We start from the raw sequence: 57,671 nt of genomic DNA on the forward strand, positions 1-57,671 counted from the left end.
GGTGGTTTCAATGGGGGGGTGGAGTTAGCAACAAATTGCATGAAATAACTGGAGAGACTCGCTTAGTGTGGGAGGGAGCAAGCCCCCTCCCACATTTTTTATCGCGTGGTGTCAGCTGATTTTGTGCAGGTAGGCGGGCAAGGGCTGCTCCGGCAACACTGACAACACCTTCAAACGCTGCAACATACGTTGCCGTGCCCGCTGTAAATGCTCACGCAGGTTCAGCGCCGCTGCATCAAACGCGCCGTGCAGCAGCAACTCCAGAATCAAACGATGTTCGGCCAGCATGGCGGGATCGGCGCCGATCCCCAGCAAACGGTAGAAAATCCGGCTGATGATCATCGGGCTCTGGCCCTGGCGGATCAGGGCGGCGATCTTGCGGTTTTGCAGGCCGGCCAGGCAGCGTTGGTGCAAGTCCTCTTCAATCTGCTCAATGGCTTCCAGGCTGCATTGGGGGCTGTCTTGCGCTTCCAGCACGCGCTGCAACATCGCTTCAAGCAGCTCGCGGTCGAGGTGAGGGGCGCTCTGGCGCAGGGCTTCAGGCTCCAGGCAGGCACGCAGTTCGTAGTCTTCGGTGACTTCCCGCGCCGTCAAAGGCCCCGCCAGCCATTGGGAGTAGGGCTCCTTTTCGACCAGGCCACGATCGCGCAGGCGCATCAGCGCTTCGCGCACTACCGCGCGGCTGACGCCGTAGTGGTCGGCAGCGGCTTGCTCGTCGAGTCGGTAGTGGCCGAAGGCAATGCAGGTGGACAGCGCCGCGCCGATTTCCTCAACGATGCGCTCGCCCAGCGGCCGCGTGTCCACCAGCTCATCTTCTCCGTTAAGCCCCAGATGCGCATGGCTCAAGGGCAAGCGCAGCGGCTCCATGGCCAAGCCTTCGGGGTTGATCAGGTAACCCCGGCCGTTGAAGCGGCAGATCAGGCCTTCGTCATGCAGCAGGTCCAGCGCCTTGCGCACCGGTACGCGACTGGTGCCGAACAATTCGGCCAGCGGCGCTTCCAGCAACACCAGGCCGTGACGGGCGGTACCGTTGACGATCGCGTCACGCAACACCTGGTGAATCATCGCGTAACGGGAGGCCGAGGCGGACACTGCTTTCATCGCTTTCTCTAGAGACTGTAGGACGGTGGCCGGGGATTCTCTCATACCTTGCGCCTGTCACTCTGCGCCACGTCGGTGGCACTTTTTTGGGGCCCAAAAGGTGGGGCTGTTACTTTTCTGCACCAAAATGTACTTATTAATAAAAGATACATTATTTCATTGAAGGCGCTTTCCCGCGCCCTGGCAAGATTTTATTCCACCGTTTAAAACCATCTATCCCGTAGCTCTGGGCAAAATTCACGCATCGCGCCCCTACGGCCTGACGAAGACTGGCACGAAAGCTGCCTTTGTAAAATGTACATTTTATTAATATGTACGTTTTGTGAGGGTCATCCTGATGTCAGACGCCACTTCAATGGCCGAGGATTTTGCCAGCGGTCGCAGCGACCCGGTGCAAGCCCTCGAACAGGCACTCGAAAAGGCCAGCCAAGCGCCGGCCGTTTTTATCAGCCTGACTGCCGAACGTGCCCGCCGTGAAGCCGAGGCCTCCGCCGCCCGTTGGCGCGCCGGCCAGCCATTGAGCATGTTCGATGGCGTGCCGCTGGCCTGGAAGGACTTGTTCGATGTGGCCGGCAGTATCACCACGGCGGGCGCCGCCTACCGTCGAAACGCGTCCGCCGCGTTGCTTGATGCCCCCATCGTCGGCCTGCTGTGCCGCGCCGGGATGGTCAGTGTCGGCAAGACCAACCTCAGCGAACTGGCCTATTCCGGCCTGGGTCTGAACCCGCATTTCGGCACGCCGCACAACCCTCATGGCACCGACCAGCCGCGCATTCCCGGTGGCTCGTCGTCCGGCTCGGCAGTGGCCGTCGCCGCCGCAATTGTGCCGATCGCCATGGGCACCGACACGGCCGGTTCCATCCGTATCCCGTCGGCGTTCAACGGCCTGGTGGGTTACCGCAGCAGCAGCCGACGCTATAGCCGCGACGGTGTCTTCCCCCTGGCCCATACCCTTGACAGCCTCGGCCCGCTGACCCGCAGCGTGCGCGATGCGCTGGCCATCGACGATCTGCTGCACGGTCGTAGCCAAACCCACAGCGCCCGCAGCCTCAAGGGCCAGCGCTTTGTGCTGGCGCAACAGGACGTCGAACCCGCTGTGCGCAACAACCTGTTGCGCGCCGTGGAGCAACTCAAGGCCCAGGGTGCGTTGATCGAAGAACGCGAATGCCCGACCTTCCAGGCAACCCTGGACCTGATCAAACACCACGGTTGGCTCGGTGCTTTTGAAGCCTTCGCCCTGCACGAAGCGTTGCTCGACAGCCCCGACGCCGAACAACTCGACCCCCGCGTGCGTCGCCGCCTCGAAGCCGCGCGTTCACTGCCGGCCAGCCAGCTTATCCACCTGACCGAAGCACGCCGCCGCCTGCAACACCACCTGGTTGAAGACCTCGACGGCGCCATCCTCATCACCCCCACCGTTGCCCACGTTGCACCGGCGTTGGCGCCTCTTGAGGCCGACGACGACCTGTTTGTCAGCACCAACCTCGCCACCCTGCGCTTGACCATGCCCGGCAGTTTGCTCGACATGCCTGGCGTAAACCTGCCCAGCGGCCGCGATGCCCAGGGCCTGCCCACCGGGCTGCTGCTCAGCGCCCCGACGGGAGAAGACGCACGCCTGCTGCGCGCGGCGTTGTCCGTCGAAACCGTACTTAACGTTTAAGGAGACACACCATGGCTAAAGACATCCTCTGTGCATTTGGCGTCGACGTTGACGCCGTCGCCGGCTGGCTCGGTTCCTACGGCGGCGAAGATTCGCCCGACGACATTTCCCGTGGCCTGTTCGCCGGTGAGATCGGTGCGCCGCGCCTGCTCAAATTGTTCGAACGCTACGGCCTGCGTACCACGTGGTTTATCCCCGGCCACTCGATGGAAACCTTCCCCGAGCAGATGAAGGCCGTGGCCGATGCCGGTCATGAAATCGGCGTGCATGGCTACAGCCATGAGAACCCCATCGCGATGACCGCCGAGCAGGAAGAAATCGTCCTCGATAAATCCATCGAACTGATTACCCAAGTCACCGGCAAACGCCCCACCGGCTACGTCGCGCCGTGGTGGGAATTCAGCAAGGTCACCAACGAGCTGCTGCTGAAAAAAGGCATCAAGTACGACCACAGCCTGATGCACAACGACTTCCACCCCTACTACGTGCGCAAGGGCGACAGCTGGACCAAGATCGACTACAGCCAGCACCCCGACACGTGGATGAAACCCTTGGTGCGCGGCGAAGAAACCGACCTGGTGGAGATCCCGGCCAACTGGTACCTCGACGACCTGCCGCCAATGATGTTCATCAAGAAAGCCCCCAACAGCCACGGCTTCGTCAACCCGCGTCACCTCGAAGAAATGTGGCGCGACCAGTTCGACTGGGTCTACCGCGAACACGAACACGCGGTGTTCACCATGACCATCCACCCCGATGTGTCCGGCCGCCCGCAAGTGCTGCTGATGCTGGAGCGCCTGATCGAACACATCCAGAGCCATGCCGGCGTGCGCTTTGTCACGTTCGACGAAATCGCCGACGACTTTATCCGCCGTCAACCGCGTACCTGAACCTTTGCCCCCCACCCCTGAGGCGCGACCCATGTCCATCTACAACAAGCTTGACCTGACTGGCTGGAAACCCCGGCAACTGACTTCCAAGGAGGTGCGTTTCGCCACCTGGATCGCGTTTTTCGCCTGGGTGTTTGCGGTGTATGACTTCATCCTCTTCGGCACCTTGCTGCCGGAAATCGGCCGGCACTTTGGCTGGGGTGAAGTGGAGCAAGCTGAAATCGCGACCTGGGTGGCGGTGGGCACGGCGGTGGTCGCCTTTGCCATTGGCCCCGTCGTCGATAAGTTGGGACGGCGCAAAGGCATTATCTTCACCGTGGCCGGTTCTGCGCTGTGTTCGGCGCTGACCGCGATCGGTGGCGCGTGGGGCAAGTCGCCGCTGATTCTGATCCGGTCGTTGGGTGGCCTGGGCTATGCCGAGGAAACCGTTAACGCCACCTACCTGAGCGAGCTGTATGGCGCCTCGGAAGACCCGCGCTTGACCAAGCGCCGTGGCTTTATCTACAGCCTGGTGCAGGGCGGCTGGCCGGTCGGTGCGTTGATCGCCGCCGGGTTGACCGCGCTGTTGCTGCCGATCATCGGCTGGCAGGGGTGCTTCATCTTCGCCTCGATCCCGGCCGTGGTCATCGCGATCATGGCGCGCAAGCTCAAAGAGAGCCCGCAGTTCCAGATCCACCAGCGCATCAGCCAGCTGCGTAAAAGCGGTGCGGTGAAGGAAGCGCAGAACGTCGCGGTGACCTACGGCGTGGACTACGACGAACACAGCAAGGCCGGCCTCAAGGCGGCCTTCCGTGGCCCGGCGCGCCGCGCCACGTTGGTGATCGGCGCGGCACTGTTGCTCAACTGGGCGGCGATCCAGGTGTTCAGCGTGCTGGGGACTTCGGTGATCGTCAGCGTGCATCACATCTCGTTCGAAAATTCGCTGATCATCCTCGTGCTGTCGAACCTGGTGGGCTACTGCGGTTACCTCAGCCACGGCTGGATGGGCGACAAGATCGGCCGCCGCAACGTGATCGGCCTGGGCTGGATGCTCGGCGGCCTGGCGTTCGCCGGGATGCTGTTTGGCCCGAGCAATATGCCGATGGTGGTCGGGCTGTACAGCCTGGGCCTGTTCTTCCTGATCGGGCCGTACTCGGCGGCGTTGTTCTTTATCAGCGAAAGTTTTCCCACCAGCATCCGCGCCACGGGCGGCGCCATCATCCATGCCATGGGCCCGATTGGGGCGGTGGTCGCAGGCTTTGGTGCCACCCAAGTGTTGTCCGCCGGCAGCGACTGGCAGACCGCCGCGCTGTGGTTCGGCGCACTGCCGTGCTTTTTGTCCGGCGCGCTGATGTTTGCCGCACGCCATGTGCGTCCGGAAACCGTTCAGTAAGGAGTGATCGATGAGTCGTAAAGTTGCCTTGATTACCGGCGCCGCCAGCGGCATCGGCCAAGCCCTCGCCGTGGCCTATGCCCGCAACCGCGTGGCGGTGGTGGGCGGGTATTACCCGGCTGATCCCCATGACCCGCAGACCACCGTCAGCCTGGTGGAAGCCGCCGGCGGCGAATGCCTGATGCTGCCGTTGGACGTGGGCAATACCGCCTCGGTGGATGCGCTGGCCGAGCAAGCCATACAGCATTTTGGGCGACTGGATTACGCCGTGGCCAACGCGGGTTTGCTGCGTCGCGCACCGTTGCTGGAGATGACCGACGCGCTGTGGGACGAGATGCTCAATGTCGACCTCACGGGGGTGATGCGCACCTTCCGCGCGGCGACCCGGCATATGCATGCGGGCGGCGCGTTGGTGGCGATTTCATCGATTGCCGGTGGCGTGTACGGTTGGCAGGAACACAGCCACTACGCGGCGGCCAAGGCCGGTGTGCCGGGTTTGTGCCGGTCGCTGGCGGTGGAATTGGCACCGCTGGGTATCCGTTGCAATGCGGTGATCCCCGGGTTGATCGAGACGCCGCAGTCGCTGGATGCGAAGAATTCGCTGGGGCCGGAAGGCTTGGCGAAGGCGGCGCGGGCGATTCCGTTGGGCCGGGTAGGGCGGGCGGATGAAGTGGCATCGCTGGTGCAGTTCTTGACCAGTGAGGCGTCGAGCTATTTGACCGGGCAGAGCATCGTTATCGACGGTGGGCTGACCGTGCGCTGGCCTGACTGATGTACCCGATCCAAATGTGGGAGGGGGCTTGCCCCCGATGACAGTGTGTCAGCCAGTTTATCTGTAGCTGACACTCTGCAATCGAGGGCAAGCCCCCTCCCACATTGGAACTGTGTTTTTTGTAGGAGATGTGTGTATGCCTCAACTGACTAACCGCCGCGCCGTCATCACCGGCGCCGGCAGCGGCATCGGTGCCGCCATCGCCCGTGCCTACGCCGCTGAAGGCGCGCGCCTGGTGCTGGCCGACCGCAACGCCGCCAGCCTCGCCGAAACCGCGATCACCTGCCGCAACCTCGGCGCCGAGGTGTTCGAATGCCTGGCCGACGTGGGCAGCGTCGAAGGCGCCCAGGCCAGTGTCGACCGTTGCGTCGAACAGTTCGGCGGTATCGATATCCTGGTCAACAACGCGGGCATGCTCACCCAGGCGCGCTGCGTCGACCTGTCCATCGACATGTGGAACGACATGCTGCGCGTCGACCTCACCAGCGTCTTCGTCGCCAGCCAGCGCGCCTTGCCGCACATGCTCGCGCAGCGCTGGGGGCGGATCATCAACGTGGCCTCGCAACTGGGGATCAAGGGCGGCGCCGAACTGACGCACTACGCCGCCGCCAAGGCCGGTGTGATCGGCTTTACCAAGTCCCTGGCCCTGGAAGTGGCCAAGGACAACGTGCTGGTCAACGCCATCGCCCCCGGCCCGATCGAGACGCCGTTGGTGGGAGGCATCAGCGAAGACTGGAAGCGCGCCAAGGCCAAGGAGCTGCCCCTGGGCCGCTTTGGCTTGGCGGACGAAGTGGCACCGGTTGCAGTGCTGCTGGCCAGCGAGCCGGGGGGCAACCTGTTTGTCGGCCAGACCCTGGGCCCGAACTCCGGCGACGTCATGCCATGACGGAGGTGTAGCGATGTGCGGACTCTGCGGATTGCTCGGCGAAGACCTGCACTGGAGCGACCCCCTGGGCGACGAACTGCCCCGACGCCGCGAACGCCTGCGCCGGATTGCGGCGATCAACCAAGTGCTGGCGGTGTTCCGGCTCAAGGTCGAAGACTTCCAGGGCGCGTCCTACCTGCTGTTGGGCGCCACCGGTAAACAGGCACTTGCCCATGGCCTGGATCAACTCTGGCAGGCCGCCGAGACCCTGCTCGGCCGCCCGTTGGATCCTCTCGATCCGATACTGCTCGACCATCTTGAACGCTGAACCCGCCCTCTGTGGCGAGGGAGCTTGCTCCCGTTGGAGCGCGAAGCGCTCCGGTTTTCTGGGGGCTGCTGCGCAGCCCAACGGGAGCAAGCTCCCTCGCCACAATGGACGGTTTGGAAACGACTATGAGCATTGCCCTTAATGTCATCACCGGCTTCCTCGGCAGCGGCAAGACCACCTTGCTCAAGCGCCTGCTGCAGGGCGAAAGCCTGGGCGACACCGCGCTGCTGATCAATGAATTCGGCGATGTCGGCATCGACCACCTGCTGGTGGAAGAAGTGGCGCCGGACACTGTACTGCTGCCCAGCGGCTGCGTGTGCTGCTCGATCCGTGGCGAGTTGAAAGACGCGCTGCTCGGCCTGTTGCAGCGCCGCGAGCGCGGTGAAATCCCGGCCTTTAAACGGGTGATCCTGGAGACCACTGGCCTGGCCGACCCGGCGCCGATCCTCGCCACCTTGAACAACGATGTGCAACTGCGCGGGCGTTTCCATATCGGCCTGGTGATCACCCTGGTCGACGCCAGCCACGCCACCCTGCAAGAACGCCTGCACCCGGAATGGCTGGCCCAGGTGGCCGCGGCGGACCGCTTACTGCTGAGCAAGACCGATCTTGCGGGCGACTGCGCGGCACTGCGCGCGCACTTGCAGGCGCTGAATGCGGGTACGCCGATCCTGAATACCCACGACATCCACAGCGGCGATCAACTGTTGCTGGGTGAGGGCCTGCGCAGCGCCGAACCGGCGGTGGAAGTCAGTCGCTGGCAGCTGCATCGGACCACCACAGCTATCCACGGTAGCGCACAAGTGTGCAGCCTGACCTTCGACCAGCCGCTGGATTGGGTGGGGTTCGGGGTCTGGTTGTCGATGCTGTTAAGATGCCACGGCGAACGAATCCTCCGTGTCAAAGGGCTGCTCAACGTGAACGCCAGTAACGCCCCCATCGTCATTCATGGCGTGCAGCATTGCCTGCATGCGCCGGTCCATTTGCCTGCGTGGCCGGGCAGTGACCGCCAATCGCGGCTGGTGTTTATCCTGCGCGGCCTCGACCCCGCGCTGCTGCGGCGCTCGTTCGAGGCGTTCTCGCGGCGGTTCGCGGCATGATCACCCTTCGCGTCCTCGGCACCTCCGTCACCTTGCTCGAATGCCTGCGTGTACGCGCCGAACAGGAACTGGGCATTCGCCTGGTGTACCAGGTGCATGACGTCGAACAGGCCCAGCGTATCGCGGTGATGCAGCCCGAGAGCTATGACCTGTACGACCAGTGGTTCCACAACGTCGACTTCGTGTGGCCGGCCCGGGCGATCCAGCCCATCGACACCCGGCGCATTGCGCTGTGGCACGAGATCAATGACCTGCCCAAGCGCGGGCGCCTATCCCCCAATGACCGCCTGGGCAGCGGCAGTGTGCCGAGCGAGCGCCTGTTCGTGCAGCACGACGGCAGCCTCGGCAGCACTGTCACCGAGCGCATCAGCATGCTGCCGCTGACCCACAACGCCGACAGCTTCGCCTACCGCCCCGAGCGGCTGCCCGAAGGTTTTTGCCACGGCAACGAAAGCTGGGGCTGGCTCCTCGACCCCGCGTGGCGTGCGCGTACGGCCTTGCAAAGCGACGCCGCCATCGGCGCCCTGGATGCCGCGCTGGCGGTGCAGGGCGCAGGGCTGGCGACGTTCAAGGACATCGGCAATATGAGCATCGAAGAGATCGACGTGCTTGCCGACATCCTCGTGCGCAAACAGAAAGAAGGACACTTCGCGGCGTTCTGGTCCGATGATGAAGAGGCCGCGCAACTGATGCTCAGCCCGAGTATCGATATCCAGAGCCTGTGGTCACCGACCTTGATGCGCCTGCATCGCGCTGGGGTGAAATACCGCTTGGCGGTGCCGAGCGAAGGGTATCGGGCGTGGTTTGGTGGCGTGTCGTTGTCGCGGCATGCCAAGGGGCCGGTGCTGGATGCGGCGTATGCGTATCTGAATTGGTGGCTGTCCGGGTGGCCCGGGGCGGTGATGGCGCGGCAGGGGTATTACATCGGCAACCCGGCGCGCAGTCGTGATCACCTGAGCAGTGCGGAGTGGGATTACTGGTATGCGGGTAAGCCGGCGCGGGAGGAATTGCTGGGGAGTGATGGGTTGCCGTTGATTGATATCGGTGAAATGCGTGATGGGGGGTCTTATGAGCAGCGGATGGGGCATATTGCGGTGTGGAATTCGGTGATGGATGAGCATAATTATTTGGTGCGGCGGTGGGGGGATTTTATGCGGGCTCGGGGTGGCTGACCGGGGACATAGCCGTTGCTGCGGTAACGGCTAACCCGGCGTCCTGCCGGGTTAGCCACGCTCCAAAGCCTGCGTTCGGCCAGCGTGCTTGACGGGGCGCCTCAGATCAAGATCTAGATCAAAAGCAAGAGCACGGCGGCCTGGTAGCCGGCCGGTTTCTTACTGTCGATCTAGGTTAAATGTGGGAGGGGGCTTGCTCCCGATTGCGGTGTGTCAGCTAATACATCTGCAACTGCCCCACTGCTATCGGGGGCAAGCCCCCTCCCACAGTTTGATCTCCATGTATCAGGTGCTTACTTTTGGGATCTTCCAGAAGTGAGTCTCAACCCCCCCCAAAAATCAGCCAACCCTCTGTCGCCAATAAACCGGCACTAATATCCCCGGTTTTATTGGGTGCACTTACCCCAACTCCCAGCTAATCTCCTCACACCCAACACTCAAACAAAATAGATGTTTTTTTGACGCCAGGTCAGCGGTCGCAAGGGACGCACATGACAAAGGGACGCCGTGGCAGAGAGAGGCGAACGCTGCCAGAGGGCACTGCAATGAGGTGGCGCCACACGTTCCAAACCCGTATCGCGGGGGTGCTCGCGCTATTGCTGCTGGTCGTCGTTGCCGCTACCTACTTTGCCGTAAAGACCGCGACCTCCCGCGCCGTGGAAAACCAGGCGCGAGTCCAATTGAAAACCGGCAGCCAAGTGTTCGAGCGCCTGCTCGACCTGCGTGGGCATCGCCTGCAAAACGGCCTGGACTGGCTGACCGCCGATCTCCCCTTCAAACGGGCTGTGGCCGAAGGCAAGACCGTGCCGATTCTCGCCGCCCTGCGTCGCCACGGCACCGGTATCCGCTCCAGCGAAGTGTTTGTATTGGGCCTGGACGGCAAGGTCATGGTCAGCACCTTGCCGATCCTCACGCGTGGGCAGTTTTTCCCCTATGACGACGCCCTGCGCCACGCGCGGCGCACGGGGCTGCAGATGCTGATTGTGGCGATGGATAGCCGGCCTTATTTGCTGGTGCAGGATGAAGTGCTCGACCCACTGCCCGTCGCCCGCATCGTCATGGGCTTTCCCATGGACACACTGTTCGCTAACGAACTGCGCTCCATGAGCAACCTGGAGGTGTCGTTCCTCAGCGTGCAAAACGGCAAGCCCGGAGCGCTGTTCAGTACGCAGCCGGACGCTTACCACGCCACCACCCTTAGCCTGCTGCGCGAGGGGCACATCAGCCCTGAACCGAAGATCCACCTGTTTTATGGCCGGCGCGTGCTCAGCCAAGTGTTGCCGCTGGCCAACACCGGCGATGGCAACGAAGTGCGCGTGTTGCTGCAAAGCCCGCTCGACCATGCCTTGGAGTCCTTCGCGCCGCTGGACCGGCAGTTCCTTGGAATCGCCCTCGCGGTGCTGCTGGTGTCGTTGGCCGGGGCGTTGTTTTTGGCGCGACGGGTGTCGCGCCCGCTCAATGCCCTGGTGCAGGCGGCCGGGCGGATTGGCGCCGGTGACTATCGCACGCCGGTGCGGGTGCGCAGCCACGATGAGTTCGGGCTGTTGGCCCGTGCCTTCAATGCCATGCAAAGCGGCATCGCCACGCGCGAGCGGCAATTGGCGCACAACGCGCTGCACGACCCGCTCACCGGCCTGCCCAATCGCGCGCTGGCCATGGAGCGACTGGGCAGCGCGATCAGTGCGCGTCGGCCGGTGGTGTTGCTGTACCTAGGGATCGAAAACTACCGGGTGATCAACGAAGGTTTCGGCCCCCAGGGCGTGGAAGAAATGCTGCGCGAAGCCAGCCGCTGCCTGTCCATGAGCCTGTTGGCCAGTGACACGGCGGCACGTATTGCCGGCAGCGAGTTCCTGCTGTTGCTGGAAAACACCGAGGTCGACCGCGCCGTGGCCCGTGCCGACCGCCTCTACGCACTGCTCACCGAACCCCAGCGTATCGGCAACGACGAGCTGCGCCACGAAGTGAGCATCGGCATCGCCGCCTACCCAGCCGATGGCCAGCACGTGGAAGAGTTGATCAGCCGCGCCGCCATCGCCCGGCATGACGCCTCGAGCCTGCCGGGGCATTTGCAAATCTACCAGCAGGACCGCGACTTGGCCCATCAGCGCCAGATCACGCTTATCCGTGACCTGCGGCGTGCGGTCATCGAGGGTGAGTTGTTCCTGTGCTACCAGCCCAAGCTCGACCTCAAGCACGGGCATGTGCGCCAGGCCGAAGCCTTGTTGCGCTGGCAGCATCCGGCCCTGGGCCAGGTGTCCCCGGACGAATTCATCCCCCTGGCCGAACGCACCGGCAGCATGAGCAGCCTGACCCTGTGGGTGATTGAAGAAGCCATCCGCCAGATCGCCGAGTGGGCGCAGCGCGGCATGCTGATCCAGCTCTCGGTGAATATTTCGGTGGATGATCTGGCCGATGATGAGCTGGCTATCCGCGTCACTGCCTTGTTGATGCAGTACCAGGTGGGGGCCGAGCAACTGATCTTCGAGATCACCGAAAGTGCGATCATGCACAACCCGCAACAGGCGCTCAGCGTGTTGGAGCAACTGCGCGGCTGTGGCATCAGCCTGTCGGTGGATGACTTCGGCACCGGCTATTCGTCGCTCGCGCAATTGCAGCGTTTGCCGGTGCAAGAGTTGAAAATCGACCAGTCCTTCGTGCGCAACCTCAACAGCACCAGTGGCGACGGAGTGATCGTGCGCTCGACCATCGAAATGAGCCACAACCTGGGGCTCAAGGTGGTGGCCGAAGGTGTGGAGTTCGAGCCCAGCCTCAAGCTGCTCAAGCTATGGAATTGCGACACCGCACAGGGCTACCTCATCAGTCGGCCATTGAACGCGATGGCGTTCGAGCGTTGGATGCGCCGCGAGCGGGCGCCCATCTAAATAGTCATTCCCGTCGACTACAGATTTTTAGAGCAGGGTCGATAACCTCTACAGAGCTTGACCGATTGCATAGGTTTTCGCCGACCTGCGGTCATGTGTTCCTGTAAGCTGAGTGATGGCAATTAGCCTTATTTGCGTCATCATGCCTGCAGTGCAACGCTTCTGTGCCAAGGCTGGCCGCTCTTTTAGCCCATTTTCTGCGGATCGACCATGGCTCGGATTTTCCACCTGTTATCCCGTGCGGCGCTGTTGCTGGCCGCGGCCGGCCCCGCGTCGGCGGCGACGCTCGAGGTGGCGGCTTACCAGGCCGACGGCCGCCCGGTCGCCGATGCCGTGGTGACCCTCCGAGGCCCGGCCGATGCACCGCAGGGTGTGCTCAAGGCCGATATGGACCAGCGCGGTCAACGCTTCGCGCCCCATGTGCTTGCGGTGCATACCGGCACGCAGGTGCGCTTCCCCAATAGTGACAATATTCGTCATCAGGTCTATTCGTTCTCCGCTGCCAAGCGCTTTGAGCTGCGTCTTTACGAAGGCACGCCTACCGACCCACTGCTGTTCGATAAACCCGGTGTGGTGGTGCTGGGCTGCAACATTCATGACTGGATGCTGGGCTATATCTACGTGACCGACGACCCTCGCTTCGGCGTCAGCAATGCCCAGGGCCGGGTGCACCTGGAACAACTGCCGGCCGGCGACTACCACCTCACCCTATGGCATCCGCAACTGGCGGGTATGCAGCCGCTGGATGGCGGCACCTTGCACATCCCCGCGGCCGGCCTCAGCCACCGCGTTGTGTTGAGCCTGGAACCTGCGCCTGCGGACTTGCCGCCGGCACCCAGCGCCTTTGGCGATGCCTTCAATCGAGCCGCCCATGAAACTGCGCAATAGTTTCCAGGCGCGGGTCGCCAGTGTGCTGATCCTGCTGTCGCTGGTGGTGATCGGCGCGTTGTATTTCAGCGTCAAGGCCGCGACCCGCTCGGCGGTACACGGTCAGGCCCTGGCGCAGTTGGACGTGGGGACGCGGGTGTTCGAACGCTTGCTCGACGCGCGCGGCCGACGCCTGGCCGATGGCGTGCAGTTGTTGGCGGCCGACTTCGGCTTTCGCGACGCTGTCGCCAGTGGCGATTCAGCGACGATGCGTTCGGTGCTGCTCAACCACGGTAAGCGTATCAACGCCAATGACATGATCCTGCTGGGCATGGACGGCAACGTCCTGGCCAGCACCGTGGAGGAAGTCCCCGAAGGCTCGACCTTTCGCTACGACCAGGCCCTGCGGGAAGCTCGGCGCAATCGCCAGGCGACGCTGATCGTGCCGTTGCAAGGCGAACCGCACCTGTTGGTGGAGGCTTCGGTGTTGGCACCGTTGCCGATTGCACGGGTGGTGATGGGGTTCAGCATGGACGGTGCGTTCGCCGATGAGTTGCGTTCGTTGAGCAACCTGGAAGTCTCATTTCTGGCGATTGATCGTGGCCGTCCTGGCGAGCTGGTCAGCACCCAGCCGCAGGTACTGCGCGCGAGTATCAGCGCGCTGATGCAGGGCGATTCGACGCGCCGTGGCGTGTCCACCACCGATCACCTTGAGCACCGTTTCCTCAACCAGTCGCTGGTCCTGGCCAGTGATGAAAACGGTAAAGTCCTGGCCCTGCTGCAAAGCCCGCTGGACGCGGCGATGCAGGCGTTTGGACCGCTGGATGAAAAGATCCTCGGCATTGCCCTGGTCGCGCTGATCGCTTCGCTGATCGGTGCGTTGCTGCTGGCCCGCACGGTATCGCGCCCGGTGCAGGCGCTGGCGCTGGCGGCCGAGCGTATCGGCAGTGGCGACTACCAGACCCCGGTCGTGCTGGCGCGCAGTGATGAACTGGGGCGCCTGGCCCTTGCGGTCAACGCCATGCAGAGTGGCATTGCCGAGCGCGAACAACAGCTGGCGCATAACGCCCTGCATGATCGCCTCACCGGCCTGCCGAACCGTGCGCTGGCCATGGAGCGCCTGGGCAGTGCAATTGCGCTGCAGCGGCCGATGGCGTTGATCTACCTGGGTATCGACAACCTGCGCGTCGCCAGCGAAGCCATCGGGCCGCAAGCCGTGGACCAATTACTCTTGACGGTGAGCCAGCGCCTGCAAGCGGCGTTGCGCCCCGGCGATACCCTGGCGCACCTGATCGCCGATGAATTCCTGCTGCTGCTCGAAGGCGCGGGCAGCGACGAAGCCGTGGGCATGGCCGACAAACTGCAACAACTGTTGCTGCGTCCCCAGCGCATCAATGGCCATGATCTGGCGTTGGACTGCCGCCTGGGCATCGCGGCGTACCCGGCCGACGGCGCAAACCCCATTACTTTGCTGGAGCGGGCGGCGATTGCCATGAAGGACGCCGCACAAATGCCCGGCCGCTTGCAGGTCTACGAGCAGGGGCGCGACCTGGTGCACCGCCGCCAGATCACCCTGATCCGCGACCTGCGCCACGCCCCCAACCTGGGCCAACTGCTGTTGCACTACCAACCCAAGCTGGACATCCGCCAAGGCCATGTGCGCCAGGCTGAAGCGCTGTTGCGCTGGCAGCACCCGCAATTCGGCATGGTCTCGCCGGCGGAATTCATCCCCTTGGCCGAGCGCTCGGGCAGCATCACGTTGCTGACTCAGTGGGTGATCGAGGAGGGCATCCGCCAGTTGTGCGAGTGGAACGGGCGCGGCCTGTCTCTGCAGTTGTCGCTGAACATCTCGGCGGACGACCTGCTTGGCGATGAACTGGCCCATCGGGTCTCGGCATTGCTGCGTCGCTATGGTTTGCCGGCGGAACAACTGCTGTTCGAAATCACCGAAAGCGCGGTGATGCGCGAGCCGGAAAAAGCCCTCAAGGTGCTCAACCTGCTGCGCGACTGCGGCATTGGCCTGTCGGTGGATGACTTCGGCACCGGCTATTCGTCATTGGCGCACCTCAAGCGCCTGCCGGTGCAAGAGTTGAAGATTGACCAGTCTTTTGTGCGCAACCTCGATGAAACCAGCGAAGACGCGGTGATCGTGCGCTCCACCATCGAGATGAGTCACAACCTGGGCCTCAAAGTCGTCGCCGAAGGCGTTGAATACGCCCACAGCCTGCGCCTGCTGGAGCGCTGGCAGTGCGACACGGCACAGGGTTACCTGATCAGCCGGCCCTTGAGTGCCGACGCCTTCGAAGCCTGGGTGGCCTTGCCCCTCAGTGCGCAAACTTCCCGGGTTCATTGAGTGGCATGACGGTGCGTGTTTCTTTTCTGATGGGTTGCCTTTGCGCGCTGACCCTACAAACGGCGCTGGCCGATAATGGCCGGCTGATCGCGACCGGCGGCGCCAGCAGCATTGAAGGCGCGGCGGGGGGTGGTATCACACCGTGGGCCGTGCTGGCCGGGTATGGCGAACAGCACGAGTGGGGCGCCACGGCATTCGCCACCACGGTCAACCTTCCGGATTATCGCTTGGACGTGGCCGGTCTGGCGCTGGCCTATGACAACCGTGTCGAGCTGTCTTTCGCCCGCCAGCGCTTCGACCTCGGCACACTGGTGCACAGGCTCAACCTGCCCGAAGACAACCTCGGGCAGGACGTGCTGGGGCTCAAGGTACGGCTGTTCGGCGACGTGATCTACGACGCGCTGCCCCAGGTTTCGCTGGGGCTGGAATACAAGCACCAGACCCACTTCGATATCCCCAGCCTGGTGGGCGCCAAGCGCGACAGTGACGTCGAGGGCTATCTGGCCGCCAGCCGCTTGTTCATGGGCGCCGCGTTTGGTTACAACGTGCTGGTCAACGGCAGCCTGCGCTACAGCCGGGCCAATGAGACCGGCTTGCTTGGCTTTGGCGGTGACCGCCGCGACAGCCGCAGCCTGCTCAAGGAGGGCTCGCTGGCGCTGCTGCTCAACCCGCGGTGGGCCGTGGGCGTGGAGTACCGCGAGAAGCCCGACAACCTGTCGTTTGCCGGCGAAAGTGACTGGGCGGACGTGTTCGTCGGCTATTTCCCCAACAAGCATGTGTCGTTTGTATTGGCCTACGCACGCCTTGGCGAAATCGCCACGCTGGATAACCAGAATGGCACCTACCTGTCGGTGCAAGGGAGTTTCTGATGCGCGTGTTACCGCTATTCCTCGCGCTGTTGCTCAGTGCCTGCGCCCAGCAGCCGCCGAAGGATGACAGCCTCTATCGCGACCTCGGCGCCCTGCCGGGTATCACGCGTATCGTCGAAGGCATGTTGCTCAACATCGCGCGCGATGAACGCATCGTCGAGCGCTTCCGGCGCATTGATATCCAGCGCCTGCGCAACAAGCTGATCGAACAATTTTGTATGGAGGCGGGTGGGCCGTGCACCTACACCGGCGACAGCATGGCCGAGAGCCACAAGGGCCAGAACGTGAGCCGCAGTGATTTCAATGCGTTGGTGGAAGACTTGATCAGGGCGATGGACAGCGAGGGGATTGCAGTGCCGGTACAGAATCGCCTGATTGCGCGGCTGGCGGTGATGCGCGGGGAAGTGATCGAACACTGATCGCAACTGTGGGAGGGGGCTTGTCCCCTCCCACAGTCTTGTTGTCGGTGTCGCTTAATCCGGCAGTTTGAACGCCATCACATAGTCACCCTGCTTGGTACCCAGGGAGCCATGACCGCCGGCCATGACCAGCACGTACTGCTTGCCGTCCTTGCCGGTGTAGGTCATCGGTGTGGTTTGCGCGCCTGCAGGCAGGCGGCCTTCCCACAGTTGCTTGCCGTTTTTGACGTCGTAGGCACGCAGGTACTGGTCGAGGGTACCGCTGAGGAACGACACGCCACCGGCGGTGGTGAAGGTGCCGCCCAGGCTAGGTACGCCCATGGTCAGCGGGATTGGAACCGGCGAGCTGTCACGCACGGTGCCGTTCTTGTGCATCCAGAGGGTTTTGTGGGTGGTCAGGTCGACCGCCGCCACATAGCCCCACGCCGGTGCCTGGCACGGCAGGCCCATTGGCGACAGCATGGCTTCGAGGATCACGCCGTACGGCGCGCCTTTGTTCGGCTGCACGCCTTCGGTTTCGCTGACGCGTGGACCTTGCTTGGCGATCTCGGCGGCCGGGATCAGTTTCGATTTGAACGCCATGTAGCTTGGGTTCACGAAGGCAATCTGGCGAACCGGGTCGACGGAAATGCCACCCCAGTCGAACACGCCGAAGTTACCTGGGTAAACGATCGAGCCTTGCAGCGATGGCGGGGTGAAAGCACCGTCGTAGCGCATGGATTTGAAATCAATCCGGCACAGCATCTGGTCGAACGGCGTCACGCCCCACATGTCGCGCTCTTTGAGCGGCGGCGGCATGAAGTTCAGGTCGGACTTGGGTTGGGTCGGCGACGTGTGGTCGCCCGCGACCGCACCTTGCGGTACCGCCACTTCGTGGATCGGCACAACCGGTTGGCCGGTGGCGCGGTCCAGCACGTAGATGCTGCCTTGCTTGGTCGACGCCATCACCGCTTGCTTCACGCCTTCAGCGGTCTTGATGTCGATGAGCGAAGGCTGGCCGCCCACGTCCATGTCCCACAGGTCGTGGTGGGTGAACTGGAAGGTCCACTTCACGTGGCCGCTGTCGATGTCCAGGGCGGTCAGGCCGGCGCTGTATTTTTCCGAGTCTTCGGTACGGTCGCCGCCGTATTGGTCGGGCATCTGGTTGCCCATCGGCAGGTACAGCATGCCGAGTTTTTCATCCACGGCGAACATGGACCACATGTTCGGCGAGTTGCGGGTGTAGGTCTTGCCCTCGGCCAACGGCGTGGTGTCGTCCGGGTTGCCGCTATCCCAGTTCCACACCAGCTTGCCGGTGTGCACGTCGAACGCGCGGATCACGCCGCTTGGCTCGTCGGTGGAAACGTTATCGGTGACGTGGCCGCCGATCACCACCAGGTTCTTGGTCACGGCCGGTGGCGACGTGGAGTAGTAACCGCCTGGGGCGAAGCTGCCGATGTTGGCACGCAGGTCGACCTGGCCTTTGTCGCCGAAGTCTTCGCACATCTTGCCGGTGTCGGCGTTGAGGGCGATCAGACGGGTGTCGGCAGTCGGTACGAAAATACGTTTCGGGCAGGCATTCGGTGCAGCGGCGGGGCTGGCGCTGCCGGTCGGGCTCTGCTCGGAAGCGTAGGCGGCGTCATCGTGATACGACACGCCACGGCAGGTCATGTGCGCCCAACCCTTGAAGTTCTCGGCACCCTGGCTGCTGATCTTCGGATCGAAGCGCCAGATTTCCTTGCCGGTGTCCGGGTCGAGTGCAATCACCTGGCTGTGCGGCGTGCACACGTAGAGCATGCCGTTGACTTTCAGCGGGGTGTTTTCTGCGGTGGTCTCGCCTGGATCATTCGGGCCAGGGATGTCACCGGTGCGGAAGGTCCACGCAGGCACCAGTTTGTGGGCGTTTTCCGGAGTGATCTGTGCCAGCGGCGAGTAGCGATCACCGTAGGCCGAACGGCCGTAGGAGTTCCAGTCGCCATCGGCCTGGGACGGCGCAGCGCTGGCCATGCCCGGCACCGCATCGCGGTCCAGTTGACCCTTGATCTCACCGGGGTTGGTGAATTGGCTGGCAACGGCAGCCGCACCGGCCAGCACCACGGCCACGCTCAACGCGCCAGTGCCCAGCGGGGCAGGCTGGCCACGCAGCAACGGACGGCGAAACCACGGGAGCAGCATGACGATACCCAGGGCGAACAGCAGCGCCAGGCGCGGCACCAACTGCCACCAGTCCAGGCCGACTTCCCACAAGGCCCACACGGTGCTGGCGAACAGCACCAGTGCGTACAGACCCAACGCGGCGCGGCGGGTGGCCAGCAGCAGGACGCCGGTCAAGGTGATGCCGATACCGGCCAGCAGGTAGTACAGCGACCCACCGAGCATGCTCAGCTTGATACCCCCGGCCAACAAGGCCAGGCCCATGATCAGCAGCAAGACGCCTAGCAGCCTGGGCAGCAGGCGACTTGGGCTTGAGGCACCGTCAGTGCTCATAGTTGTGTTTCTCCGTTACGTTGGAATTATGTATCCCCGTGTGTCTTCACTGTAGATGACGATTCGGCACGGGCTTGGTTCAGCGTTAATTCGGTTTTTCCGGGGATAAACGGGGTTATCCACAGGCGGGCGATTTATCCCCAGGCGCAGAGGGGGGTAAGACAGCGCTGTCTTTGCAGGCGGGAAATGTCAGCAAGATGGGGTCGACCGGGGAGTGAAACGTTTCAGGTTATTGCCGGGAAGGATAAAGGCAGTGGGCGCCGAGAGAAAGCGCAAATCGCAAGATGCATCATTTCCGATTTGGTAACAGTGACTAAATGTCGCTGCAAAAAGAGGGGCAGGGCAGGGTTTTTGTAGTGAGCGAGCTTGCCTCGCGCGGGGCAACCCCGCTCACTGCAAGTAGTCAGGCGTACACCTTAGAACGTTGTACGGAGACCGAACTGCACGCTTCTGCCCGGTGCCGGCGCGATATCGCGCAGGATCGAGCTGGCATAGCGCACCGTCTGGTTGGTCAGGTTTTCACCGTTCACAAACGCCAGCCACTGGCTGCCCCCCATGTTGAAGCGATAACCCGCGCTCGCGCCCAGGGTGGTATAGCCATCGGTGCCGCTCTCGTTATCCGGGACACGGCCTTGGCCGGCGGCATGTTCCACGTCGATGCGCGCCTGCCAGCGGTCGAGTTCCCACAGCAAGCCGCTGTTCAAGCGTAACGGTGCAATGCGCGGCAGGGCTTCGCCGGTATCGAGGTTGGTGGCGCGGGTGTAGTCGCCCGACAGTTCCAAGGCGAATTTGCCGTAGGCGCCTTCGCCAAGCTTCCAGTGATCCTGGGCTTCGAAGCCGGCGAAACGTGCACGCACGCCGGAGTATTCGTACTCAGGGATACCGGCTGCGTCCTCTTCACCTTCATCGTTCAATGTGCGACCGGTGCCCAGCAAGCCGATGTAATTGGAGAAGCGGCTGTAGAACACGCCGAAGCTGCCCTTGTGGGTGCCGGTGTCAAAGCGCAGTGCCAGGTCGCTGGACACGGCTTTTTCTTTTTTCAGGTTGGCATCGCCCAATTCGTAAGTGCCGGTGGCGACGTGGGCGCCGTTGGCATACAGCTCGTAGAAGGTCGGCGCGCGCTCGGTGTAGCCCAGGGTCGCGGCCAGGGACCAAATTGGCGTGAGGGTGTACACGGCGCCCGATGACAGGCTGCCGGCGGTGAAGGTGTTGGACCGGTCGGCATTGGCGAAACGCGCATTGCCCTTGGCATCCGGGTCGACGCTGGTGTGTTCCAGGCGCCCGCCGAGGCTGAGTTTCAGGCGCTCGGTGGCCTGCATTTCTTCAAGGATAAACAGTGCGCCGGCGTTGGTATCGGTCTGCGGCACAAAGGCTTCTTCGCCGAGGGCCGAGAACTCGTTGCGGGTCACTTGCGCGCCGACCACGCCGTCGAACGGGCCGATCGGCTGGTGGCGCGCTTCAACCCGCGCTTCATAACCTTTGTTTTTGAAGATCGTGCCGGTTTCGCCGCCTTCGATTTCGCGGTGCTCGTAGTCGGTATAGCCCGCGTCGAGTTTCAGCGAGGTAAACGGGCCTTGCAGGTTGCGGATCTCCGACGCGAAAGCGTAGTGATCCTGCTGCATGCGGATGCGTACATCCTGCTCGGCGGGAGAGCCGTAGTTGGCGTCGTAGTTGCTGTAGGACAGCCCGGCATAACCGTCGTCCCAGGTGTAGGAACCGCCCACGGCGCCGCCGTCCTGGCGCCCATCACTGTTGCCCAGGCGGCCATTCTTCCCGGGCGCGTCGTCGGTTGCCGGGGCGTGTCGGCTGCGGGCTTGGCCAGGGATCTTAAGGTCGTTGAATTCCCGCGCATTGGCATCCAGGTGCAAGGCGAACGTGCCGTTACCGGCTTCCAGTCTGCCGGCGCTGCTGCGGGTGGTGTCGGCGCCGCCGTAGCGCAACTCACCGGCACCGTGGATGCCTTCGATGGCCTCGGTCGGGATGCGGTTGTCGAAGGTATTGACCACCCCACCGATGGCGCTGCCGCCGTACAACAGGGCCGCGGGGCCGCGCACGATTTCGATGCGGTCGACGTTGACCGGGTCCAGCGGCACCGCATGGTCGTAGGACAGCGACGACGCATCCAGCGCACCGACGCCATTGCGCAGGATGCGAATGCGGTCGCCATCCTGGCCGCGAATGATCGGTCGGCTGGCACCTGGGCCGAAGTACGACGACGACACGCCTGGCTGCTTGTTGAGGGTTTCGCCGAGGCTGCCTTTTTGTTGCAGGGTCAGGTCATCGCCTTCGAGCACGGTGGTGGGCGAGGCGAGTTGTTCGCTGCCCAGCGGGTTGCCGGTGATGACTTGGGGTTGCAGTTCAAGGGCCTGGGCTTCGGAGCAGATCAGCAGGGCGGCAGCGAGCGGGGACAAGCGCCACAGAGAAGAGAGGGACATCGGACATTCCTTGGCAAAACGGGGAAAAGATTTGATATTTATCGTTACAATATAACATCTCTTTTTCGCTGGGAACGGGAACTTTTTATAACCGGGCAGGCGGGTGATAAGGTGTGCACCTTCGTGACCCTTTTTCATAGGCCTGGCATGACCGCGACAAGCAACGACCCCCTCCACGGCGTGACCCTGCAACACGTCCTCACCACGCTGGTGGAACACTACGAATGGGAAGGCCTGGCCGAGCGCATTGATATCCGCTGCTTCAAGAGCGACCCGAGCATCAAGTCGAGCCTTACGTTCCTGCGCAAAACCCCATGGGCTCGGGAGAAAGTCGAAGGGTTGTACGTGAAGCTGATGCGCACCAAACGCCCGTTGGATTGATCCCATGAAGCGGTTCGTGGCGGCAGCGGCATTGGCCGGCTGGGCAGGGTTGGCGATTCAGCAATACCTGATTTTCTATTCGCGCTGGACGTCTGGCGCCAGCCTGCTCGGCGGGCTGATCAACTTTTTCAGTTTCTTCACCGTGCTCACCAACACCCTGGCGGTGGTGGTGTTGAGCTATGCCTGGGTGAATCGCGACTCAGCGGCGAAGCAGTTTTTTCTCGCGCCAAGGGTCAGCAGTGGCATTGCTGTGAGCATCGTTGTGGTCAGCCTGGCCTACAACCTGCTGCTACGGCATTTGTGGAGCCCTTCAGGCTTTCAATTCATTGCTGATGAATTGCTGCATGACGTGATGCCGGTGCTGTTTTTGATCTACTGGTGGCGGTGTGTGCCCAAGGGCCATTTGCGCTTCAGGCACATCGGCGCCTGGGTGATCTACCCGTTGGTGTACTTCGCCTACGCGCTGCTGCGTGGGGACTTGCTCGGGCAGTATCAGTACCCGTTCATTGATGTGAGCACCCTGGGTTATCCACAGGTGTTTGTGAATGCCGGGGGGATTCTGTTGGGGTTTGTGTTGATCGCGCTGGCGGTGGTGGGGCTGGATAGGCTCATCAAGCCCCGCACCTGACTCACTCTTCTTCGCTGCCCTCGGCCCGCCAGTAACCGACGGCCTTGAGGCATTCCTCGTTGACCTTGTGCGTGTCCAGCAACAATCGTCGTACCTGACGCGACAGCTTGGTTTCGGTCGCGACAAAGCTGTACAGCGAACCGCTCGGCAGGCTCAGGTTGCGCACTGTTTCGAGCAGGTCATCCTGGCCACGCACCACCCATTTCACCTGCACATCGGCGGCACTCTGCAGGGCTTGGCGCTCTGCTTCATTGGCGATCTCAATCACCGCCAGCACCGTGCGCCCGGCCGGGAGTTCTTCCAGGCGGCGCGCGATGGCGGGCAGGGCGGTTTCATCGCCGATCAGCAGGTAGCTGTCGAAGATATCCGGCACGATCATCGAGCCCCGTGGCCCGCCGATATACAGGTGTTGGCCGACTTGCACCTGCTCGGCCCAGGTGGACGCAGGGCCATCGCCGTGCAGCACAAAGTCGATATCCAGCTCACCCGCGTCCAGGTCAAAGCGCCGGGGCGTGTAGTCGCGCATGGCCGGTTGCGGGCCTTCGCCTTTGATGCTGAAGGTCGGGCTTTCCAGCGCCGCTTGTTCAGCGGCGTTTTGCGGGAACAGCAGCTTGATGTGATCGTCGCTACCCAGGCTGACAAAGCCCGCCAGCTCAGGGCCGCCGAGCGTGATGCGGCGCATGCGTGGGGTGAGATCAACCACCCGCAGCACTTGCAGGCGGCGACGCTTGATCTCGTGGGTAACGCGATGGATGGCTTGCGTATTCATTGGTCTTTCCCGTCGGCAATGGCTTGAGCGGTGCCGTTGAGCAGCGCCGCGACACGAATGATTTCTTCCGGGCTCCAACGCCCGTGGTGCGAATGCAAGGCGTGACGCAGGTTGTGCACCGCCTCGTGGATTTGCGGTGGACGGTCGTGGCCGCGCAGTGAGCGTTTGCTCACATCGATGCGCATGCGGATGCCGTCGAGGGCAACCGCCTGTTCGCTTAAGAAGAGACGACCGGCGTCGGTGATTGTGTAGCGTTTTTTTCCACCTGCGGCGTCGCCAGCGATCAATTCACTTTCTTCAAGAAAGGTCAGGGTGGGGTAAATCACGCCGGGGCTGGGGGTGTAGGCGCCGTCGAACAGGCTTTCGATCCGGCGAATCAAGTCGTAGCCGTGGCACGGTTGCTCGGCGATCAGCGCCGGCAACAGCAGTTTCAAATCGCCGGGGGCAAACACCCGGGGGCCGCGACCGCGGCCGCCGCGGGGGTCAAAACTGTCGCGTGGGTGAGGATGGTCTCGCATGGTAGGAGCCTCTGTGTGTGTCTAGATATAACGTAAGATATATCTTAGATTTCACGCAAGGGCGCCCGACGGACGGTCCGCGTGCCGCCACAGTGTTTTGCACTATTTAGTGGGTCTGCCTAAGTAAACAGTGTTGTTTTTTTGAATATGTAATCCTATTCTTACGGACTCTTCGCAACTAAAGAATTCTCGTTTAGTTCAATGTAATCCCTTTCTTACAGTCGTTATTAAAGTTTTGGCAAATTGCCATAATCTTCCTATGTGTCTTGGTGTAACAAGGCCACGAGATTCAGGGAAAAAGACGGCTTACTTGCTCGTGCTCGCAGCGGAAACTTGTCGGGTGTCGAACGGCTCCTGATTTGCAATGCAAATAGTTGGAAAAAATCGGCGCTTTTAATAGGTCCTCGCACAACTGCGTCAGGATTTCTAACGATGATTATTGATAGGTGAGTACTTGCAAATGAAATCTAAAATGAAAGCTGCGCTGTTCTCTGTCGGGCTGTTGGCTGCTTCGATGTCCGTTGCTAATGCGGCGGATGGAACCATTACCTTTACCGGCTCGGTGCACTCGGGTGCTTGCTCTATCAAGCCTGAATCCGTCGATCAGACTGTTCCCCTGGGTTCGATCGCAAAGCACCAGTTGCAAGATGGCGGTAAGTCCAATGCGCGCCCTGTGACCATCGAACTGGAAGGCTGCGATTTGACCGGCCTCACCGATAACACCGTGACCACCACCTTCACCGGCGCGCCCTCCAGCGCTGTTCCGGGAGCGATCGGTACCGTGGGTGGCGCGGGCGGCGTGGGCGTCATGATGACGCACGGGGGTCGTCCTATTCAGCTGGGTGTCGCGACCACCCCGCAGGCCATTTCCGTCGGTGATAACACGTTGGAATTTGGTGCTTATGTACAAGGCGCCGCCACGGGCACGATCGTCCCGGGTGATTTCAGCGCGGTCACCAACTTTACCTTGGCTTATCAGTAAGTTTTTCCCCCGCCACCCCGGGTGGCGGGGGGACGCTGACGGGAGGTCCAGGTGAAAACATTCATAAGTCTCGCTATTGCCTCTTTATTGACGATCACCAGCGCCCCTGGCGCGCAAGCGTCTTCGCAAGGCGAAGGGGTTGTCACGCTGGGCGGCGTGGTCGTTGACTCAGCCTGCGGGCTGGAAGCGGGCAGTGCCGATCAGACGATCGTGATGCCCCCCGAACCCGTGGGCCGGCTTTTGCGATTGGCAAGGGGCGCACCCCACCCCTTCCAGTTACGTCTCGTCAATTGCTCATTGAGTCGCGAGGACCCCTTGCGCCCAGGTGTACCGCTGCCTGATTGGCAGCATCTGCGGGTGACGTTCGACGGGCCCAGCGATAGGGAAGGGCGCTCCTTTGCCGTGTCGGGTGGCTCACAAGGGGTCGCTTTCCATATTGAGGATGCTGCGGGTCAAGAGAGTGTGCCGGGTCAGCCGATGGCGCTGCTGCCGATAGTGGAAGGCGATATGACACTCCACTACAGGCTTTACCTGGTGGGTAACGGACTACCGCTGGTGGTGGGATCTCACGGTGCCGCAGTGCGATTCAAGTTGGAATACTTCTGAACAGTGATGGGTTGTTTTCATGTTGAATACGTCGAAGGTGAAAAGTGCACTCCGCCCAAGCCTTTTTGGCGGGTTGATGTCACTGGCAGGCACTGTATTGGGTGCCGGAGATATAGAGTTTAATACCGACGTTCTTGATCTTAATGATCGCACGAATATCGACTTGTCTCAGTTTGCGCGCAGCGGCTTTATTCTGCCTGGCACTTACTCGATGGTGGTGCAGATCAATACTCAGGCCATTGCGGAACAATCGGTGGCGTTTTATCCCCCCGATGATGATCCCAAAGGGAGCGAGGCCTGTTTATCACCCGAATTGGTAGAACAGTTGGGCCTGAAAACGTCCGGTGCCGCCAAACTGACTTGGTGGAACGGCGGACGCTGCCTGGATATCACTGGCTTGCCGGGTATGGAGGTGAGTGGAGATTTAGCCACTTCTACGCTGAACATCAGTCTTCCCCAAGCCTACCTTGAGTACAGCGCCATTAATTGGGATCCGCCCTCCCGCTGGGACGAGGGCGTGCCGGGCTTGTTGGTTGACTACAACATGACGGCGCAGTCGAGTTATCAAAAGGATGAGCGCAACCGTAATAACTTCAGTGGGAACGGAACACTCGGTGCCAATGCCGGGGCGTGGCGCCTGAGAGCTGATTGGCAGGGGCGCGTCGAGAGCGGCCGCGAGCGGTCCTACAAGGATCAAAAGCTGGAGTGGAGCCGTTACTACGCTTACCGCGCGGTGCCTGCGTTGAAGGCGCGTTTGGTGGTGGGCGAGGACTATCTGTATTCGGACCTGTTCGACAGTTTCCGTTTTACCGGTGCCTCGCTCAATTCGGATGAAAGCCAGTTGCCGCCTAACTTGCGCGGCTATGCACCTGAAGTGGTCGGGGTGGCCAAGACCAACGCGAAAGTCGTCATCAGCCAGAAGGGACGCGTGTTGTACGAAACCCTGGTGGCGGCAGGGCCGTTTCGCATTCAAGACCTGCGGGATGCAGTATCCGGCACGCTGGATGTGCGGGTGGAGGAGCAGGATGGTTCGGTGCGCAGCTTCCAGATCGACACGGCGGGTGTTCCTTACCTGACGCGCCCCGGGCAAGTGCGTTACAAGCTGGCGACTGGGCGGCCGTCCAACCTTCAGTACGGCGCTGACGGAGATTTTTTCGGCACGGGAGAGTTCTCTTGGGGGGTCAGTAATGGCTGGTCCCTGTTTGGCGGCGGCATGACGGATAACAACTACCGGGCGGTTTCCGTGGGTGCGGGTCGCGACCTGCTGGCATTCGGGGCCATATCGTTGGACGTGACGCAGTCTCGCGCCGAGCTCTGGAACGAGACGCTCTCGGGAAAATCGTACCGCCTTCAATACTCCAAGCACTTTGAACAATACGACAGCCAAGTCACCTTCGCGGGCTATCGGTTTTCCGAGAAGAACTTTTTGAGTATGAGTGAATACCTGGATGCTCGTCATTACGGGTTGAACGGCGAGCTCAGCAGTCGTAGCGAACTCACCGACGGCTGGAAGCCGATTGGCGGCAGCAAGGCGCTGTATACCGCGACGGTTAACAAGCAGTTCCGGGACCTGGGGGCCACTGTTTACGCCAGTTACAGCAAACAAACGTACTGGGAGCGGCCGGCCACTCAGCGCTGGAACATGTCGGTGTCACGCTACTTCAGCGTGGGCTCCGTCAAGAATATGAGCCTGTCCCTGAACCTGTACCGCAGTCAGGAATACAGCCATAAAGATAACGGCGTAGCGCTGACCGTCAGTCTGCCGTTGGGACGCAGCGGCACGCTGTCGCTGGATGCCAATAGAGCCGCGGGTGAGAACAACTTTTCCACCCGTTACAGCGATCGCTTCGATGAGCGCAACAGCTACCAGCTCAGTGCCGGCGACACATCCGCCAGTGGTTATTTGAGTCATATCGGTGACCAGGCGGACATTGATCTCAGTGTCAGCACCCAAGAGGGCAATTACAGCAGCCTGGGTGTGTCTGCGCGCGGGGGGGGCACGCTCACGCCTTACGGTGGGGCACTGCATCGTTCCAGCAGTACCGGCGGAACCCGTTTGATGGTCGACACCGGCGGTGTGCCCGATGTGCCTGTGCGGGCTTACGGCACTCCGACCCGCACTAATGCCTTCGGCAAGGCAGTCATCTCCGACATCGGCAGTTATCAGCGCACGGCGGCCAGTGTTGACCTGGAGAACTTGCCTGGCAACGTCGAAGCCACTCAATCAGTGACGCAACTGACGCTCACCGAGGGCGCTATTGGTTACCGGTCGCTGGAGGTGATTGCCGGTGAGAAGGCCATGGCTGTTCTTCGCCTGCAGGACGGCAGTTCACCCCCCTTCGGCGCGACGGTGAAGAACCTCAAGCAGCAGGACACCGGCATCGTCAACGACGGCGGCAATGTCTACCTGAGCGGTATACAGGCCGGCAAACAGATGATCGTCAGTTGGGGCGGTAGCGAGCAATGCGTCCTTACGCTCCCGGCCATTTTGCCCGCGGATGCGTTGACCAACGCCCTCGAACTGAGCTGCCAGAGCGTCGCCACTGATCAATCCTTGCCCGAACCAGCAACGCTGACCGGGAAGCCAATTAATACGGAGAACACATCCTCATGACGCTGAATACGCGCCGCCTATTCCAGGCATTCGCTCTACTGGTCCTGGGCTTGAGCCAGAGCACTCACGCCGCGGTGGGCCTGGATCGGACCCGAGTGATTTTTGACGGCGGCAAAGAGGCCACCAGTGTGAACATCACCAACAACAATACCCAGCTTCCGTATTTGGCCCAGGGCTGGATCGAGGATGAAGACGGCAAAAAAATCACCACGCCCTTGATCGTACTGCCACCGGTTCAACGCTTGGAGCCTGGCAAGCAAAGCCAGGTGAAGGTTCAGGCATTGCCGGCGGCCAAGATGTTGCCGCAGGACCGGGAGACGGTTTTCTACTTCAACCTGAGGGAAATTCCGCCGCGCAGCGATAAGGCCAACACGCTGCAAATTGCGCTGCAAACCCGGATCAAATTGTTCTACCGACCCCAAGCCATTGCCCCCAGCCAGCAAGACCTGTCCAACCCTTGGCAGGAGAAGCTGACCCTCACCCGCGAAGGCGAGCATTACAAGGTGAATAACCCTACGCCTTACTACGTGACCCTGGTGGATGCGCGCAGCAGCAAGGACGGTAAAACCGTGCCGGGTTTTGAACCCCTCATGGTTCCGCCCAAAGGTGCGCTGGCGTTGGGCCCCACGGCCAAAGCACTCGGTACCACACCCTATTTGTCCTATGTGAATGACTACGGCGGCCGTCCGGTGCTGGCGTTCACCTGCAGTGGCGATATCTGCAAGGTGAACACCCAAGCCTCGCCGCGTAATGAGTAGCACCTGCTGCGGGAGAACATCATGAAGTCGCAACGTATAAGCGCCTGGGCCGGCCTGTTACTGGTCTTGATGGGAAGTGCGCACGCCGAGGATGAGGACATTGAAGGCATGAGCGGGAAGCTGAATATTCTCGGGTCCATGCATGAAGTTCCGTGCAGCCTGGAGATGGCATCAATGGATCAGACGATTGACCTGGGTGCCGTGTCGACGAGCCAGCTCCAGCGGCCCGGCGATCAGGCGACAGCCAAGGCATTCCAACTGCTTTTCAAGGACTGCCAACGCACCGCAGGCAGCATCCGCAATGAGCGCACCGGGAACCTGACATGGAGTGCGCATCAACCGGTGGTGACGGTCATGTTTGTCGGACTTGCCGATGCCGATGATGCACGCCTGCTCAAAGTTCAAGGCATCACCGGGATGGGCTTGCGCATGATCGATGCCCTGGGGCGGGACGTACAGCTGGGCTCAAGGGGCCAACCGTTGTTCTTGCCTGTGGGCAATAGCACGCAGACTTGGAATGTCCAACCCACGCGCACCTCCGCACCTTTGACCAGCGGGGCCTTTCGGGCCGTCGTTGATTTCAGGCTCAAATATGAGTGAGGGCAGAACAATGGCTAAGTCAAAAGGCCCGTGGGCCCTTCTTATCGGCGGCGGCTTACTGTGGGCGGTCAGTCAAGGTGTGCAGGCTGACGTCAATCTGAGCATCCGTGCGGTCATCATTGCGCCTCCGCCGTGCGTCATAAACAACGGCAGTACGCTCGATGTGCCTTTCGGCAATGACCTGCTGACGTCACGGATCGACGGCGTCAACTATCGTCGGGGCGTGCCCTATACCGTCAGCTGTGACTCCCCGTTCAGCAACGCGTTGACACTGGAACTCAGGGGCACGGGGGCTTCGTTTGATGGTCGCGTGCTGTTGACCCGCAAGCCCGACCTTGGGGTAAAGCTGTTCATCAATGGCGCTGACTGGCCTCTGAATACGGCCGTGAATTTTACCTACCCCAACTTCCCGGTCGTGCAGGCGGTACCTGTCAAGCGCGCGGGCAGCACGCTGACGGGAGGTGCATTCGATGCCGCCGCCACCCTTGTGGTCGATTACCAATGAAGAGAAGCGATCCATGACATTTCGGCAGCAGCGAGCGTTGCTCGCCTTGTGCTTCATCGGCTTTTGCAGTGGCGCGTCGGCCAACCTGACGTTCAGCGGAACACTGAATGAGCCGCCCCCTTGCACCATTAATGCGGGAACCACGATTGAAGTCGATTTTGGCGATGTCGGGGTCAAGCAGGTCGATGGTGTGAAATACCGCAGGGCACTTGGTTACCTCATTACCTGCGGCGCCGACACGCTGCCGTGGCAGCTGAAATTGAGCGTTAACGGAACACCAGCGGCTTATGACGCCTCGGCGGTGCAGACCAGCGCCGCTGACCTGGCCATTCGGATTTTTCAGAATAACGCCCCGTTCCTGCTCAATACGCCACTGGATATCGCCCTGTCGTCACCGCCGCTGTTGGAGGCCGTACCCGTCAAACGGCCAGGCGCAATCCTGGCCCCGGCAAGGTTCACGGCGGTGGCCACGCTGTTGGCCGAATACCAGTAGGAGTTGAGTCTATGCACCCTGCAATTGTTCATAAGGCTTGGCCCTGTGTCGGGCTGGCATTACTGCTCACCTTCGGCTTGATCCCCACGGGGCAGGCGGCGGACAACCTGTCCTTCAAGGGCAACCTGGTTGAAGAAGCCTGCACCCTCCGACCGGGTGACGAGGCGATCACCCTGGAGCTCTGGGACGTTACCAGCAAGCACCTCTATATCAACACGCGCACGCAGGGAAAGGGCTTCAAGGTGCACCTGGAAGACTGCGATACCAGTATTGGCAACACCGTCACCATCACGCTCGGGGGGCGAGAAAACATGGCGCTACCCGGCTTGTTCGCGCTGGATGGTGGAAGTATTGCCTCAGGCATCGGCATCGGTCTGGAGACACCGGCCAATAAGCCGTTGCCCGTGAATACCGTCAGCGATGAACAGGTGCTGAGTAATGGCAGCAATGTCATTGAACTCAAGGCCTACGTGCAGGGCGAACCGAATGCCATCAAGGATCAAACCATAGGGCACGGTGCCTATAGGGTGACCTCAACGTTCACGTTGGACTACCCGTAACGCGGTACAGCGAAACTCATAGGCTGAAAAAAATAGCCTCAGACAAACTTCAACTCGCTTCTGGGCGGCTTAAACGCACGGGCTGAATGTTCGTCGTGCGGTGCCCGTTAAGTGAGCAATGAGAGATCAACATGAAACGACTATATGGAGTCTTGCTGCTTCTGGTCCTGACAGGTATTACGACGACCGCCAGAGCAACGGATTGCCGTGTGAACGGCGGACCGTGGATATTTGTAGGCGCAGGCGGCACGCTAAACCTGCAAGTCCCCGTCACTGTTCAACTGGGTGCGGACAGAACCCGAATCATGCTGGAAGGGGTGCGGCTAGAGTGCCGGTTTTCCGGCTTTGGGGGGAGCCAACCCTGGTATACGGACTACTGGGCGACGTCGGCCAGAGTAGGACCCGCCTGGGTACCCGGTCCAAAATTTGCCAACCAAGGCACGGGCTTACGGATAAACGGAAGTTACTACAACAACCCCGTTCCGAATGGCATTCGAATGACAACCATGCCGAACAATCTCATCGGCGTCCCGGTCGATGTAACGCCCTATATTCTAGTACGCAATGATCCTGCCAACCCTATCGACGTTCGCATCGGGGATGTGCTCGGAAGATTGAATCTCGACCAGACAAACAACTACAACTCCGGCAGTTCGGCGCTTGCGGTGACCTACACCGCCGCCAATAACTTTTCCATTTCGCCGTCAACGTGCACGATCAACAATAACAACCCGATTGACATCAACTTCGGCAACGTACACCAGCGAGCGATAGGCACCGACCCGCTGACAACGACCGTGCGCAGCGACCGTCGGCTGACTTACTCATGCCCGGACGGTGGGATTACCACGCCGATCACCATCACTTACAAGGGGGTCCCCTCGACGTTCGACTCGCGCCTGTTGGTGATGACCAATCCTGACGTCGGCACGGCGCTTGTCCGTGCAGGGACTGCGGTTCGAGTCGGCAGCTCCTTCCTCACCCAAATCAACAACAGTGTGGGGGGCGATGACGTGACCTTTACGCTTGTGCGACGTGCGGGGTCCTTACCGACCGCCGGGCCCATAAGCGGCAGCGGTGTGCTCGTGATGGGGGTGCCATAGCACCGCCTGAACCGCGAATAGGGACGAGTGGGATGGCGTCTGCTTAGAAACACACTGAGAGATCAAAATGAACCGACTATTTGGGGTTGCCGCGCTTCTTGTCCTGATGGGGGCTACGACGGCCGCGCGTGCGGCGGAGTGCCGAATAAATGGCGGAGGGTGGCAAGTAATAGTCGGCGAACTACCTCTACAGGTCCCTGTAACCGTTACTTTGACAGCCGATCGTACGCGGATCATGTTGGAAGGTGCACGGCTTGACTGTAGGTTTTCCCCAGGAACGCAGACCCCATCCTGGCGGGAGGACTATTGGTCAACGGGCAGCGCAACGGGGACGCCCTGGATACCGGGTCCCAAATTCAGCAGCGAGGGCGCCGGTCTACGAATAAATGGAACGCATCGAAATATTCCGATCCCGAATGGAATACGCATATCCACGCTGCCGGATAATTTTATAGGTTACCCGATCGATGTGACGCCCTATATTCTGGTGCGTAACAATCCGTCCAATCCGATCGATATTCGAATTGGCGACAATCTCGGACGCCTGCATCTCACTGCCACCAATAACCACGACCCAAGTTCGCCCCGGATCAATGTGAGGTACAACGCCGCCAACAACTTCACGGTTTCCCCCTCCGCGTGCACGATCAACAATAACAACCCGATAGAGATCAACTTCGGCAACGTCCACCAGAGGGGAATAGGCACCGATCCCCTGACAACCACCATTCGCCGTGACCAGCGACTCAGCTACTCATGCCCGGACGGTGGGATTACTTCGCCGATCACCATTACTTACAAAGGTACCCCCTCGTCGTTCGACTCACGCCTGTTGGTGATGACCAATCCAGATGTAGGCACGGCGCTTGTTCGTGCAGGGACTGCGGTTCGAGTCGGCAGCTCCTTCCTCACCCAAATCAACAACAGTGTGGGGGGCGATGATGTGACCTTTACGCTGGTCAGGCGTGCGGGCTCCCTACCCACTGCCGGGCCCATCAACGGCAGCGGTGTGCTGGTGATGGGGGTGCCATGACCTAAGGCCCCGCCACACACTGTGAGTGGCTACCCGGTTGCAGGTACGGCGTCAGGATCGGCGCCATGCCCTTGAGCACCTGCACCGGCAGCGCCGAGGTGAACGTGAAGTGCTGCGCCGAGGCACCGGGCACGAAGGCGGTGAGTGTGCCGAAGTGCTGTTCGCCGATGTAGAACACAAAGGTCGCCGTGCGGTTGATCGACTTGGAGCTCAGCACCCGCCCGCCGGCGCCGATGGCTTCAATCCGGTTATCGCCGGTACCGGTCTTGCCCCCCATGGCCAAGGGCGAGCCGTCGGCCAGTTTGAAGCTGCCGGAAACCCGCTTGGCGGTGCCGGCGTCCACCACTTGGGACAAGGCCCCGCGCAATGCGGTGGCCACCTCGGAAGGCATCACCCGTTTGCCGCGGTCGGGGGTGTTGGTCAAGCGGGTTTCGTAGGGCGTGCCTGTGGCGAACTGCAGGCTGTCGATGCGCAGCACCGGCTCGCGCACACCATCGTTAAGAATAATCCCCATCAACTCTGCCAGCGCGGCGGGGCGGTCGCCCGAACTGCCGATGGCGGTGGCCAGGGACGGTACCAGGTGATCAAACGGGTAGCCCACCGCCTGCCAGCGCTGGTGGATATCCAGGAACGCCTCGACCTCCAGCATGGTCCGGATACGGCTGTCCCGGGCGCCTTGATGGCGGCTCTTGAACAGCCAGCTGTACACCTCCTGACGCTCGAATTGACTGGCTTTGACGATCTCGCTGAAGGTCGCTTGCGGGTGGTTCAGCAGGTAGCCCAGCAGCCATAAATCCAGGGGATGGACTTTGGCGATGTAACCTTGGTCGGGCAAGTCGTAGGCGCCGGGGCCGTAACTCTTATAGAGCTTGGCCAGGCGCTCGTCGGTGAGTTTTTCCTGGGGCTTGACGCCGTTCAGGTGCGAGCGCACGAAGCGGTTGAAGGTGTCCTGGTTGGCGTCAGGCAACAGGTAGCGGTGCACCGCCGCCAGGCGAATCGGCGTGGGCCGCAGGCTGTCGAGAAACGTGTCCAGGCGCGCCTGGGTGTCTTTTTTCTGGTATTTCTTCCAGAACTTTTGCAGGAAGGTCGTGCCCTCGCGGTCGGCGAACCGGGCCAGGTATTCCTGGCGACGGGGGTCATCATCGTCCTTGAGCAGCACGGCGCTGTTGTTCGGCCCCGCGTAGGTGCTGTAGCGCACCAGGTCGCGCATCAAGCGGATAAACGGCAGGTTGATCGACTCACGCAAGGCGTCCCGCAGGGTGGGGTTGCGGCCATTGTCTTCGTTGCGAAAGTTATGGAAGTGATGCAGGCCGCCACCGGTGAAAAAGCTTTCGCCGGGGTTGGCCGAATACGTGCGGTCCAGGGCCGCGTCGAGCATCGCGGCAAGCGATGTGCCGGGGTTCTGGACCAGGTAGTCGACCGCCCAGCGGCTGAGACGGTCCTGGTCGTTGATCTCGGCTTTTTTCAGGGCCGCCGGGGTTTGCCCGGCATAGCGCTGATGCAGTTCGGTGATGATTTGCAGGTAAGTCGTGAGTACCCGCAGCTTGGCGGTAGAGCCCAGTTCCAGCTTACTGCCTTCGTTGATGTCGAAGGGTTGGTCGGTGCTGTCGGTCTGGACCCGCACCCGTGAGCTGTCGGGAGTCAGTTCGAACAAGGTGAAGCTGTAGCGCACTTGCGGCGTGCTGTCGGCGGTGAGCAAGCGTGGGCCGATCAGGCCGATCTGACCGGCAAAGGTCGGGTCCGCCAAGTGTTTGAGGTACTCGGTGACCTCGGCTTGCAAGTCACTTTGCAAGGTACTGGTTGCGGACAGATCAAGGCGGTCAAGGTCGTACAGCGGGCGATTGAGCAGGGCGGCCAGACGGCTGCGGGCAACGCTGATGCCTTTGTTGGTTTCAATCGGTTGGATCGTCGGTTGCTGTTGCCAGTCGCGGTACGTGACCTTGGCGGCCAGCGCGGCCGCCGACAACGCCGAGTCGATCACGCCGTTTTGCGTGAGCAGGCGCAGATGGCTGTCGGTCAACTGCGCCAGCTCCTCGCGGCCCTTGCTCAGGTAGTGAGAGGGGCGGCGCTGGGCAATCATCAGCGACAGCACTTCACGCAGCGCCAGGCCACGTTGCTTCAGGCTTTGCGCATCGTGCGCGGTGCTGGCCAGCGCCTGGTTGACCTGGGCGAAATCGGCGCCGTACCACACACGCAATCCTTCGGCCATGCCGTGCACCTCACCGTGCCCGGGTACTGCCGACAACGGCACGCTGTTGAGGTAATCGCGCACCACATTCTGTCGGGCCTGTAACGTGTGTGGGCCGGCCTGATAAGCGCGCACGCTGGCGGAAATCATCTGGCGGATTTTCTCACCGCCGGACAGCGTCAGGCCGTCGGGGGAGTGGCGATACTTTTCCAGCTGCGTGGCCAACGTGCTGCCCCCAGCGGTTTGCCCCGGCAGGTGCAGCAGCTTCGCCACCTGCGACCAGGCTGCCTTGGCAAAACGTGGCCAGTCCACGGCTGGGTTGGCCAGGGGCTGCTCGGGGTCGAGCAGGTCACGGTTCTCGATGAACAACAAGCTGTGCACCATCAACGGTGGTATGGCATCGAAACTTGCGTACAGTTGCTGCGGGTAGTTGAACTGGTACAACGGCGCCGCCCGGCAATCGGTGATGGACAGCCCCGCCTGGGTTTTTTCGGCATAGGGCACAAAAAAACCGTGGTTGTTGTACTCCATCAACGCGCCAGAGAACCGGGTTTGCGCCTGCACCCGATAATCGCGTTTAAGCAGCCGGGGCAAAAACTCTCCGAGGGCGCTGTAGCCCAGGCGCTTGTCGAATGGCCCGGCACCGGGGTAAACGATGGCCTCGCTGGGGCCGGGCTCAAGCGTATACGTGAGGCTGGCGGCCAGGCGGCTGAGCTCGCGGGCTTGCAGGGCCGAGGTGCGTACCTCCCGGGCGGTGGCGAAGCCGAGGGCAATCAAGGCCATCAACAGGACCAGCCAGAACACCCGTCGCCATAAACGGCGAGGTGCAGGCGTTTTGGGCAAAGATGGCTGATCCACACTGCTTTCTGAAACGGCAGCCTTGGTCGAATCCGATTGCCACAGAGCACCCATAGTCGATTGATCCATTCACGCAGATTGATCGGACTTGTCTGAAGCTTAGACGGTGGCGGGCGATTGCAGCGGCGTTTTTGTATGGCATGTCGATAGAGGAACGCGTGTTGCGTCAGGGCAACGGGTGTTTCAACCCATTATTGAGCAGTGCCAGCCAGTGTTGGTCATTGGCCTGGCCCCAGCGGTAGGTGCCCTGGTCGTTGAAAAACACCGAGATATCCTGCAGAGACCACGCGATCATTTTCTCATTGAGCAGTTTCATGTAGTCCCGCGCCGGGCAGACGATGGCCGCCCATGGGTCGCAGATCCACAGGTCCGCCCAGCCTGCTTCCTTGAAGTCCAGCGTGTGTGTCAGCGTGGCGGTAGGTGCGCCTACCACCACGAAGGCATGCGCGGGCGGGCTCATGCCCCAGATGTGCGCGTGGCCACCGTTAACCCGGATCAGCTCTCGGGCGACATGAGCCATCTGGTCGCAATTGCCGGCGCCGGTCTTGAGGATCACCTCAGTGTAGTTGGGATGGCCGACGCGGCTGTATTGCCACATCACCAAGGACTCGGCGATGTCCAGCCGGGTCAGTTCGTCAAGGCCGGTGCCCACCACATTGGCTGAGCCGATACCGGTGCTCTTCACCAGGGCCACGGTGCTTGCGTGCGCCTTTTGGGCCAGGTACTGGTTGAGTTTTTCTGCGCTGCCAGCAGCCTGAATGAACGCGGTACGTGGCCAACTCTCCAGTTGCATTGGCCTTGCTGCAATGCTGATCGGCAGGCGTTGCCCTTGATCGCTTGCGTTGAGCAACAACTCGCGTTGCTTGAGCGGGCTCAAGGTGCTGGCCTGCTGGCGAAGGCGCGCAATTTTTTGGGGGCTGAAATCTCGGCGAGCCAGCTGTCCGTACAGCACTTCCAGGGTCGGCAGAGTGACCAGGGGACGGTTGTGGACATAACCTGCCGCCGTTAAATAGTCGAGTTTACGCTGGCTGAATGCGCGGATCAGTTGTTCGTGCTCGCCCCCTTGGCTGAAGTACAACTGATTGCACTCCGACGCGCGGCGACTCACCTCATAGAAAATCCCTGTATCGGCCTCTACGACAATGCGGGGGTTGGGGAGTGTGCCTGGCGGATTAAGGTCGACCGCCATCGCCCGCACGACGCGGCTGTCTTCCACACCCTCAACCAACGCCTGCAATTCAACCACCCGCGTTTCGCGGCTGAGCTTGTTATCCAATTGGTCGTTGGGCAGGCCGAACTGCGGTTCATCGTCGAGTAGGGTGCCGGTGACTTTCGGCTTGTACTTCAAGAGCGGCGGCAGGGCCACCGGCGTGAGGTCGAAGGTGCTCCCCGAGGGTATTGCCTCATACAGCCGGTGGTCATACACCAGTCGTCGCGGGGCCGAACCAACAGCGGGCGCCGCGGTGAGACGGATATGTTCAATCGCCTGGACCCGGCGATGATGAATGGATGAGCGGCTCGTGGAGAGTCTTTTGGTGAAGCACACCAACGGGATCGGGCTGCGTTTTTTTCGGCCGGTGAGGCAAGCCGCGTCCAGCCCTTTTTCGACCCTAAAGTAGGCGGGTGATTGCACATCGTCCAGGTGCGTTACGGCCTTGTGCTCAAGGCGCAGCAGTTGGTTCTGGTGCAGCAGGTCGGTGGCCTCCGACCGCGGGATGACCAGCGGCTGGGTGGCGAAAAAACGTTCTGTGACCAACGCCCGGTAACCATTGGCGGCGCGCATCGGTATCACGCCGACGGCACTGGCCAGGCGAAAACTATCCAGCGGCGGCCCATACGGTCGGGTGCTGAAGGGGGAGCAGGCGTGCCAGCGGTTTTTGTGCAGGAGGGCGTTGATACGCACGAAGTCGCTCCCGCGCAGCACCGTGCCGTTGCCGATGTCGGCGCGGGCCAGCAACGTGGGGTAATCCAGCCATAACGCGTTGGCGGTGCTGCGTTGAATTTGCCCGATCGCCGTGTCGAGCACGCGTCCTGCTTCGGTCGTCAGCCGGATCACGCCGCTACCGGCCAGCCTGAACAGGCCGGGAATACCGTCCAGCGGGTTCAGCACGGTATTGAGGAAGGCGCTGCTCAAGCGGCCCAGTTGGATCAGTTTGATCGGCAGCGGCACGGTTCTTTTCAAGATCGCCAGCGAGGCCGTAAGAAACTGTTGGGTGGGAAACAGCAGGGCCAGCAGGTCGATAAAACAGCCATAGGCCCCATCGATGGCGCGGCGCAGGTCTGCGGAGGTGATGTCGGTGGTGCACGACCAAAACGGGACGAGTTTTTTAAGCCGGGCCAGCAACCGATCCCAGCGTTGCTGCAAGTGTTCGTGCCGGGTCGAGCCCCTGGCCTGCACGCGCAAGCCGTCGACTTCGAGGAAGAAGTGTTGCTGCACGATGGCGTGGGCAATGGCGCGATTGACCGACGATCCAAACGTGAACGCCGTCGACGGCAGTGAGTTGTCCGGCGCCGGGGTGGATGACCACAGCAGGTCGATGATCACCTTGGAACGGATCCCCAGCCTCGGCGGGCGCCCATTGGCGTAGGCTTCCCAGTCCACGGACAGCTCATCGCCGACCAGCAACTGCGTGACGGGGTGGGTCGAGTGGGCACCGCCGGTGGTGGCCGAAATCGGCGTGCCTCCCAGGCGAAACGCCAACGGTGGGCCGTCGCGCTTGTGCACGCGGTTCAGCAGAGGGAACAGCTCGTACTCCTCGATGCCGGTGGGCGATGTCGCGCGCAGGATCACACCCGTCCGCGCGGTACGGGCGAGCTCTTCTTCCTTGCTCAGCAGCGCGAGGTCCTTGCCAGGTGGTTTTTTCAGCACCAACAGTTGCAGGTCAGCCTGTTGCAGGTGCGAACGATCAGCCAGGGGCAATTGCGCCAATAGGTCTTCAATCGTGGTGCTGTAGGCCTGTTTCATCGTCGCGATATAGGCGCCAAAGGCCGTGTCGAAGCGTTCGTTGATATCCCCTAATTGCCCAAACGATAGACGCAGTTGCGCCAGGTCCAGCTGCGGTTCGATAGACGCCCACCGGTTGTCGTCCAACTGGCCGTCCATGTGCAATTCCACCAGCGAATGCAGGCTGTAGTTCTCGCGATCATGATGGTGCATCGGGAAGCGCAGGCTGCTGCCGGCCAGCGGTGGAACCGGGCGCCACAGGCAGGCTTTTTCCAGCCACGGCTGCTTTGGAAATACCCGTTTGAGATCCTCCAGGGCGATGCTGCGGCGACTCGGCGGTGTGCTGGCAACGGTGATCAGCGCGTCCTTCAAGGCTTGCAGGCGATGCATCAGGCGGGTTTTAAGGGCGTCGATCTCGTCAGTCAGGTATTCACCGTTCTCGCGCTCGGGCAGTTCGCCTTGGGCGATGGCCCAGTCGAGCAAGGTGCGGGTGGCGGTGTACGCGCGCCACTGTTGCTGCTGGACGGTCTTGGGCGGCTGCGCAGCCAGCGCGATCATGTCGTTGTAGGTCATGTACTGCGGTGATCCAGGCGCCAGTGCGTGCGCAATCATCACGCCCTGCTTGAAGGTCATCCAGGCGATCGATGTGCGAAAACGCAGGGTGTCGGGCAATGCCTGCACCAGAAACTCCGGCGCGGTGCCGGCCAGCAACAAGTGCGCCGCCAGCGGGGCGGCGGCGGTCGAGACCTTGCAGGTGCGCATCACGTGCAGTTCCAGTTCACGGCGTAAGTCGGCATGGGGTTTGCCCCAGTGCACGTCGGCGACCAGGTTGAAGCCGGCCGGCACGTAGCCTGCTTCACCGGCCGCAGGGTCAAGGTCGAGGATCAGTGCGCTCAGCACCAGCAGGCCCAGGCTTGTCTGGCCGGCGGATTCGTCCGCGTGTTGCCCATACCACTGCAGTGCCGTGATCAGCTGTTGGCCCAACGCACGCGCGGGCTCCAGGCCGAGCAGTTGCTTGAGCAGAGCGTCGGCCTGTGTGCGGATCTGCTCAGGCGTTTTGCCGTTCAGCAGGGCGCCGCATAGCCGATCGAGCAGGCGTGGGCGGTTGTTCTGCCGCCCGGTATTGATCGTCTCGATAATGGTTTTTCGTTGGGCGGTATCCAGTTGCACCGGCGAGCGAGCCGTGGCGCTCAACAGCGCGTGGTAGTCACCGAATGCAGGGGGCCTCGGCAGATTCATGTGCAGGCTCAGCAGGGTGTCGTCGGCGGCGGCCACCGTGTCGGGTATGTCGAGTTCATGGTGGTGCAACAGCTGCTTGAGGCTGAACGGGCCGCAAGCGGAGCGGGCACTCACGGCGGGATGGCGAGCGCTGTCGGGCTGGCGTGCGCTGGAGTCTGGATCGGGTGTCAGTGGCACGCCGGCGGTGTCGATCAGGCTGTCACTGTCCTTGCCCAGGACCAGGGCCTTCAACGCTTCGGCCATGAGCGCCCGGTCGTGATCCAGCGCCAGCCATTGCAGGTGTTGCATCAGGGCGATGTCGGCGTTGGCCAGGTCGGCGACGGGCAGCATCGTCAGCGCCGTCGACTGGCGCAGGGTGTCGATCAGTGCCCGGGCCTCCTCAGGTGTGTCGGGCACCGGCAGGTCGTGGCACTGCAGGAGTTGGGCAACGCTGAACAGGCCACTCTGGTGGACAAGGGTGCAGAGCTGTTCGGCGACGTCGACCAACTGCTGCAGCTGGGCTTCGGGCGGCAACGCCAGCAACTGTTCGATGCCGATGTCGACCAACATGCCCAGGGCATTCTTGCCGCTGAGCCGGCGCGTGGCGGGGTCGAACGCATACATGCCGGGTTGCAGGCCTTGCGCTGACTCAAGCGCCAAGAATTCTGCCGTGGTGGTAAGGGTTGTAAGCAGCGCTGCGCCGGCTTGCTGGGTCGTGGCCCAAAACGAGCCGGACTCGAGCTTGAGGTAGGTCTTGTAGGTGGAAAACAGATTGAAATCGTCTTCATCCACCAGGTTTCCCAGGCGGTCGGCGAGTTTGTGCAGGTCCTGGTTCAACCGCTTGAGGCTGTCATTCAGGCCCACCTTGGGGTCGGCAAAGGTGTTCAGTTGATCCAGCGCCTGGGTGATCACCCGGCGCTCCCCGTGATGGCGGGGGTGTGGATAACCGTAAAAGTTCAGCACCTGTTCTGCGCCAAGCGCCAGCTGCGTGGTGTCTTGCTGCACGTTCAGGCCAGCCAGGTCCAGTGGCAGTCGTGTGAGCCAAGCCTGCACGTTCGGTCGGCTGAGCGCTTTGCGATAGAGCTGCAGCCAGCAGCCCAGTGACGAACATTCTGGAATGCGCAAGGCGGTGGTGTCGGTGGATTCCAGGTGATTGATCAGCGCGGTTATCAAGCGGTTATCGGCCGCCAGGCGCAGCGCCCGACCCTGCTTGAGTACGTCGAGGGTGTTTTGCATGAGGATGTCCCTTCGGTGTCATTGCCGTCCTGGCAATCGAGGATTGCTGATCGTGAAGGGCCTGCGCTTGAAGCGGTATCGGCACGGTGCGCCTCAACCCGTGGCCGAGTTCGGTGTTGGCGGTGTGATGGGCTGAACAGGCTGAAATAGAGCCTTTTGCCAGGCCCGTCCGATCAGGCGAGGGGCATGACGCTGCACGGCGGCTGTGCAATACTCGCCCGCCTCGCAACACCTGGAAAACGTCTGAACACAGGTCATGCTTTCTCGTAGAAAGTGCATTCGCCCAGACTAATCGCTGAATTTAGTCGTTTATAGAGTGAAAGGCCCCGCGTTCGGGTTTTTATACTGCATGCCCCACCGATCCTGCAGGACGGGCCTGTTTACCCCTCAGGCCCGATCAGAGTCGCCCCGGACCTATCGGTCTTACGGCGGCAAGTTCGGTGGTTCATCCAATAACAAGACGAGGTTGTACCCTTATGCCAGTTGGCAACTCCCTGCCCCATGGCGAGACCGCTCAGGGCGGCCCGCTCAAACGCGAATTGGGCGAACGGCATATCCGCCTGATGGCCCTCGGCGCCTGTATCGGTGTCGGCCTGTTCCTGGGTTCGGCCAAGGCCATTGAAATGGCCGGCCCGGCGATCATGCTGTCCTACATCATCGGCGGTCTGGCGATCCTGGTGATCATGCGCGCCCTCGGCGAGATGGCCGTGCACAATCCGGTCGCCGGCTCCTTCAGCCGCTATGCACAAGACTACCTGGGCCCGTTGGCGGGCTTTCTGACCGGCTGGAATTATTGGTTCCTGTGGCTGGTGACTTGCGTGGCGGAAATCACTGCCGTCGCGGTGTACATGGGCGTCTGGTTCCCCGACACGCCGCGTTGGATCTGGGCCCTGGCGGCCCTGATCAGCATGGGCACCATCAACCTCATCGCGGTCAAGGCGTTCGGTGAGTTCGAGTTCTGGTTCGCACTGATCAAGATCGTCACCATCATTGCCATGGTGATCGGCGGTGTCGGCATCATTGCGTTCGGTTTCGGCAATGACGGCGTGGCATTGGGCATTTCCAACCTGTGGGCCCACGGCGGCTTCATGCCCAACGGCGTGACAGGCGTACTGATGTCGCTGCAAATGGTGATGTTCGCCTACCTGGGCGTGGAGATGATCGGCCTCACCGCCGGTGAAGCGAAGAACCCGCAGAAGACCATCCCCAGCGCCATCGGCTCGGTGTTCTGGCGCATTCTGTTGTTCTACGTCGGCGCGCTGTTTGTGATTTTGTCGATCTACCCGTGGAACGAAATCGGCACCCAGGGCAGCCCCTTTGTGATGACCTTCGAACGCTTGGGCATCAAGACGGCGGCCGGCATTATCAACTTCGTGGTGATCACGGCGGCACTGTCCTCGTGCAACGGCGGCATCTTCAGTACCGGGCGCATGCTTTACAGCCTGGCGCAGAACGGCCAGGCCCCGGCCACCTTCGGCACCACCTCCAGTAATGGCGTGCCGCGCAAGGCCCTGCTGTTATCGATCTTTGCCTTGCTGTTGGGCGTGCTGCTCAACTATCTGGTGCCGGAGAAGGTCTTCGTCTGGGTCACCTCCATTGCCACCTTCGGCGCGATCTGGACCTGGGCGATGATCCTGCTGGCCCAGCTCAGGTTCCGTCGTGGCTTGAGCCCGGCCGAACGTGACGGGCTCAAGTACCGCATGTGGCTGTACCCGCTCAGTTCCTACCTGGCCCTGGCGTTCCTGGTGCTGGTTGTGGGCCTGATGGCGTACTTCCCCGATACGCGCGTGGCGCTTTATGTCGGGCCGGCGTTCCTGGTAATGCTGACGGTGCTGTTCTACGTGTTCAAGTTGCAGCCGACGCAAGCCACCGTGCCCGCCCGATAGGCCCTATCGCCGGAGCGGTCAGTGGACCCTTTGGGCCAACTGCGCCGCTTCGGTCAATTGCCGGACCAGGCGGTATTGCTCCAGTTTTTCTCGCTCTATCAGTGACTGGCGTCGTTCCAGGTATTCGTCGGAGCGCTTGTTCTGCACCTGCTGATCCAGTTCCTGCTGCTTGAGCTTGGATGCATCCCGCACCGTCAGGAACGGCTCCGGGTAGCTGAGTGCCAGGTATTCGATCCAGAATTCGCGCTCCAGTATCGAGTCCTGTAGCGCCGGTGTGCTGCGCAAGGCATTCAGGTGGTCGCGGGCTTCCTGCACGTGCTGTTCGGTCACGCGCTCGTCAATGGCATACAGCATCTGTTCGGGGTGCACCGGCAGGCTGAATTCTTCGGTGAGCCTGACCCTGAAAAACAGCGTGACTTCGGCCGCATCCAGCGGTTCTTCCGGCGTTTCCAGGCGAGCGATGAGGTCCTCGGAAAACTGGTCGAGCTGTTCGATCAGGTAACTGCCTTGCGCCAGCACCAGCAAGTCCTTGTCCACTTGATGGCTTCCCTGTTGAGACTTGGCCTGGTGCGCCCGGTGCATGAGCTCCATGTTGCTGAACGTCAAAATCGCGCCGTCACCGCAGGTGCCTGCGGCGTAAGTGTTGAGGAAGATTGTCTCGCACAGGTGGTTCGAGTTGCCCATGGCAATCAACAGCGTCCACACCCGCTGAGTCAGGCCGGCCCTGATCCGCCCGCCCTGTCGATAATCGTATGACTGGGTCAAGTCCCTCAGCACCCTGAAGGTGTCGTCGGGGCTTGCCCCTTCGTGCTCGCGCAAGGCGTCCCAGAGAAATCGCAGGCTCTCATGTTTATTGGCGTGTACGCCCGACAACCAGTTATTGAAGTCCTTGGACGGACCCGGCAGGTGCACGATTCCGGGCCTTGCGCCGCGCAGGTTGACCCGGGTTTCGGCACTGTACCGGGCGAGCCGCTGGCGTGTCTCGAGGGTCAGTGGGTTGTCATGCAACAGCGTACGCCGTTGACGTTCCAGGGCCTGTGGGCTGCTGAAGAGGCTCTCGGGAAGGGTGGTGATGTGGTTCTCCTCCAGGTGCAACAGGCTGAGGTTGGGCAATGCCCACGCGCTGTGTGGCCATTGAGTTAAGCCGGTATTGCGCAGGTTCAGGGTTTGCAACGCGGTTAGCGCGGCGAAGTCCGGAACCACCCCCAGTGGGTTATCGCTCACGTTCAGCTCGCGCAGATTGACCAGCCTGCTCAGGCGTTCGGCGGAGGTGGCTGTCAGCACGATACGGTTGTCTGCCAGGTCCAGGTGGGTGAGGTGGGCCATATCGCTGATTGCGCTGGGCAATTCGTTCAGGTCACAGTCGATTTTCAACGCGCGCAGCTGGCTGAAATAGCGCAGGAAGGCATCCCCTTGGACGGGGAAAATATCGCCTGCGAGGTGCAGGTATTCGATGTGCTCGAACGTGCGCGAGTCGATGCTCAGGGTCGGCAATGTATTGATGGCGTCCAGTTGCAGGGTCAACGAGGACAGGTGAAATAACCCGAAAATAAAGCGCTGAGGGTTTTCCCGTCGGGCGGCTTCGCACAGGCGTAGGGCGAGTGCGCGTCGTGTTGTGAGGTTGCTCCAGGATTGCCGGTCACTGTCGCGATCACTGTCGCTTTCCAGGCTGTCATCTTGGCTGTAGGTCGCATCGGACCAGCGTTGCAGCTCCGTCGGCAATGCTTGGATTTCGGCCTGGCGCCGATCCAGTTCAATCAGCGCGGCGGGTTCGCTGAGGTTCAGTGAACGAATGAAGCGCCGAGCGTCGTCGTTGGAAAAACGCGGGTAGACCTGCTGGACCCTGGACATCAGGTCGGGCGGGCGATTACCGCCGAAGGGCCACAGCTCACTCCACAGCGGGTAGGCCAGGAACGTTCGATTCACGCCCAGCGGCGGCACCATCCAGGGTTGCACGTGAGGCAGGTCCAGCAGACGTTTGATTTCGACCCGACGTTCCAGGGCAAGGGCGGCGATTTGTTCGCGTAAGTCAGCAATACCCGGTTCGCCCACGACCCCCAGCGCGGCTTTTTCGCTGTCGGACAGTGTCTTGACGATGACGTCCAGCAGCGCGGGCGATGGGGCACCCAGGTGTGCGCCGTCCGCCGCGTAGCCTTGATAGCCGCGTTGGGTGCGAGCGAGTACCCGGCGCACCGAACCGTCCAAGTGCCCGGCGCTTTCCAGCAGGCGCCCGCGCGAGTCACCTTCGTGGATATCGATACGCAGCCCCTTAGGCCAGGTGGGCAGGGATTTGAGCAGGTGCAGGGTGATTTTGTCGCTGTCGGGGTGGGTCCAGGCGCTCAGGTAGAGCCCTTCATAAGCCCGGTTCAAGCGCAGGTCATGGCTGGACAGGCGCACCTGTTCGGCAAGCCGCAGGCTCACTTGATGCTTGTCGCGAAGTTGCCTGAGTTCACGCGGGCTGGCGTGTTCGAGTATGGCCTTGACCAGCGGGGTGGGTAGTTCCGGGAACTTGGCTTTGAAGCGTTTATCGCGCAGGTTGCCGGTGGTCTCGCTCTGGGCGTAGAGCGAATTGAAGATGTCGGCTTTTTCGCGTTGGGCAAATTCGACGATTTTCTTAACCAGCTTGAACAGACGTTCGTCGTGGGACGCGGGTAATTCACCGAGCAGGCCTTGGGTGATGGCGTCGTTTTGACTCAGCACTTCCAGCAGTTTGGCGTCTTTGTAATCGTGCTCGGTGACCTTCACGGCCTGGGCATCGGGTGCCTGGCTGACCGGGTATTGTTGCAGCACCCGGTTCTGTCGATCGACGATCTGCAGCACGTGGCTCGATGGCCAGTCCGGCAGGCTCGATATCACCAACATCTGCAAGTGCGGCTGGGCGCTGCGTGAGGTGGGCTCGGCGCGCATGGCCTCGATGAACCGGTGGATTTCCTGTTCGATCTTCAAGCGTTTGCAGGTGTCTGCCAGCAGCGGCGGTACGGCGCGACCATTGCGGTGGACTTGGCGCAACAGCGGCGCGGAGGTGTCGGTCAGGGCCAGGATTTTAGCGGCCATTTCCCGTGTGAAGGCGTACGCGTGGTTACCCAGCCGATAGAGCAGGCGATGGTCGTCCCAGGTCATCGGGTTTTCGCTCGACAGGCGCCAGGTGCCTTCGCCGTTGTGTTCAAGGGTGGGGGTATCGACGCCGATTTTCGTCGGGTGGTGCAGCCGCCATTTGAGGCGCTTTTTGTCGAAGGCAATCCGGTAGAGCGCATCCAGCAACGGCAGGTAGTGGCGCCCGTCGAGTACGAAAATGCCGTTGGCGGTGGGCGCCAGGTCCGGTGGCAGGTCCAGGCGTTGTTCGTATTGCACCAACGAGCCATTGACCAGGCTGACAAACCCTTCGGTATTGCGCTGGTTGCTCATGTAATCCCCCAACGTGGTACGCAGGCCTTGGCTATCGCTGGCGCTGTTCATACCCAGTAGCTGGCGCTCATGGGGTTGCAGCACCGAACCGATGGCCAGGTAGAAACTCTCGTTGTCGGGAGATACCGGAATCGTTCCGCCGTTACGCAGGTCGTACGCTTCATAGCGCCCACGGCCGTAATGGCGCAGTTCCACGGTCGGGTCGTCCGAGCTGCTGGACAGGTAAGGGGTGGCGATGTCACCGGCGACCACTTCGGTGATCACGAAAGGCCGTTTAAGCGTGTTGCGCACCAAGGCCGAGGCAAACTCCCGGGCCCATTGGTCAATGTCGTCATTGTGCGCGCGTGGGTGGTACAGCCCGTCTATTGCGGCGTCGATACGCAGCGCCGTGCGGTGGTGATCCAACCATTCGGCAAACGCCGTCGGCAAGGTGCCGGCGTCAAGAAAAGCCTGATGCTGGCGTGGCGTGAGTGGGTTAGCCGTGAGCAGTTGCTCAAGGTGGGCGGGCGACAGCGGCCGGTTCAGGTCGCGCATTTTTTTCAGCAGCGGCGTGACGGCCACCAAGGGAGGCGATGCCATGAACGGCAGGAACCGTCGCACATCGGCAGGAGGAAGTCGCTCGCCTTTTTCGTAACCCGAAAAGTCGACCACGGCGCTGAACAGCGTCATCCGCTCCTGCCGAGCGAGGGCCACGACCTGCTCACGAATGGCGACGACCCGTTGGTCCGGCGAACGGTTGTGGCGGGTTTCCTGGCCCAGGGTCGAACCACTGGGTTGCAGCTGGAGGATGAGTAACAGCAACGTGTCGGCGGAACCGGGCGATACCCGCTGGCCATTGGTGGCCAGGTAGCTGCCGTCCTCACGACGCGTCAGGCTGATCAGGTGAGGCTTGGTCGGCGCGTGTTCAGGTTTGCTATAAATTTCAATCACTTCGCCGGCTTCCTCACGGATGCTCAACAGGGCTTCGACCGGCCAGCCCGCCAATTGCGTCAGCAGGCAAAACACCGTGCTGTCGCCGTGAGGGGGCATGTACCCCGGCTGGTCGAAGTGGTCGATGATTTGCTGGATAACCCGGTCGGCTTGCAGGCGCCTGACCCCTTCGATCAGGTTCAGCGGTGCGCTGTGTCCGGCCCAGACCCGGTCCAGGGTGGCGCGCGGTGTGGCGGTGCTCTTGAGCATGTGCTCCAGGTCGGCCACGGGGGCATGGGAAGAGCCGTTGGGCAGCATGCGCTGCAGCAATTTGATGTCGGACAGCGTGTGGGCGTTATGCAGGTCGAACTTCCAGGCCTGCCAGGCGGGTTCGAAAATGATCGGTGGGTTATAGGTGTCAGCGTTTGCGTGTTTGAGCACGTAACGCATGCTCTGCGAGTCGTGCCGCACTTCCACCACCAGTGCCTGGTCGTCGTGGCGCAGTTTGACGTAGCGTTTGCCCTTGACGGAAAAGACCCCCAGGGCGTCCGCGGTTTTGCCGTTAAGCAGGGCCTGGTTGGCCACCGCGTACGGTTGCGCGTCGGGTTTCCAGAGTGCTTCGACGCCGTCCGGGCGCGTGACTTTGCGTGGGTTGCCCAGCCGGTTCAGGTAGCCGAGCATGCGCTGGCGGTGCAGCCTGCCGGCAGTGGAGATCAGTCGGCCGCTGACGGCCAGGTCGGCGACATCCGCCATGGCGCTGGCGAAACCACTTGCATCACCCTGGATCGCTTCACTCAGGCCTTGGCCGACGCTGTAGGTCAGGCTGCCCATGACGGCCAGTTGCATCATGCGGTTCAGCCCGGTCACGCCGCCGGGCAGTGGTGTCAGCAGCAGTTGCAGGACTTCGCCGGCAATCGCGGCCACGGCGTCCGTGAGGGCCTGCCAGTCGGCTTCGGAACGCGGGGTCGCCAGGGTGTCCAGGTCGGCCTGGAAGCGTTGAATCTGCTGGTGAGTGAACGCTTCGACCAGCGTCAACGGGCGATCCGGGCGCATGGCTGTCGAGAAGCGCACGCTGTCGAGGGTCCGCTGCGGGAAGGCTTTGTGAAAACCGTCATACAGCAATCCAGTCAGCCAATTCATGTCCTTGGGACGCGGCTCTTGGCGCAGCAGCGATTTAAAGGTCGCCAGGCCAATCAGCGGCAGTTGTCGCGAAAACCAACCCAGGTCCTGTTGCTGGTGGCTGGTGTTGAGTTGCTCGCGCCAGGCGTTTTCGGCCGCCTGCGCGTCAACGTGATAGCGCAGCGCGCCGCCTGGGCGAAAAGGGAAATACGACAACACCCCGAGGCTGGCCACATTGATCAGCAGTAATGGGATGGGCATTGCGGTGTGCCAGGCGGTGTGCGGCTTGGGGAGGATGGGCGTGCGACTGGACGTCAGGCTCAGCATGTCGAAAGCCGGTTGCGGGCCATCGCCGTTGAGGGCGGCGTGCAGCGTGTCATACATCGGGCGGGTCAAGCCGGTGACGGCGCGGTTGCGCCAGGCGTCGAGCAAGTCGAACAGCAGCAGCGCCTTGGAGGAGGCCTTGATCAGGTTTCGCAGCGTGCCGTCGCTGCTTAACGTCGGGTTGATGAGCGCCCGCAATCGCCCCCCCAGGTTCAGCTTGCGGGCTACGGCGATGAAGTCTTTGACCGGCAGGCTCCGGTCGTCGTTGCCGCCGATGATCTCACTGGCTTCTGCCAGGCTATAACCCGAGGCCTGAATGATCGAGCTGGTGAACCCGAAGTTCAGGCAGGCGGCTTCCCACAGGGTCATGCTTTTGGTGTGCTCGATGTACTGCCATTCATCCAGGGCGCGGCGAGGGCGATACGGCGGTTCAGTGACGCGGGGCTCCCAGGGAAAGGGTTGTTCGCGTTTTTCCAGGTAGGTGGTGTAGAGGCGGTAGTTTTCCGGATCACGCCCGCCGATCTTCTCGCGCAGCTCAGCCAAGCCCTCGACTTTGAAGGCCTGGATCAGGCGGTTTTTTTCGGCTTCGACGGCGTTGACGGCAGCCAGGGCTTCGCGTTGCAGTTTGAGGTAACGAGTTTGCTCTGGCGGCGTCAGGCCTTGCATGGCCTGCGCGACAGTGTGCTGAATCAGTTCGAGGGATTGTTGCCGGGCCCAGGCTGTGCTGGATTGCAGGTTGCCGGATAAGCCGTTGAGCAGTTGGTGGGTGGGCATGTGTTGGGGCCTTTCACAATGGGTGGAAGGCCAAGGGGACCATGGCGCCTTTGGCGCCTGGGGTTAACTATGTACCTGGGTTGCGGACTTCATGGGCGTGTTCAGGCGCTTGTTGAACTCCAGCCACGCGGCCAGCGTCGCCATCAGCGCAGCGCCGGCCAGGGCGGTGAAAACCTGCATGGTGAAGGCATCGCCAGCCAGGGCGTTGACCATGTCAGCCAGCGGCGCCAGCAACACGCCCAGGCAGAACACTTCCAGCGAATAGCGCCCCATCCGGCAGGTTTGCCGTGCCAGCCAGTTTTGCGTCCAGGCACGCCCCGGCAACAGTTTGGCGGTGACATAGGCCAGGGCCAGGAAGTGCAGTAAACGGACCGGCGACAGGTCGGTCTTGCTGATCGGGTAGAGCAGCTCGCTGAGTGCGGAAGGCATCAACGCGTCATGTACGTCGGGCCAGCGCCAGGCAATCGTGATCACGCAGGCCACCAGCGAATAGACCGCTGCGGTGACGAACAGCGGCTGGCGTAGCAGGGGGCGATCATCCTGCGCCCGTGGCGTTTGCCCGTGAATGGCCGCCGCACCGCCCAGTATGAACAGGAACTGCCAGGTGACCGGGTTGAAGTACCACACACCGTCTGCGATCGCCGCCAGGTTCCACCCCAGGTGCGGCGCCAGCAGGTAAACCGCCATCGATACCGCGACCACCGCCCAGGTCTTGCGCAGGAGCAACGGCAGCACCAACGGCAGGCCGGCCAGCAGCACGATATACAGCGGCAATGGGTCCATCAGGTTCGGCTTGAAGCGCAGCAGCAATTCATCCACCAGGGCTTGCTGCGGGTGTGTGACGAAATGCGTCAGGCCCATCTCCTCTACCAGGTCGCGGGTTTCCACATGGCTGTTGGCGAAGAACACGATACCCATCAGCATCGCCAGCAAAAAGATATGCACCACGTACAGCACCCACGTGCGCCGCAGGATCTTCAAGCAGGCCATCCAGTAGCCTTCGCGCTGCAGGACCTTGCCGTAGGCCAGCACGGACGCGTAGCCAGCAAGAAACACGAAGACTTCAGCCGCGTCGCTGAAGCCGATATTGCGCAGGGTAATCTGGCCAAGGGGATTGTGGGGGACGTGATCCCAGAAAATGAAGATCAACGCCAGGCCCCGAAAAAAATCGATGCGCGGGTCGCGTCCGTTCAGCATGGCAGCGTGCTCTTGAACAAATAGTTTAGTAATGACAGGCGCGTGGCAGGGATGTCGCACGCCGCACGTCGGGCGGGCGCAGGTTGGCGGTATTTGTAAGCAATTGCAAAGCCGGGATATTACTGAATGTCTCTAGATATCCATGATCACTCACACAGCGTGGTAGCCGGCGAATACGCCATGGGCGCTGCCGGCTTGCACGCAATACGAGCGGCCTAGAAAGCATCCATCAGCAGTACACGGCAGGGCTTTGCCTGGTACTCATTGATTTTCGGTACCGGCTTGATGAAATCTTCGGCGATGACGTTCAACACGGTATCGCTCCCTTACGCTGCCGCCACTTCATGCGGCTCAAAACTGTCCGCTCGCGCCATCTGCCACATGCGCGAATAAAACTCGCCGTTCACCTCGCCCGTCAGCAACTCGCCCGGCTTGAGGAACACATGCAACTGCGAGAACAGCTTGATCTCAGTCGCCGACATGCGCCGCACCAAGTGCTTGGCCGACAGCTGTGACGGATGATCCAGGCCGGCCGCCGCGAGCATTTCCGCCAGCGCCTTGAGCGTGTTGCGGTGGAAGTTGAACACCCGCTGGGCCTTATCCGGCACCACCAGGGCGCGCTGGCGCAGTGGGTCTTGGGTGGCGACGCCGGTGGGGCATTTATTGGTGTGACAGCTTTGCGACTGAATGCAGCCGATGGCAAACATGAAACCGCGCGCCGAGTTGGCCCAGTCGGCGCCGATGGCCAAGACGCTGGCGATATCGAATGCACTGACGATTTTGCCACTGGCGCCGAGCTTGATCTTGTCGCGCAGGTTCAGGCCCACCAGGGTGTTGTGCACGAACAGCAGGCCCTCACGCAGCGGCACGCCGATATGGTCGGTGAACTCCACGGGCGCGGCGCCGGTGCCGCCTTCCTTGCCGTCGACCACGATAAAATCCGGGAGGATACCGGTGTCGAGCATGGCCTTGGCGATGCCCATGAATTCCCACGGGTGGCCGAGGCAGAACTTGAAACCCACCGGTTTACCACCGGAGAGTTCACGCAGTTGGGCGATGAACTGCATCAGTTCGATCGGCGTGGAAAATGCGCTGTGGCGCGACGGCGAGATGCAATCCTCGCCCATCATGATGCCGCGGGTGTCGGCAATTTCCCGGGTGACTTTGTGCTTGGGCAGGATCCCGCCATGGCCGGGTTTGGCGCCCTGGCTCATCTTGATTTCGATCATGCGCACTTGTGGGTTTTGTGCCTGCACGGCGAAGCGTTCCGGGTCGAAGCGGCCGTCGCTGGTGCGGCAGCCGAAGTAGCCGCTGCCCAGTTCCCAGGTCAGGTCGCCGCCGTGTTCGCGGTGGTAAGGGCTGATGCTGCCTTCGCCGGTGTCGTGGGCAAAGTTACCCAGCTTGGCACCCTGATTGAGCGCGCGGATGGCGTTGGCGCTCAACGAGCCAAAACTCATCGCCGAGATGTTGAACACCGACGCCGAGTACGGTTGCGTGCACTGTGGGCCGCCGACCATCACGCGAAACGCGTTGGGGTCGCTCAGGGGCGCGGGACGCATGGAGTGGCCGATGAATTCGAAGCCCGACTGGTACACGTCGATCAGGGTGCCGAAGGGTTTGTCCGCTGTTTCGTTCTTGGCGCGCGAGTACACCAGCGAGCGCTGGGACCGCGAGAAGGGCAGGGCATCGCTGTCGGACTCAAGCAGGTATTGGCGGATTTCCGGGCGAATGGCTTCCACCAGGTAACGGATATTGCCCAGGATCGGGTAATTGCGGCGCACGGCGTGGGGGCTTTGCAGCAGGTCGAAAATGCCGATCAGGCTCAACACGCCGGTGACCAGGGTGATGGGCCACAGCCATTCGTGGTGGATAAAAGGGAGGCTGGCGAGGGTGAAAATGACGCACACGGCAAAGAAGGCGTAACGGCTCAGTAACGACAGGCTCATACGGTTTTTTCCTCAGGTTCAACGCTACAGGTCGATCCGCCATTCTGCGCCTGTAGGGAAAGCCGGGACAACCGATAAGGGCATTGAGCTGGGGCTTGTCCTTATTGCAATCGGTTCTCGTTTGGGTGCATTATTTGCGTTACTGTATAACACATTGAATCCACCCAGACGCCCAGGAGGCCTTATGAAAGCTGGTATCCATCCCGACTACCGTACCGTGTTGTTCCACGATACCGCCGCCGACGTGTTCTTCCTGATCGGCTCCACCGCTGACAGCGACCGCACCCATGTACATAGCGACGGCAACACCTACCCGTACATCCCGCTGGACGTCTCCAGCGCCTCGCACCCGATCTACACCGGCCAGCAGCGCAAGACTCAGGTTGAAGGCCGGATTGCCGGTTTCAACAAGCGGTTTGCATCGTTTGGCTCCGGTGCGAAGAAAGCCGAGGAGTGAGGGACTCACGTTTCACCTCAAAGGCTGCTGCCGCTCCCGGAGCGGCTTTTTTTTGACTATTGTCGACCGCTCGTCGCAACCCCTCAGTGGCTATTCAACTGCCAGTTGAATATCCCGAAAACCAATGTAGAGTTAGTCGTTAACGCATAACGTTAAGCATTAAAAGATGATAAGAAGCTTTAAATGCGCTGATACCAGAACCCTTTTTGAAACCGGTCGAACGCGTCGTTGGTCAGCCATCCTTTCAGTGGCGGAACGAAAGTTGAGCATGCTGGATGCTGCGGTTGAACTCACCGACCTGCGTTCGCCGCCGGGAAACCGGTTGGAACAGCTATATGGTGACCGCGAGGGGCAACACAGCATACGAATCAATGGTCAATTCCGAATCTGTTTCATCTGGGGGCCAAATGGTCCGGAAAACGTTGAAATTGTGGATTACCACTGAGGTGAATCATGTTTAAGAATGGCATGCGTCCCGTACACCCTGGGGAAATTCTCAAGGAAGAGTACTTGGAACCGCTGGGCCTTACCGCCGCTGCTCTCGCAAGGGCGCTGCATGTTTCCGCGCCTACGGTCAATGACATCGTCTTGATGCGCCGCAGCATCAGCGCGGATGTCGCGTTACGTTTGGCTGCTGCCTTTGAAACATCCGCGCAATTCTGGCTGAACCTGCAGACTGCCTATGATCTGCGCACAGCGGAAATCACCAAGGGTGCTCAGATTTACAAGGAAGTCGAAAAAGTTGCGCATTGCGCATGATGTTGTACTTGGTGCATTAAAAACCCGGCAAATAGCCGGGTTTTTAATGCTGATCGTTTCGTGGGGTTGTTTAACCCTCTCTATACAGCCCTACGCCGCCGTTTGCCGTATCGGCAACACCACCCGAAAGGTCGTTCCCTTGCCCACCTCGCTGCTGACGGAGATGTTGCCATGGTGTTTCTTGATGATGCCGTAGGAGAGTGACAACCCCAGCCCGGTGCCTTCGCCCACCGGCTTGGTGGTAAAGAACGGGTCGAAGATCTTCTGCACGGTTTCGGGTGTAATCCCACAGCCGTTGTCCGCCACTTCCAGCCAGATATTCTCGCCTTCCACACCGTTGCTGATGGTAATGGTGCCGCGTTCCGGCCCCATGGCTTGTGCGGCGTTGATCACCAGGTTCATCACCACCTGGTTGAGCTGCGAGGCCAGGCATTCGATTTCCGGCAGTGGGTTGTAGTGTTTGACCACATCGGCCTTGTACTTGAGTTCACTGGCGACGATGTTCAGCGTCGAATCGATGCCCTGTTGCAGGTTGGCAAATTGCCAGGTCTGGTCGTTGTCGACACGGGAGAAGTTCTTCAGGTCCTTGACGATCTGCACCACGCGGCCGATGCCTTCCTTGGACTCCCGGATCAGAATTGGAATGTCTTCCTTGAGAAAGTCCAGCTCCAGGCCGGTTCGCAGGGCTTTGAGTTGATCACGCTGTTCTTGCGGCGCAATCAGTTCTTCGGCGCTTTGATAGGCATCGAGCATCTGTTGCAGCTGGTTGAAGTAGCTGTCCAGGGTGCTGAGGTTGGATGAGATAAAACCCACTGGGTTGTTGATTTCATGGGCCACACCCGCCGCGAGTTGGCCAAGCGAGGCGTGTTTTTCCGACTGCACCAGTTGGCTTTCCAGGTGCTTGCGCTCGTCGATTTCCAGTTGCAGCGCCTGGGTGCGTTGTTCCACCAACTGCTCCAGGTGAGTGGTTTGCAGCGTGGCGCGACGGGCCATGTCCCATTTATTGGCCAGGGTATTGGCCATTTGCTGGACTTCAATGTTATCGAACGGTTTTTTCAGGATCAGCAAGCGATCATGGCCATTCAGGCGGTCCAGCAGGTCTTCCCAGGAATAGTCGGAGTACGCGGTGCACACCACCACCTGCAGGTCGGGGGCGACTTTCCAGAGTTCCTCTATCGTTTTCGCACCGTCCCAGCCCTGGGGCATACGCATGTCGACGAACGCCAGGGCATAGGGCTGCTGCTGTGCCATCGCCGAGATGAGTAATTGCAGGCCTTCTTCTCCGCCGTAGGCTGAGTGCAGCTCGAAGGCCGGGGCCTTGGCTTTGACCGTAGCGCCAAACAATGCTGATTCCATCTCATCCAGCACTTGGTTGGAGTCAACCACAGGCATCAGGATCTTGCGGAAGTCGTCGTGAATCGACGGCGTGTCATCAATCAACAGGATGCGTCGGTTAGGGGGCTTGTTCATGCGGGACTTCCGGCAAGGGTCAGAGGAATGGTCAAGGTAAATACCGCGCCCCGGCCCGGCCCGTCGCTGTGGGCGGTGAGCTGGCCATTCATCTCCACAGCGGCCAGGGCGCAGCTGTGCAGGCCAAAGCCGTGGCCTTCCTTGCGGGTGGTAAAACCGTGGGTAAAGATGCGGGTCATGTTTTCGGCCGGTATGCCTTCGCCATCGTCCTTCACGCTGATCTGCAGGGTATCGTCATCCCTCTGCTCGACCCTGAGGGTCATCTGCCGTGGCCGGTCGCTGAGGTTGGACATGGCATATTTGGCATTGCTGATCAGGTTGACCATGATCAACAGCAACCGGTGTTTGTCTGCCAGGATTTCCGGTACCTGGGCGTAGTGCTTGACCACCGTCACATTGTGGCGGCTCAGCGCACCGGCGTTCATCCGCAAGGCATCTTCCATCAACACGCTGATATGCACCGGCTCCAGCAGCGTTGACGCCCCGGCATAGGATTGCTGGGTGGAGACGATGTCCTTGATGTGGTCGACGCTTTTGCTCAGTTGCGCCAGTTCGTCGGTCATGCCTTGCTGTTCGACGGCAATCGCCTCCACCAGTTGGTTCAGGTAGCCGGGCAGCAACTTACCCTTTTCATCCTGAGTCAGGAAGGTACCCAGGTCCCCCTGGTGTTCGTTGATCAACTGCATGGCCTTGCCCAGGCCCTGGGCCTTGCTGCTGCGTAATTTGCGCGCAACCATGTCGGCGGAAATGTTCACGCTGTTAAGCACGTTGCCGACGTTGTGCAGCACGTTGGTAGCAATCTCCGCCATGCCGGCCTGACGGGCGCTGTCGAGTAACTCACTCTGGGCATCCTTGAGCTGCTGCGTGCGCCGCTCCACGCGTTGCTCCAGGGTTTCATTGGCGGCCTGCAAGGCCCGATTGACGCGGTTGATCTCGGCAAAGCTGCGCAACAGGCGCACGGCCAGGTACAGCAGCAAAACCACCAGCAGGGTGGCGAACACCAGCAGGTAACGATGGTACTTCTGGTCGACGAGGTCGGCCGTCTGTTGATCCTGGTTGAGGTAATGGGTCAGCTCATCCAGGCGGTCGGCCACGGGAATGGCTGCAATCCGTTCGAGCAAATTATTGACCAGCGGTTGTTCGCGCAAAATCAGCTCGATGTGCTTGCTCAAGATCTCAACCGGTGCCTGGAACTCGGTTGGCAACTGTTCCTTGTTCACCGCCAGCTTGCCCAGGCCCACCAGGATATCGGCGGCACGCTCGTCGCTGGTGACCTGGGCGAACTCCAGGCTGCTGAGCAGCAGGTCGTAGGTGTCGGTGGCGACGCTTTGCAATTGCCGCCTGCCGTCCTCGTCATAGCGGCTGAACTGGGCCTGGATATCGTCTTCAGCGGTCGGCAAGAAGGCCAGGGAGTTGCGCAGCACCGCGTTGTGGGATTTGAACTGATCCACCAACCGGGCTTTTTCCTGGATCGCCGCCTGGTAACCCTCCAGGGTGGCTTGCCAGCGGGACAGGTCTTCTGGGGCGTGATAGGTGGGGTGACTCTGCAGATCTGCCCACAGCCGCGTCATTTCCCGCAGGGGGGTAACCAGAGGGTCGTAGTTGTGCGTGACGGCGATCCTGGCCTTGAGCACCTCGCTGTCCCATTGCGCATTGAGTTGCTGCAGTTGGCGGATCAGGTCGCGGGACTGGGTGTAAGTGGCCGTCTGATCGCGGGACGACTTCACGTACAGAAACACCAGGATCGAGGCCAGCAACAGCGTCATCAGGCTGAGGAGAAACTGGCTGGTACGGCGGCGAGAAAGGGTCATGAGAGTTGGCTCATAGCGGCTTGCCTGCCCATTCGCCGGTCAGGGTCTTGAGAAACTGCACGATCAGCG

42 protein-coding genes (1 of these 42 running past the window's edge) are annotated in these 57,671 nt (G+C 61.3%); 29 read left to right on the forward strand and 13 right to left on the reverse strand.

Annotated elements, in window-relative coordinates; all coding sequences use genetic code 11:
* Positions 1-111: 111 nt before the first annotated feature.
* Positions 112-1,101 (reverse strand): GntR family transcriptional regulator, encoded by a 990-nt coding sequence (locus K7431_RS14895; RefSeq protein ID WP_012722412.1) that lies wholly within the window; start codon positions 1,099-1,101, stop codon positions 112-114.
* 337 nt (positions 1,102-1,438) lie between these two features.
* Here K7431_RS14895 and K7431_RS14900 point away from each other — a divergent pair, with 337 nt between their 5' ends.
* From K7431_RS14900 to K7431_RS14960, 13 genes are all read left to right on the forward strand, one after another.
* On the forward strand, positions 1,439-2,761 hold the full coding sequence (locus K7431_RS14900; protein ID WP_012722413.1) for an amidase: 1,323 nt from the start codon (positions 1,439-1,441) through the stop codon (positions 2,759-2,761).
* A gap of 11 nt (positions 2,762-2,772) precedes the next feature.
* The gene (locus K7431_RS14905) at positions 2,773-3,651 is read left to right on the forward strand and encodes a polysaccharide deacetylase family protein (RefSeq protein ID WP_003234086.1); all 879 of its coding nucleotides are present in this window, start codon (positions 2,773-2,775) and stop codon (positions 3,649-3,651) included.
* 31 nt (positions 3,652-3,682) lie between these two features.
* Entirely contained in the window at positions 3,683-5,023 is a 1,341-nt protein-coding gene (locus tag K7431_RS14910; RefSeq protein WP_012722414.1) for an MFS transporter, read from the forward strand.
* A 10-nt stretch (positions 5,024-5,033) separates the two neighbouring features.
* Positions 5,034-5,795 (forward strand): SDR family NAD(P)-dependent oxidoreductase, encoded by a 762-nt coding sequence (locus tag K7431_RS14915; protein WP_012722415.1) that lies wholly within the window; start codon positions 5,034-5,036, stop codon positions 5,793-5,795.
* A gap of 136 nt (positions 5,796-5,931) precedes the next feature.
* Complete coding sequence (locus tag K7431_RS14920; RefSeq protein WP_012722416.1) at positions 5,932-6,681, forward strand: SDR family NAD(P)-dependent oxidoreductase; 750 nt, start codon at positions 5,932-5,934, stop codon at positions 6,679-6,681.
* 13 nt (positions 6,682-6,694) lie between these two features.
* The gene (locus K7431_RS14925) at positions 6,695-6,988 is read left to right on the forward strand and encodes a hypothetical protein (protein WP_043204842.1); all 294 of its coding nucleotides are present in this window, start codon (positions 6,695-6,697) and stop codon (positions 6,986-6,988) included.
* Between the two features lie 125 nt (positions 6,989-7,113).
* On the forward strand, positions 7,114-8,088 hold the full coding sequence (locus K7431_RS14930) for a CobW family GTP-binding protein (RefSeq protein WP_043204844.1): 975 nt from the start codon (positions 7,114-7,116) through the stop codon (positions 8,086-8,088).
* Positions 8,085-9,260: an ABC transporter substrate-binding protein gene (locus tag K7431_RS14935; RefSeq protein ID WP_012722419.1), complete on the forward strand. Its 1,176-nt coding sequence runs from the start codon at positions 8,085-8,087 to the stop codon at positions 9,258-9,260. The genes K7431_RS14930 and K7431_RS14935 overlap by 4 nt, the downstream gene beginning before the upstream one ends.
* Positions 9,261-9,805: 545 nt before the next feature.
* Entirely contained in the window at positions 9,806-12,142 is a 2,337-nt protein-coding gene (locus K7431_RS14940) for a putative bifunctional diguanylate cyclase/phosphodiesterase (protein ID WP_012722420.1), read from the forward strand.
* 210 nt (positions 12,143-12,352) lie between these two features.
* Positions 12,353-13,030, forward strand: coding sequence for a methylamine utilization protein (locus K7431_RS14945; protein ID WP_012722421.1), 678 nt, complete (start codon positions 12,353-12,355; stop codon positions 13,028-13,030).
* Positions 13,014-15,362, forward strand: coding sequence for a putative bifunctional diguanylate cyclase/phosphodiesterase (locus K7431_RS14950; RefSeq protein ID WP_012722422.1), 2,349 nt, complete (start codon positions 13,014-13,016; stop codon positions 15,360-15,362). The genes K7431_RS14945 and K7431_RS14950 overlap by 17 nt, the downstream gene beginning before the upstream one ends.
* A gap of 5 nt (positions 15,363-15,367) precedes the next feature.
* Positions 15,368-16,231, forward strand: a complete 864-nt coding sequence (locus tag K7431_RS14955) for a DUF3034 family protein (RefSeq protein WP_043204846.1) — start codon at positions 15,368-15,370, stop codon at positions 16,229-16,231.
* On the forward strand, positions 16,231-16,650 hold the full coding sequence (locus K7431_RS14960; protein WP_012722424.1) for a group I truncated hemoglobin: 420 nt from the start codon (positions 16,231-16,233) through the stop codon (positions 16,648-16,650). The genes K7431_RS14955 and K7431_RS14960 overlap by 1 nt, the downstream gene beginning before the upstream one ends.
* Before the next feature lie 54 nt (positions 16,651-16,704).
* Here K7431_RS14960 and K7431_RS14965 read toward each other — a convergent pair whose 3' ends face one another.
* Both K7431_RS14965 and K7431_RS14970 read right to left on the reverse strand, forming a co-directional pair.
* Positions 16,705-19,116, reverse strand: a complete 2,412-nt coding sequence (locus K7431_RS14965) for a glucose/quinate/shikimate family membrane-bound PQQ-dependent dehydrogenase (RefSeq protein WP_012722425.1) — start codon at positions 19,114-19,116, stop codon at positions 16,705-16,707.
* Between the two features lie 416 nt (positions 19,117-19,532).
* The gene (locus K7431_RS14970) at positions 19,533-21,551 is read right to left on the reverse strand and encodes a TonB-dependent receptor (protein ID WP_012722426.1); all 2,019 of its coding nucleotides are present in this window, start codon (positions 21,549-21,551) and stop codon (positions 19,533-19,535) included.
* 147 nt (positions 21,552-21,698) lie between these two features.
* Here K7431_RS14970 and K7431_RS14975 point away from each other — a divergent pair, with 147 nt between their 5' ends.
* Both K7431_RS14975 and K7431_RS14980 read left to right on the forward strand, forming a co-directional pair.
* Positions 21,699-21,932, forward strand: a complete 234-nt coding sequence (locus K7431_RS14975) for a VF530 family DNA-binding protein (RefSeq protein ID WP_012722427.1) — start codon at positions 21,699-21,701, stop codon at positions 21,930-21,932.
* Positions 21,933-21,936: 4 nt separating this feature from the next.
* Positions 21,937-22,560: a Pr6Pr family membrane protein gene (locus tag K7431_RS14980; RefSeq protein ID WP_012722428.1), complete on the forward strand. Its 624-nt coding sequence runs from the start codon at positions 21,937-21,939 to the stop codon at positions 22,558-22,560.
* 1 nt (position 22,561) lies between these two features.
* On the opposite strand, the gene K7431_RS14985 is transcribed toward K7431_RS14980, so the two are convergent.
* Positions 22,562-23,329 (reverse strand): siderophore-interacting protein, encoded by a 768-nt coding sequence (locus K7431_RS14985; RefSeq protein ID WP_012722429.1) that lies wholly within the window; start codon positions 23,327-23,329, stop codon positions 22,562-22,564.
* Positions 23,326-23,847 (reverse strand): PadR family transcriptional regulator, encoded by a 522-nt coding sequence (locus tag K7431_RS14990; protein WP_012722430.1) that lies wholly within the window; start codon positions 23,845-23,847, stop codon positions 23,326-23,328. The genes K7431_RS14985 and K7431_RS14990 overlap by 4 nt, the downstream gene beginning before the upstream one ends.
* Positions 23,848-24,319: 472 nt before the next feature.
* Between K7431_RS14990 and K7431_RS14995 the strand changes: the two genes are divergently transcribed.
* The 10 genes from K7431_RS14995 to K7431_RS15040 all read left to right on the forward strand — a co-directional run bounded on the left by K7431_RS14995 (position 24,320) and on the right by K7431_RS15040 (position 33,101).
* Entirely contained in the window at positions 24,320-24,829 is a 510-nt protein-coding gene (locus K7431_RS14995) for a fimbrial protein (RefSeq protein WP_043204847.1), read from the forward strand.
* Positions 24,830-24,880: 51 nt separating this feature from the next.
* Positions 24,881-25,435: a fimbrial protein gene (locus K7431_RS15000; protein WP_012722432.1), complete on the forward strand. Its 555-nt coding sequence runs from the start codon at positions 24,881-24,883 to the stop codon at positions 25,433-25,435.
* A gap of 19 nt (positions 25,436-25,454) precedes the next feature.
* Positions 25,455-28,049, forward strand: a complete 2,595-nt coding sequence (locus K7431_RS15005; RefSeq protein WP_012722433.1) for an outer membrane usher protein — start codon at positions 25,455-25,457, stop codon at positions 28,047-28,049.
* Positions 28,046-28,807, forward strand: a complete 762-nt coding sequence (locus tag K7431_RS15010; RefSeq protein ID WP_012722434.1) for a fimbria/pilus periplasmic chaperone — start codon at positions 28,046-28,048, stop codon at positions 28,805-28,807. The genes K7431_RS15005 and K7431_RS15010 overlap by 4 nt, the downstream gene beginning before the upstream one ends.
* A gap of 21 nt (positions 28,808-28,828) precedes the next feature.
* A complete protein-coding gene (locus tag K7431_RS15015; protein WP_012722435.1) occupies positions 28,829-29,407 on the forward strand; it encodes a fimbrial protein in 579 nt (192 codons plus the stop codon).
* Positions 29,408-29,417: 10 nt separating this feature from the next.
* Positions 29,418-29,912 carry a fimbrial protein gene (locus K7431_RS15020; protein WP_043204848.1) on the forward strand — a complete coding sequence of 165 codons (495 nt, stop codon included), beginning with the start codon at positions 29,418-29,420 and terminating at the stop codon, positions 29,910-29,912.
* 13 nt (positions 29,913-29,925) lie between these two features.
* A complete protein-coding gene (locus K7431_RS15025; protein WP_012722437.1) occupies positions 29,926-30,405 on the forward strand; it encodes a fimbrial protein in 480 nt (159 codons plus the stop codon).
* 11 nt (positions 30,406-30,416) lie between these two features.
* The gene (locus K7431_RS15030) at positions 30,417-30,965 is read left to right on the forward strand and encodes a fimbrial protein (protein ID WP_012722438.1); all 549 of its coding nucleotides are present in this window, start codon (positions 30,417-30,419) and stop codon (positions 30,963-30,965) included.
* Between the two features lie 131 nt (positions 30,966-31,096).
* Positions 31,097-32,068: a fimbrial protein gene (locus K7431_RS15035; protein ID WP_012722439.1), complete on the forward strand. Its 972-nt coding sequence runs from the start codon at positions 31,097-31,099 to the stop codon at positions 32,066-32,068.
* Between the two features lie 67 nt (positions 32,069-32,135).
* Positions 32,136-33,101, forward strand: a complete 966-nt coding sequence (locus tag K7431_RS15040) for a fimbrial protein (RefSeq protein WP_012722440.1) — start codon at positions 32,136-32,138, stop codon at positions 33,099-33,101.
* A gap of 1 nt (position 33,102) precedes the next feature.
* Here K7431_RS15040 and K7431_RS15045 read toward each other — a convergent pair whose 3' ends face one another.
* The gene (locus K7431_RS15045) at positions 33,103-36,201 is read right to left on the reverse strand and encodes a transglycosylase domain-containing protein (protein ID WP_012722441.1); all 3,099 of its coding nucleotides are present in this window, start codon (positions 36,199-36,201) and stop codon (positions 33,103-33,105) included.
* Between the two features lie 112 nt (positions 36,202-36,313).
* Positions 36,314-41,545 carry a hypothetical protein gene (locus tag K7431_RS15050; protein ID WP_012722442.1) on the reverse strand — a complete coding sequence of 1,744 codons (5,232 nt, stop codon included), beginning with the start codon at positions 41,543-41,545 and terminating at the stop codon, positions 36,314-36,316.
* Between the two features lie 476 nt (positions 41,546-42,021).
* On the opposite strand from K7431_RS15050, the gene K7431_RS15055 reads away from it, so the two are divergent.
* The gene (locus tag K7431_RS15055) at positions 42,022-43,431 is read left to right on the forward strand and encodes an amino acid permease (protein WP_012722443.1); all 1,410 of its coding nucleotides are present in this window, start codon (positions 42,022-42,024) and stop codon (positions 43,429-43,431) included.
* Positions 43,432-43,449: 18 nt separating this feature from the next.
* Here K7431_RS15055 and K7431_RS15060 read toward each other — a convergent pair whose 3' ends face one another.
* The 3 genes from K7431_RS15060 to K7431_RS15070 all read right to left on the reverse strand — a co-directional run bounded on the left by K7431_RS15060 (position 43,450) and on the right by K7431_RS15070 (position 53,105).
* Positions 43,450-49,962 carry an NEL-type E3 ubiquitin ligase domain-containing protein gene (locus K7431_RS15060; RefSeq protein WP_012722444.1) on the reverse strand — a complete coding sequence of 2,171 codons (6,513 nt, stop codon included), beginning with the start codon at positions 49,960-49,962 and terminating at the stop codon, positions 43,450-43,452.
* 63 nt (positions 49,963-50,025) lie between these two features.
* The gene (locus K7431_RS15065; RefSeq protein ID WP_043204851.1) at positions 50,026-51,159 is read right to left on the reverse strand and encodes an OpgC family protein; all 1,134 of its coding nucleotides are present in this window, start codon (positions 51,157-51,159) and stop codon (positions 50,026-50,028) included.
* A 326-nt stretch (positions 51,160-51,485) separates the two neighbouring features.
* Positions 51,486-53,105 carry an FMN-binding glutamate synthase family protein gene (locus K7431_RS15070; protein WP_012722446.1) on the reverse strand — a complete coding sequence of 540 codons (1,620 nt, stop codon included), beginning with the start codon at positions 53,103-53,105 and terminating at the stop codon, positions 51,486-51,488.
* Positions 53,106-53,289: 184 nt separating this feature from the next.
* On the opposite strand from K7431_RS15070, the gene K7431_RS15075 reads away from it, so the two are divergent.
* The 3 genes from K7431_RS15075 (at position 53,290) to K7431_RS15085 (ending at position 54,321) form a co-directional block, all read left to right on the forward strand.
* On the forward strand, positions 53,290-53,562 hold the full coding sequence (locus K7431_RS15075; protein ID WP_012722447.1) for a type B 50S ribosomal protein L31: 273 nt from the start codon (positions 53,290-53,292) through the stop codon (positions 53,560-53,562).
* 166 nt (positions 53,563-53,728) lie between these two features.
* Complete coding sequence (locus K7431_RS15080) at positions 53,729-54,007, forward strand: type II toxin-antitoxin system RelE/ParE family toxin (RefSeq protein ID WP_012722448.1); 279 nt, start codon at positions 53,729-53,731, stop codon at positions 54,005-54,007.
* An 8-nt stretch (positions 54,008-54,015) separates the two neighbouring features.
* On the forward strand, positions 54,016-54,321 hold the full coding sequence (locus tag K7431_RS15085; RefSeq protein WP_012722449.1) for a HigA family addiction module antitoxin: 306 nt from the start codon (positions 54,016-54,018) through the stop codon (positions 54,319-54,321).
* Between the two features lie 90 nt (positions 54,322-54,411).
* On the opposite strand, the gene K7431_RS15090 is transcribed toward K7431_RS15085, so the two are convergent.
* The 3 genes in view from K7431_RS15090 to K7431_RS15100 are tightly spaced (at most 10 nt apart) and all read right to left on the reverse strand, a layout consistent with a single transcriptional unit that may run on beyond the window.
* Entirely contained in the window at positions 54,412-55,791 is a 1,380-nt protein-coding gene (locus K7431_RS15090; protein WP_012722450.1) for an ATP-binding protein, read from the reverse strand.
* Positions 55,788-57,602 carry a DAHL domain-containing protein gene (locus K7431_RS15095; protein ID WP_012722451.1) on the reverse strand — a complete coding sequence of 605 codons (1,815 nt, stop codon included), beginning with the start codon at positions 57,600-57,602 and terminating at the stop codon, positions 55,788-55,790. Before K7431_RS15095 ends, K7431_RS15090 begins: the two co-directional genes overlap by 4 nt.
* Positions 57,603-57,612: 10 nt before the next feature.
* On the reverse strand, positions 57,613-57,671 hold the end of the coding sequence (locus K7431_RS15100; RefSeq protein WP_085983628.1) for a cytochrome-c peroxidase. 877 nt of this gene lie beyond the right edge of the window; 59 of the gene's 936 nt are visible here — the last part of the coding sequence; its start codon lies beyond the right edge, outside the window; its stop codon occupies positions 57,613-57,615.

Origin of the sequence: Pseudomonas fluorescens group sp., assembly GCF_020093335.1 — a bacterium.
Taxonomy (GTDB): Bacteria; Pseudomonadota; Gammaproteobacteria; order Pseudomonadales; family Pseudomonadaceae; genus Aquipseudomonas; species Aquipseudomonas petroselini.

Coding starts and splice junctions, on each gene's coding strand:
- K7431_RS14980 (WP_012722428.1), top strand. CDS start 21,937: ATGAAGCGGTTCGTGGCGGCAGCGGCATTGGCCGGCTGGGCAGGGTTG.
- K7431_RS15020 (WP_043204848.1), top strand. CDS start 29,418: ATGGCTAAGTCAAAAGGCCCGTGGGCCCTTCTTATCGGCGGCGGCTTA.
- K7431_RS15095 (WP_012722451.1), bottom strand. CDS start 57,602: ATGACCCTTTCTCGCCGCCGTACCAGCCAGTTTCTCCTCAGCCTGATG.
- K7431_RS15090 (WP_012722450.1), bottom strand. CDS start 55,791: ATGAACAAGCCCCCTAACCGACGCATCCTGTTGATTGATGACACGCCG.
- K7431_RS15065 (WP_043204851.1), bottom strand. CDS start 51,159: ATGCTGAACGGACGCGACCCGCGCATCGATTTTTTTCGGGGCCTGGCG.
- K7431_RS14970 (WP_012722426.1), bottom strand. CDS start 21,551: ATGTCCCTCTCTTCTCTGTGGCGCTTGTCCCCGCTCGCTGCCGCCCTG.
- K7431_RS14955 (WP_043204846.1), top strand. CDS start 15,368: ATGACGGTGCGTGTTTCTTTTCTGATGGGTTGCCTTTGCGCGCTGACC.
- K7431_RS15025 (WP_012722437.1), top strand. CDS start 29,926: ATGACATTTCGGCAGCAGCGAGCGTTGCTCGCCTTGTGCTTCATCGGC.
- K7431_RS14895 (WP_012722412.1), bottom strand. CDS start 1,101: ATGAAAGCAGTGTCCGCCTCGGCCTCCCGTTACGCGATGATTCACCAG.
- K7431_RS15030 (WP_012722438.1), top strand. CDS start 30,417: ATGCACCCTGCAATTGTTCATAAGGCTTGGCCCTGTGTCGGGCTGGCA.
- K7431_RS14945 (WP_012722421.1), top strand. CDS start 12,353: ATGGCTCGGATTTTCCACCTGTTATCCCGTGCGGCGCTGTTGCTGGCC.
- K7431_RS15005 (WP_012722433.1), top strand. CDS start 25,455: ATGTTGAATACGTCGAAGGTGAAAAGTGCACTCCGCCCAAGCCTTTTT.
- K7431_RS15050 (WP_012722442.1), bottom strand. CDS start 41,545: ATGCAAAACACCCTCGACGTACTCAAGCAGGGTCGGGCGCTGCGCCTG.
- K7431_RS15010 (WP_012722434.1), top strand. CDS start 28,046: ATGACGCTGAATACGCGCCGCCTATTCCAGGCATTCGCTCTACTGGTC.
- K7431_RS15085 (WP_012722449.1), top strand. CDS start 54,016: ATGTTTAAGAATGGCATGCGTCCCGTACACCCTGGGGAAATTCTCAAG.
- K7431_RS15080 (WP_012722448.1), top strand. CDS start 53,729: ATGATAAGAAGCTTTAAATGCGCTGATACCAGAACCCTTTTTGAAACC.
- K7431_RS15070 (WP_012722446.1), bottom strand. CDS start 53,105: ATGAGCCTGTCGTTACTGAGCCGTTACGCCTTCTTTGCCGTGTGCGTC.
- K7431_RS15015 (WP_012722435.1), top strand. CDS start 28,829: ATGAAGTCGCAACGTATAAGCGCCTGGGCCGGCCTGTTACTGGTCTTG.
- K7431_RS14935 (WP_012722419.1), top strand. CDS start 8,085: ATGATCACCCTTCGCGTCCTCGGCACCTCCGTCACCTTGCTCGAATGC.
- K7431_RS14920 (WP_012722416.1), top strand. CDS start 5,932: ATGCCTCAACTGACTAACCGCCGCGCCGTCATCACCGGCGCCGGCAGC.
- K7431_RS14900 (WP_012722413.1), top strand. CDS start 1,439: ATGTCAGACGCCACTTCAATGGCCGAGGATTTTGCCAGCGGTCGCAGC.
- K7431_RS14930 (WP_043204844.1), top strand. CDS start 7,114: ATGAGCATTGCCCTTAATGTCATCACCGGCTTCCTCGGCAGCGGCAAG.
- K7431_RS14975 (WP_012722427.1), top strand. CDS start 21,699: ATGACCGCGACAAGCAACGACCCCCTCCACGGCGTGACCCTGCAACAC.
- K7431_RS15055 (WP_012722443.1), top strand. CDS start 42,022: ATGCCAGTTGGCAACTCCCTGCCCCATGGCGAGACCGCTCAGGGCGGC.
- K7431_RS15060 (WP_012722444.1), bottom strand. CDS start 49,962: ATGCCCACCCACCAACTGCTCAACGGCTTATCCGGCAACCTGCAATCC.
- K7431_RS15045 (WP_012722441.1), bottom strand. CDS start 36,201: ATGGGTGCTCTGTGGCAATCGGATTCGACCAAGGCTGCCGTTTCAGAA.
- K7431_RS14965 (WP_012722425.1), bottom strand. CDS start 19,116: ATGAGCACTGACGGTGCCTCAAGCCCAAGTCGCCTGCTGCCCAGGCTG.
- K7431_RS15075 (WP_012722447.1), top strand. CDS start 53,290: ATGAAAGCTGGTATCCATCCCGACTACCGTACCGTGTTGTTCCACGAT.
- K7431_RS14925 (WP_043204842.1), top strand. CDS start 6,695: ATGTGCGGACTCTGCGGATTGCTCGGCGAAGACCTGCACTGGAGCGAC.
- K7431_RS14990 (WP_012722430.1), bottom strand. CDS start 23,847: ATGCGAGACCATCCTCACCCACGCGACAGTTTTGACCCCCGCGGCGGC.
- K7431_RS14910 (WP_012722414.1), top strand. CDS start 3,683: ATGTCCATCTACAACAAGCTTGACCTGACTGGCTGGAAACCCCGGCAA.
- K7431_RS14940 (WP_012722420.1), top strand. CDS start 9,806: ATGAGGTGGCGCCACACGTTCCAAACCCGTATCGCGGGGGTGCTCGCG.
- K7431_RS14995 (WP_043204847.1), top strand. CDS start 24,320: ATGAAAGCTGCGCTGTTCTCTGTCGGGCTGTTGGCTGCTTCGATGTCC.
- K7431_RS14915 (WP_012722415.1), top strand. CDS start 5,034: ATGAGTCGTAAAGTTGCCTTGATTACCGGCGCCGCCAGCGGCATCGGC.
- K7431_RS14950 (WP_012722422.1), top strand. CDS start 13,014: ATGAAACTGCGCAATAGTTTCCAGGCGCGGGTCGCCAGTGTGCTGATC.
- K7431_RS15035 (WP_012722439.1), top strand. CDS start 31,097: ATGAAACGACTATATGGAGTCTTGCTGCTTCTGGTCCTGACAGGTATT.
- K7431_RS15040 (WP_012722440.1), top strand. CDS start 32,136: ATGAACCGACTATTTGGGGTTGCCGCGCTTCTTGTCCTGATGGGGGCT.
- K7431_RS14985 (WP_012722429.1), bottom strand. CDS start 23,329: ATGAATACGCAAGCCATCCATCGCGTTACCCACGAGATCAAGCGTCGC.
- K7431_RS14905 (WP_003234086.1), top strand. CDS start 2,773: ATGGCTAAAGACATCCTCTGTGCATTTGGCGTCGACGTTGACGCCGTC.
- K7431_RS14960 (WP_012722424.1), top strand. CDS start 16,231: ATGCGCGTGTTACCGCTATTCCTCGCGCTGTTGCTCAGTGCCTGCGCC.